Raw genomic sequence first — 55,818 nt, 5'->3', positions numbered from 1 at the left:
CGATATTTTCCCGATATTGCTGCTTTTCCGGGTAGAAAAACTCGAACTTGAACAGGTCGCGAAGCCGGTCGGTTTCTTCCCAGAAAACATCTTCCGCTTTCCGGTCACTCACTTCCCGCGCCTTCAAGATCGACAATTCGATGATGGCCTTGTCGAGAAAATGATGGATGATCGAATTGCGATAATAGCTTGCGATCGGATGCTGGTCGGGCTCGATCGCGTAGACCAGCGCCGGTCCCTTGTCATAGCGAACCAGAAGCCCGTTGTTTACCAAGGTTTCGATGACGCGCTGAACACCCTCGAGATTCCGGTCGGTCAGATCCTCGCTCATCCGGATGTTGCGCTCCCGCGCCCAGCCGGTCAGATAGTTAATTATCGCGCGCAGTTCGTCTTCCGTCATTGCCCGCGGGGCCGTGCTGAGCAGGCAGAGGCACATCAGCGAAGTCAGCGTCAGTGGCGTTGCCCGGTTGGCCTCAACAGCGACTTCGAAAGCCATTTTGGACAGGGCCAGACGGTTGTTCGGGTCGGGTGCCTTTTTGACAATGACCGGCTCGCCGAAATCAACATAGACCTTGCCCATCGGCTCGCGCAGACTGCGGAGATAGCCGATGAACCAGCTCAGGGACTCCGGCTTCTTGATCCGGCCGGTCTGTTCGCTGGCATATTCTTCGACATCCCGGATCAGGTCGAAACTGGTCACGACCGGAATGATATGGACATTTTCAACGTCATTGGCGTGCGCGCTGTCCATGACATATTTGAGCAGGCCGTAGCGCGGCGGCATCAGTTTCCCGAGCCGCGACCGCGTGCCTTCGAACGCCCAGGTCATCGGAAATCGTTTTTCCAGCAGATAGCTGACATAATAGCGGAGAACGAGCTTGTAGACGGGGTTGTTCTCGAAGCTTCGGCGGATGAAGATCGTACCGGCGCGGCGCAGCATGAAGCCGAGACCGAAAAAATCGAGATTGATACCGCCGAACAGATGGATCAGGGGCAAATCGTTCTGATAGGCCAGATCGGTGGCGGTCACGCCGTCGATATAGGTTTTGTGGGTAAACAGCAGCAAGGTCGGATGCTCGCGCATCGTCTGGCGCAAACGGGCCAGCTCCTTGCGATCGAAGACCACTTCATTCTCATAACCCTGCGACAGCATGAAGCGGTCAAGCTTGGCCTTCATGTCGATAAACATCGGGCTCGGGCGAGCGATCAGCTCCTTCATATATTTGGTAGCTTGTTCGTAAAGCTCCACCTCGCTCTTGCCGAGATCGACGGACAGCTTGGTCATCGCAGCGCGGAAACGCGCATCGCTGCGCAGACCGTCTGCCACATGCCGGGGGACCTTGTAGCGCCGCCCGCGCAATCCGCGCTCGGCGATATCGAGGACGAGGCCCGCTTGTCTGACAACAAAGGCAGCCAGTTCCGTATTGTCGGTCTGGTCGTAATCCTTGCTGAGTTCGGAAAATCTTTGCTTGAGTTCGCCGATCGTCGCGGGCTGTCCGGTCAGACAATGGGCGCGGCGCTTGTCGCGCCACAGGATTGACCGGGCGCGAAAACTGCCCGGATTGCGCGGATCGCCGAAGATGACGTGGCGCATTTTGACGGCGCGGCTTTTTTCGAAATTGGGGATCCGCCAGGCGATACGTACCGGCACGACCAAAGTATCAGGATGTTCCTTGAGCTTCTCTTCCAGCGGACCCAGGCGCAAATTCGCACGTTCATCCGATATCGGCAAGGCTACCCAGTTCAGCTTTCCGCCCGGGCCGCCCTCGGCGATGGAACTATGCAACCAGTCGAGCAGATAGCGCCGCTCGACACCATTGCGTGCATCAATCACAAATAGCTTGGGCCCTTTCGCCAACAGCGATCCGGCATTTGCTATCTGTATCGCTTCGTCCATCCTCGCCCCTTGCTTTTAGCCTATTCGGCCGCTTGTACTTTTTTCGGCGTTTCCGCGGTCGGCTTCTTCGGTCTCGTAGATCGACTTGCCGGCTTTTTGGCAACGGGTTTCTTCGTCGCCGCTTTTTTAACGCCGGTTTTCCGCGCGGTAGTCTTGCTGGGCGTCGTGATTTTCACCGGCGCCGACTTCTTGCCGGCGGCAGATGGTTTGCGGGGACGTTTCGATGCGACCGGCTTTTTGACCGCCTCCGCGTCCTCTTCGACCAGCGCAGCGAGGGCTTCTTCTTCCTCCGCCTGACCGAGCGCCTCGAGAAACATCCCGCGCACCTCGGCAACATGCTTGGTCATCGTCCGGGTCGACCATTTGCTGGTATCTACGGCAGGCAGGATATCAACCCTGACTTTCGCGGGGCGCATCAGAAATTCGTTCTTGGGCGCAACATCGCCAGCATTGTGGATGACGATCGGTACCATCGGCACGCCTGCCTGGATCGCCATGTGAAAAGCACCCTTTTTGAAAGGGCCGAGTTTCGGCGACAGGGTTCGTGTGCCTTCCGGCGCGATAACAATCGACTTGCCATCGATCTTTACCGCATCGATCAGTGGCGCCATCGCCTTGATCGCGCTCCCCGCATTGGCGCGGTCAACGAAGACCGTACCGGCCAGCTCCATCAGCTTGCCGATCACCGGCGTATCGCGCACTTCCTTTTTTGCCACCCCGCCCATGTCCTTGCGGATCAGCTTGGCGAGGATCATCACGTCCGCTTTGCTCTGATGGTTGAAGACAAAGATACAGGGACGCGAAGTCCACAGATTTTCTTCGCCGGTCACTTCCAGCTCGCAGCCGGTCAGCGCGGTTGCCAGATCACCAAAAAGACCGGTCGAAAAGTTCATCGCCTCGCGCTGCGACCCCGTCAGCGCCCAGATCGGCAACGAAGCAATGGCAGAACCGATCAGCGAGCCGGTAGCGTATATGGTCCGGACATAATCGACCGGCTTGCCCTGCCCGCGGCTGTCATATTTCTCGAGCGGCCAGCCATTTTTCTGCGCCGCCTCGCGCAACTTGCCATTGGGGTTCAATGGCCGCGGCTTGCCAACCCGTTCAAGCAGTTCGATGTCATCATAGCTGTCCGAATAGAAATAGCTGTTGTCGAGATCCAGACCAAAATCTGCGGCCAGATTTTCTGCCGCGATAACCTTGCCTTCGCCGAAGCATAATGGCCGGATGATATCGCCGGTGAACTCGCCATTTTTGACTTCATATTGCGAGCAAAGAACATGCTCGATATCGAGATCGCGAGCGGTCGGTTCGATCTGGTAGATCGTCGCGGAAGATATGATGGCAATGGTGTGACCCTTGGCACGATGCGCCTCGATCAGGGCCCGCGCCTCGGGATAGACCTTTCGCGCGATATATTTTTCGTAAAGCTCCTCGCCAAATTCGAAATAGCTTTCCTCGGTCACGCCTTTCATGAACTTCGCCGCACCGGTCATCAGCCCGGAAAAACCCATATTTCCGGTGCTATATTGCGCCATCACGTTGATCGTTTCGACCAGCTGTTCGGCGGTCATTTCCCCTCGCCTGATTTTTTCCCACAACATCGATGTCGCCGAATAGCCGGCGATGATGGTGCCGTCGAAATCAAACAGAGCCCCGATATGCGGGCCTTCCGGAGCGTCTAGAACGTCTTGCAAATGGGATTGATATTCGGTCATTTTGTTTCCGGTCATTCAAACGTCCTTCGCTTAAATGCCATCGTGCCAAAAAACCGGACAATTTCCCAGCGAATATTGGAGATAAGTTTGATTCACGCAGCGCGGGAACGATCCGGACAAACAAAAAGGCGCGCTGGATAATGTTCCAGCGCGCCTCTTGGGTGAAACCGGGCGATGATCGGGGGTTACGCGACTAGATCAACGCCGCCAGTTCCACGAGTGGCTTATTGGCCTGCGTCACCCTCGGGTGCGCGGGCTTGCTCTTTCGACATTTTTTTCACTTCGCCCTTTGTCATGCCCGTGACCAGAACATCACCGGATCCCGCGAAATTGGCAGCTGGCAATTCTGCGGTGCGGTTGCCGCTTTCGACAATCACGGATTGCACGACGCCGCCGCCCGACTGCTTGACCGACTGAACATAGCCGACCACCCGTCCTTTGGGGTCTTCAATCGGCATGCCCGGCGCTACCGCGAACATTCCACCGGCATTGGCGGCCGAGCTTCCCGAAGCGGCGAGCTGACCGAGGTTGCCCATTGCCATGCCGTTCCCGCTGCCAGCCGCGCTGCCGGTGATCGAACCGAGGCCCGATGCACGGTTAGCCGCGCCTGATGCGACGCCACCTGCGGCCGACTTTGCGCTGCCTGCCGCGTTGCGAGCGGTGCCAACCAGCTGACCGGTGGTCGAGCGAACCGCGTCGGTTCCGATCAGGCTGGCGTTCGCGCTGCCATTGGCAGAACCCGAAGCGGAGCCGTCAGCCGAACCAGCAACTGCACTGGTGGGTAGATCGGCAGCACCGATCAACGAACCATTGGCGCTTGAGCTGCTGTCGGTATCGGCAGCGACCTGACCGGAGCGGGTATCGACCGAACGGTCGATCCGGGTCGAGCTGGTGACGTCGCCATTGCCGGTGAGTGTGCCGGTCGTCCGGCCGATCGTATCGGTACCTAGCGTGCTGCCCATGGAGCCGCCAAGTCCGCCACCGAGGCCACCACCCAGTCCGCCGCTGCCGCCGAGCAATTGTGCCGAGGCTGGTGCTGCAGTGATCAATGCGAGAGTCATTGTGCTGATAATAAGTTTCTTCATGTTCTTTCTCCTTGCAGGACGATGATATTTTCGCCGTCTGTATGGAGAACGATGCGGCTTCCGGATTTAATCCATGATCCGCAAATCATTTTGAATAAAACTAGCGGAGCCCACAATTTCCGCAGACCAGGCCATGGCCATAGACTTTATCCGCGCCCTTTTTCCCGAGGTCCTTTGCTTCGCGGATCAAGCCTCTGACCGCCGCGTCGATCTTGCCGATATTCGCGGCGGGATAATGAGAGAGCAGACGCGCGGCTACCAGCGGCGCGGCAAAAGAGGTTCCACGCAGCGGGACCAGATTGCCGTCGGGCGATGCGCCTTTTATCCCTGTACCGGGTGCGGCGAAATCGATCGGCGTTGCGCTGCCGGCTTCCGGTAACGCGCGCTCGCGGTGATCGACGCCAGTCACTCCGATCACCCCCTTATAGGCTGCCGGATAGCGGGCCGGCGCGGCGGGCCCGTCATTCCCGACTGCGGCAACGACCAGCATGCCTTTCTGCTGCGCCGCCTTGACCGCGCGACCGAGCAGGCCATTGTTCGGGCCAACCAGACTGATCGTCACCACCGGCACATCCCGTTGCGCCATCCAGCCCAGCGCGCGAGCAATAGCGGTTGCATTGCCACCAGCCGGATCGCTGCCATAGATATCGGCGGCGAGCAGGCCCCGGGAACGGGACCCGAGGCTTCCGGAGATGAGCGAGGCTATCGCGGTACCGTGACTGCTTGCCACAGCCCCCCCTCTGGCAAAGCCGCGCTGCTCCACGGGCATGGCAATCGCGCTATGACGGGCGACGCCACCATCGATCAGCCCCATTGCTCCGGCCGCCGCCTTACCACTGGCCAGTGTTGCGGAGCTGACCGCCATCGTGACCGCAGTGCTGGTGAAATAGATATTGTCGGCGCTGACCTCTGCTTCGCGTGCAAGCTTTTGCAGCCGTTTCTCTTCCGACTTGAGCTGCTTGCCCGGCCGGGTTGCGAATTTCACATAGCTGAGGTCGAGACCCTCGATTTCGGCGCGCTCCAATATCTGAAAACCCTCATTGCGGGCAAGTTCGAGAGATGCAGCGGATATGCCGGTGGCGATCAGCACACCGCGAACCGCAGGATCACCGTTGCGGTCGCGTTCTACATAGTCGCGGTTCTGCCGCAGGAACTGGTTGACCCGGCCAGTCCGCAGCCGCTTAAGCAATGTCCCGAGTTCAGACTTGCTCAAACGGTCGAATATTCCGCTGTCCACCACGCCGTTCACCGGATCAATCAGTGGCTCGGCGAGATCGCGCAACGAACGGTCGGGAACCGGCAACGCAGGCCCGACACCCGGCAAGGCCAGCTGCGGCAAGGCAGCGGCGGGCGTAAGCAGCAACAATGTCGCGGCGACCCATTTGGCTGTGCTTCTCATATCTGCTTCCTTATCCACCGTTTGCGGTTTGGCAATCCCAAGACGATTGCATTTATTTTCGCATTCGTGGATTAAACGCACCAGGTCCGTCGTTTCATCCACAGACAGTGAATAAAGGATATCAGCGCTGAATGGCCTTTGAACAGGATCTGCTGGAGCTACTCCCGCGACTGCGACGCTTTGCCCGCAGCCTGACGCGCGATATCAATGACGCAGATGACCTGTGTCAGATGGCCCTTGAGCGCGCTCTCAACAAGCGCGACCAGTGGCAGGTTGGAACAAGACTGGATAGCTGGATGTACAGAATTACCCGCAATATATGGATTGATACGGTACGCGCCGCAGGCCGCCGCGAACATGTGGCCAATGATGATGACGCGATGGAAAATGTGGCCGGAGACGATCACCGCCGGATGGAAAGCCGAATGGAATTGACTGACGTCGACCGCGCGATGGATCGCCTGCCGGTCGAGCAGCGCGAGGCAGTGTCTCTCGTTCTGGTCGAGGGCTTTGCCTACAAGGAAGCAGCGGCCCTGCTCGACATCCCGATAGGAACATTGACCTCCCGCCTGGTGCGGGGCCGCGAAGCCCTGCAACGCGAACTTGGAGAAGCGGCATGAGTTTTGATGAAGCAACGATCATGGCCTATGTCGATGGCGAATGCGATGCCGTGACCGTCAAGCGCATAGAGAAGGCGATCGAGACCGACGCAGCGCTGGCCAAGCGGATCGAACAGGCGCAAGCGCTGTGCAACAAGCTGTCCGCCCATTATGATCCCGTGGTCGAAGAAGCGGTTCCCGACCGCCTGACCGCGATGCTGACCGCCTCTGCTGCGTCCAGCGTCGATAGCAGCTTTGGCGCGCGGAAAGCCGACAAGGACCTCGGCAAGCAACGACGCCGCAGCATGGGCATCGCTCAATGGGGCGCTATGGCAGCGACCCTGGCTTTGGGTATCGTGGTCGGTCAATATGGACTGGGCGGCGGATCGGACGCTCCCTTTGTCGAGCAAGGCGGCGCGCTGGTCGCCAGTGGACCGCTCGAGGACGCGCTCGAAACCCGGCTCGCCTCGGCGCAAGGTGATGACAGCGATTATCGCATCGGCATGACCTTCCGCGCCAAGGGCGGCAATATCTGCCGCAGCTTCAGCGGCGAAGCGGTCTCGGGCATCGGCTGTCGCGAGGGACAGCAGTGGAAGATGCACAGCACCCTGCCCGGCGGGACTCAGGGCGACTATCGGCAGGCATCCAGCAGCGAGATCAATGCTGTCGCCGCAGAGATGATGGCGGATCAGCCAGTCGACGCCGACACCGAACGCCAGTTGCTGGAATCGGGCTGGAAATAGTGTTCCGGGCCACGACTGACCGATAGAGGAGACATAAAAAAGGCGGGAGAATATCCCGCCTTTCTTTCGTTCCCGAGAAATTACCTAATTGCCGATGGTGACCCGGCCAACGCGGTAATTGCGGTCCCGCATTTCCTCGACATAATCCTTGTCGGCGTCGACCAGCTCGTGCCTATATTCTTCCCAGGCATCGCGCTTGTCTTCCTCGTCCGTCGCGCGGCGCAGGTCGCTTTTCAGCTCCTTGTCGGCCTCCAGAACGTCGGTCAGATAATTATACCAGAACCGGTTGTAGAAACCCGCGATCGGTTCGGACCGGACCACGGGATGTTCTGCTTCGCCGACATGGGCTGCCGCGGGAACGGTTGTAGCGGCCACGGCGGCCAGACCTAAGAACAGTGATGAAATACGCATTGTCATGTCTCCTTGCTTGGGTTGATGGCAAGAGAACGATTCAGCCCCGCTATTTCATCCCGATAAATTCGATTTTTGGCTCTTTTCCCGTTTTGGCGCGGCCAGTAGCCACAGGACAGGCCCCGCCTGCCCTGTGGCTACCGCAGTTCAACCCTCCTCTAGGTTCCGGCGTCCCACATATAATAGATCGCGAACGCGACAGAAACCAGAATGGAGGCCATAATCAGCCAGTTTACCGGCGTGAAGCCGAGCTGTTTGCGGTTGTCCTGCCTGAACGCTTTCAGATTCTCCGCGATCGCCTCGTTACAGGTCAGCAGCGCGCTATCGAGGGCGGATGATTTATTCAGGAAGTCGAGTATCGCCAGCTTTTCAGCATCGGTTATCGCAGGATATCGTGACAGCAAGTCCTCTACATACAGACGCCCGCTATCCGCCGATCCCACGGCGGTCTTATTGGTCATTTCGTTCATGTCAGTGCATTTCAATTTCAGTCATCGCCAGCATTCTGCAAAAGCAGGCTGTCGAGTGAGTTGTCAGGAGGCTCGTTCGAGCCCGGTTATTTTCTAGACTGAAACATGCGTCGGCGGCGCGCGTGGCGATATGGAGCGGGTTCCGCTCCGGAACAAAATATGCTCCGGTTCATAGCCGGAATGTGCGGAGCGGGCGGCCCGTCCGCTCGCGTTGGCCGAAATCGGAAAATAGCCAATTGCGGGTATTTCGGAAGGCTCGTCGGGACCGCCGTCCTTGCCGACCTGCTTACGAGCAAGCTGTATGGTCCGGGAAGTTTTCCCGATGACGACTGGAGCGGAGCCTGAAGTGGCTGCCAGCAGGAACTGGCTATCGCCTGCTTCCGAGCCGTGCGCGCCGGAACCGGGCTGCTGCGCAGCGAGCGACAAGCTCGCAATGACCAGTAGGCCGCTCATCAACAGCCTGATCATCCAGTGCGGATGCCCCCGATGGGCCGTCTCCAGGACAAAATTGGACAAATCCGAAAACTCTCACTCACACGGTCACGGGCAGGAATTCGAATTGCACCCGACGCGACCGGAATTCAAGAGAGATTCCGCGCCGCCCGGCGAAAAATCATGACCGGACGATTTTCGAAACCCGCTGCCGGAAAGGGAATTCAAACGGCAAAAACCAGCCATTTTTCCCGCTCCAAAGCCCGAATGGCGGCACGAATGAATTTCATGCCCTGATATGGGTTGCAGGCCACGACTATCATCGCTAGATGCTGCCCCGTCTATGAGGTGCGTTGGCTGAGTGGTCGAAAGCGCCGCACTCGAAATGCGGTATGCCAGCAATGGTATCTAGGGTTCGAATCCCTAACGCACCTCCACAGACAGACGGGCGATAATCGCAACCCGTCGCGGCATGATTTACGGCACATTGCTCCATTCTACCGCCAATCTCGATAATTTTATCGGTGCGCTTCCTGACTCTTTTCTGTCCCACAAATGCGGGTGTCGCGAATGGGTTCTCCTGTGATGGTCAGCGGTCAGCACAGGCCAAAGTTTGTCAAAGTTTGGGCCAAGGCGGGGTTGTTTTCCGCGATGTTGGATGGTTTATTGCCGATGTAGGAAATTTTGTTGCGAATGGCCTCGGCTCTGGCCGAGCAGAGCAAGGGCGCAGCGGATTCTCACAATATAGATTCGACCTTGAGAATCCTGAGGCACAACGCGCTATCCCCCGACTGACAAGAACGCCCTATATCGGACCTCTGGCAATCTCCATCAGCGAGCCGATATTCGCCAGATAATCGCAAAAGCGCTGCACCGCTACCGACTGGTTCTTGCCCTTCGCAGTGACCAGTCCGAAAGCACGCGTGAGTTTGCAGTCGGCGATCCTGGTGATGCCGATACCTTGCTGAAAGGACTCGGGAATGAATTTGGCCGAGGTGATCGCGACCCCCAGATTGGACGAGGCCATCGCGACCAGGGACATGTAATTGGTCACCTCGGAAGCTGCGGCCACAAATGAAATCTTGATGTTCCGTTTGTCGGCTTCAAGCTGCAGTTTTTTGCGGATCTCTATATGCGTATTCGGGCATAATATGGGATATTTCAAAATCTCCGCGATGTCCGCGGACTTGTTTTGCGTGAGCGGATGGTCGGAGGATGATATGACCTTGCAGAGGTCGGTAAATACCAGCCTGAAATCGGCTTCTGGCGGCAGCTCGATAATCGGGATAATCGCAACATCGCTTTTGCCGTCAAGAACGCGCTGAACACAATTGTCCGGTGTGTCGTCTGCAAACTTGAGCATGATCCCCGGATTACGTTCCTGAAATTGATCGGCGCTAATGGTTACGAGGGCTGATCCGACCATGATCGGAGAACAGACTCTTACAACAGACTTCCGCCTCTCGCTCTTCCGGTGAAATTTGTCGTGCAGCATCGCCATTTCATCGACCAGTTTCAGAGCATCGCCGTGAAATTTCTCTCCCTCCTCGCTCAGTCGAACAGATTTGGCATCACGAACAAATAATCGAATCTGCAATCTTTCTTCGAGTCTTTTGATTCGGCTGCTGACCGATGGCTGCGATTTACCCACCAGTTTTGCGGCACCGCTGAAACTCGCGCATTCGGAAACGGCCAAAAACACCTGTAAATCCTGAATGCTAATATCAAACTGACGGAAGTGCATATGTTCCAATTTTCCTTGGCGCCCATTTTACCGAAAGCTGAATGCTCGCATGCAAAATCGCAGGTGCCCCTTGTTTCTGATCGAAGAGATCAGATTATACTCACTTATTATCATAGATTTAACAGGAGTATAACCAAATCAAATAGCTCCATTCAAAATTAAAATTAGGCAATTTGAATCGGGAGTTCAATAAAACCGAAGGACTAACGTGAAACGACAAGCCGCCCCGGTGTTAATCAGCGCAACAGATGAATGGGCATAGATGTTGAAAAAAAATAACGAGAATAAACGCGTCCGCAAGCGCAAGGGATCCAACCGAGACGAGAGTGAGGGCAAATATCAGTCCCCGGATTCAACAGGAAACGCCAATGATTGGCAGCGAACCCCCGACTGGGCGATCAATTATGTGACGCCAACCATTCCTGTTTCCGAACTGGTATCAGTGGCCAGAAAGATAGAGCGGCTGCAACATATCAGGGAAGAAAATCTCGGTGATGGATTGGCGGGCCTGGGCGAAACCGCCTGGAAGATTCTGGTCCAGCTGGTTATCGCGACCGAAGAAGGCAAAAGCATGTCGCTTCTTGACATATCCGGTCGGATATCCCTTCCCGAAACAATCGCCGTTCGATATGTGAATATCCTGGAAACCAATGGACATATAGTCCGGTTACGGCACCCTACAGACCAGGGAGCCGACCATCTGCAGCTAACCGACGAAGGCCATTCCATCATGCGCAAGACGCTGCTCGAACTCGACAAAATCTAGAGCGGCTAGCCGGTGCGCTGGATTTCCTGAACGGATAGACTTGCCGGATCGAAACTTGACAAACCGGATATCGCTTCCGCGATTTTTATTGCCACCATATCCTCGCGCATCTCGTCCAACTCGACCAATATCTTTCCCAGAGAGTCGACAATCTCCTGAGCTTTGGCGTTTCTGTCCATTTTATTCTCTTCCAATCGATCCTGCCCCACTGGTTCGGAGGATATTGTCGGCTGGTTACACAAGCCGGTCGGCTGGCAGCGACAAAGATCACGACAGCTACTTGCGCTGTCACACCGATAACAGGCGATTGCGAATATATCCCCGTTCGGCAATGCGTCCCATCGGACATGGCCGCGCTTGCGACGCTTGCATCTGATTTCAAAACGCCTAAATTGTGACCATGCATCCACTAGACCCATTCAAGTCAGGAAATCCCCTGCCGGCGAACACGCCCGACATCCTCGATGCGCGCTTTGCCATTGGCGATGTCGTCCGCCATCGGATATTCGATTTTCGCGGCGTGATCTATGATATCGACCCGGTTTTCGCCAATAGCGACGAATGGTATGACGCGATTCCGCAGGATCTGCAGCCGCCGAAAGACCAGCCTTTTTATCATCTGTTCGCTGAAAATACCGACAGCAGCTATGTCGCCTATGTCAGCCAGCAGAATCTGTTGCCCGACGACAGCGGCGAACCGATCAGCCATCCCGACGTTGCCAGACTGTTTCAGGCAACCGAGAGCGGTCAATATCTGCTACACGGCATCCACCGGCACTAGGGCCGCTGCATTCGGGCGGTCAGGACTTGATCTTCCAGCCCGATTTCAACAGAAAATAGCATAATGTTGCCAGGCCGATGTTGATCGCCAGCAATATCAGCGCGCCCTGTCCGACCGGGGAATCCGCCTGTCCGAGGAAGCCATAACGGAACCCGGATATTGCGTAGAAGAACGGATTGATGTGGCTCACCGCCTGAAAGGCCGGCGACAGGCGGTCGATCGAATAAAAGGTTCCCGACAGCAGAGCCAGCGGCGCGACCACGAAATTTGTGACCGCGGCGGCATGGTCGAATTTTTCCGCCCAGATCGATGTCAGCACGCCGAGGAAGGACAGCATCGCGGCGCCCATGATTCCGAACCACAGCACCGCCCACCAATGGGTTACGCCGACGTCGACACCGGGCCAGATGAACATCGCCAGCCAGACCGCGAAACCGACCAGCGCCGCTCTGGTCATCGAGGCGCCGACCAGCGCCGCGAGCAATTCGCCCACTGACAATGGCGGGGTCAGATAGTCGACAATCGTGCCCTGGATCTTGCCGACCAGCATCGAGAAACTACTGTTGGCAAAGGCATTTTGCAACATGCCCATGCAGATCAGGCCCGGCGCGATAAAGTCGGCGAACGGAGCGCCCAATATCGTACGGTCACCGCGCCCGAGGGCTACGGTGAATATGATCAGGAACATCAGGGTGGTAATCGAAGGAGCCCAGACCGTCTGCAGCTGGACCTTGAAAAACCGCCGGACCTCTTTCCAGTAAAGCGCCGAAAACCCGCCCCAGTTGACGCCGCGGATGACCGGCACGCCCGGCTCCGAGAAGTGCATGGCTTTTGACGGTTGTTTCATTTTCGGATCTTTTTCGGATTGGTCGGGCATATTCCTTCCGCCTATCGGCTCGCTCTTCCAATCACAACCCCATTTCGCGCTCCCTTCGCGCCGGGAACGCCACATTATCGTGGTTGTATAATGCCCCCGGCATCCCTATATCGCCCCCGAACTCGAGAAGATTAGGACTTTGCATGGCTTGGACAGATGAGCGGATCGATTCGCTGAAGAATATGTGGGAAAAAGGCCTGACTGCCAGCCAGATCGCGGAAGAACTGGGCGGCGTCAGCCGTAATGCCGTGATCGGCAAGGCGCATCGCCTTGGCCTGAAGTCACGCCCGTCTCCGGTCAAGGCAAAGCCCAAGGCCAAAAAAGATCCGAAACCGGCAGCCAAAGCGAAAAAGCCGCCGGCGAAATCCGCGACGACTCCCAAGCCCAAGGAAGAACATGTCGCACGGCGTGCAATGCCGCCACCAACACCGGCTGCACGGACCCATGCTGCCCAGCAGGCCCGTCAGCCCAAGAATGATGGACCGAAGATCGTTTCTGTCGGCCCCGGCGGCTTTTTGCGCCAGGGTCCCGGTGACCAGCAGGCTCCGATTCCGCCAGCGCCTCCACGCCGCCTGGTTCCGGCCAAGCCGAGCGACGAAATTGCCGACAAGACAAGCCTGCTTGATCTCAGCGACAAGATCTGCCGCTGGCCGATCAATCACCCCGGCGAACCGGACTTCCATTTCTGCGGCGAAGAAGTGAACCCGGGATTTCCCTATTGCGTCGAACATTGCGGTCGCGCGTTCCAGGCCCAATTGCCGCGCGGCACCCGCCGCCCTCCGCCACCGCTGCCATTTGGCGGTCCGCGAGTCCGATAGGCGAAACGCACGGGATATCGTGATTTTTCAAACGATTGCGAGACGAGGTCATAAGGCGCTTGCCAGTGTGACTCTTGCGCTCTTATAGAGTCGAACATGTCTGATGATCTGTTCGGCTCTAACCCGCCAACCCAATCCAAAACCGGTGACTATGACGCCTCGGCAATCGAGGTTCTGGAAGGTCTTGAACCTGTCCGCAAGCGGCCCGGCATGTATATCGGCGGCGTCGATGAACGCGCGCTTCACCATCTTGCTGCCGAAGTCATCGACAACAGTATGGACGAGGCGGTTGCCGGCCATGCCAGCCGGATAGAAATCACGCTGGATTCCGACAATCGTCTGACCGTGACCGACAATGGTCGCGGCATTCCGGTCGATCCGCACCCGAAATTTCCAGGAAAATCGGCGCTCGAAGTGATCATGACGACGCTACACTCGGGCGGCAAGTTTTCCGACAAGGCTTATGCGACATCCGGCGGCCTGCACGGTGTCGGTGTCTCGGTCGTCAACGCCCTGTCCTCCGACACGGTCGTCGAAGTGGCCCGCAACAAGACCATCTATCGCCAGACCTTTTCGCAAGGTCTCGCTACATCCGGTCTCGAGGAAGTCGGTACAGCACCCAACCGTCGCGGCACCAGCATATCCTTTGTTCCCGATGTCGAGATTTTCGGCGAAGGAAACCGGTTCAAGCCATCGCGGCTGTTCAAGCTGGCCCGTTCCAAGGCCTATCTTTACGCCGGCGTCGAAATTCGCTGGAAATGCGACGAGAGCCAGGCCAGCGACGATGTTCCCACCGAAGCGGTGTTCCAGTTCCCCGGCGGCCTTTCCGACCATCTGCGCGAGCAATTGTCGGGACGCGAGTGCGTCACCACCGATTTCTTTGCCGGCAATCAGGATTTCCCCGACAGCCAAGGCCGTGTCGAATGGGCGATCACCTGGCCGATCTGGACCGACGGCAGCTACAGCTGGTATTGCAACACCATTCCGACGCCCAATGGCGGCACTCACGAAACCGGTCTGCGCAACTCCCTGGTCAAGGGATTGCGCGCTTTCGGCGAACTGGTCCAGATCAAGAAGGCATCCCAGCTGACCGCCGATGACATCATCTCGGGTGGCGAAATGATGCTGTCGGTGTTCATCCGCGATCCGCAATTCCAGAGCCAGACCAAGGACCGGCTGACCTCACCCGAGGCATCCAAACTGGTCGAAAATGCGATACGCGACCATTTCGACCATTTCCTCACCGACAATATGGATCGCGGCAAGGCCTTGCTCGGATTCGTCATGGAAAGGATGGACGAACGTCTGAAGCGCAAGGCCGAACGCGAGGTCAAGCGCAAGACCGCGACCTCGGGCCGCAAGGTCCGTCTGCCCGGCAAACTGACCGATTGTTCGATCGGCGATCCTGAAGGCACCGAATTGTTCATCGTCGAAGGCGACAGCGCTGGCGGTTCTGCCAAGCAGGCCCGCGAACGCAAGACCCAGGCGATCCTGCCGATCCGCGGCAAGATTCTCAACGTGGCTTCGGCCAATAACGCCAAGATCATGGCCAACAGCGAAATCGCCGACCTGATCCTCGCGCTCGGCTGCGGCACGCGCAAGGATTGCCAGCCCGATAATCTGCGCTACGAGCGGGTGATCATCATGACCGACGCCGATGTCGACGGCGCCCATATCGCGACGCTGCTGATGACCTTTTTCTTCCAGGAAATGCCCGAGCTGGTCCGGCAGGGCCATCTCTATCTCGCCCGGCCACCGCTCTATCGCCTGTCCGCAGGCGGCAAGAGCCTCTATGCGCAGGATGACGCAGCCCGTCGGGAAATCGAAAATGGTCCGTTCAAGGGCAAGAAGGTCGATGTCAGCCGGTTCAAGGGTCTTGGCGAAATGAACCCGTCGCAGCTGCGCGAAACGACGATGGACCCCGAAACCCGGTCCCTGTTCAAGGTGACCCTGCCGCAGGAATATGAGCAGCGCGCCAGCGTCAAGGATCTGGTCGACCGGCTGATGGGCAAGAATCCCGAGCATCGGTTCAACTTCATCCAGCAAAATGCCGCCAGCCTTGATGAAGAGGTTATCGACGCCTAAACCGGAAGCAGCTTTCGGGAGATTTCGGTGCGGCTTCTATATATTTTCGCTCTCGCCCTGCTGTTCGGTTCGAGCCCCTTTGCACGGGAACAGGCTTTCGCGCAGGCCGGGGCAAGCGTCTCGCCGCAGCTTTCCCAACGCGCCAATGACGTGCTGCGCCTGCTGCAAGGCGAGATGATCGAAGAGCAGGCATTTGACGAGAATTTCCGCAACGCCGTGCCGCCCGAACAATTTCGCGCGCTCACCCGGCAAGTGGTGACCCAGCAAGGGCAGCCGCTCGAAATCGCGTCCATCGCTCCTCGCTCTCCCAATTCCGCGGTCATCAAGGTCCGCTTCGAAAAGTCGATCGGCACGATCAATATTGATCTTGAAAATGCGCCGCCCCACCGCTTGTCCGGTCTGCTCCTGACGGGGTTCGAAGCGGGAGGTAATTCGCTCGACGAGGTGATGGCGGCGATCGACGCGCTGCCGGGCCGTCAGGGCGTGCTGGTGCAGCAACTGGACGGCAGCGACCGTCCGCCGTTGGCGGCGCTCGATCCCGACGGGCGCCATGCCATCGCCTCAAGCGTAAAACTCTATATTCTGGCAGAGCTGGACCGGGCGGTGCGGGCCGGTGAACGCCAGTGGTCCGATGTCGTGCGACTGGGCCCGAAATCACATCCCTCGGGGATCAGCCAGAACTGGCCCGACGGGTCACCGGCGACGCTGCACACGCTCGCAACCCTGATGATCTCGATCAGCGACAATAGCGCCACCGACACATTGATCCGCGTCATCGGCCAGGACAGACTGGCCGGGATTGTGAAAGCGACAGGCCATCACGAGCCTGAAGAACTGCGCCCCTTTCTGATGACACGCCAGGCCTCCGCCCTGAAAATGCCGGTACACGCGAGCCGGAGAGCAGCGTTTCTCGCTGCCGGTCCAGCCGAACGCGAAGATCTGCTGGCGGGATATGATAGCGCTTTGACAATCGACAGCATCGATCCGCGCATATTGACCAGCAAGCCTCGCCATATCGATCAGCTGGAATGGTTTGCCAGTGTCACCGACATGGTCAGATTGCTCGCCTATCTGCATCGGAACATGAGCGCTGAAAGCCGTGCGATCCTGGCAATCAATCCCGGCATTGGTCAGGATGCTGCCGATAAATGGGACTATTTCGGCTATAAGGGCGGATCGGAACCCGGGGTGTTGTCCTATAATTTCTTGCTGCGGTCAAAGACGGGAAAAGAATACGCCGTCTCGGTCAACTGGAATAATGAAGAACAATCGCTGCAGGAGAGCGAGCTGCTGGCCTTGACCACACGCCTGATAAATTTGCTCGCGGAGCAATAGGCGAATGCGAGACCAGGCTATGCGCCCGCTAGCGCCTCGACCAGCGCCTTGACCTTCTGCTGCCGCCATTGCGGGAGCGGTGCCATCAGCCAATAGCCGCGCGACGAAACGCTGTCTTCGCCGATGATCTCGATCCGCCCGGCGGCAAGATCGCGCTGGGCCAGCATTTTGGGAACCCAGGCATAGCCGAAGCCATTGACCGCCGCCTCTATCGCAAGACCGCCATCGGCGACGCGCATCAGGGTTTCCTCGCCTTCGGAAATCGGGCAGCCCGGCCAGTCAATCTTGTTGCCGCCCTTCTGGCCCGGAGCCGAAACCTTCACGAACACCGTATCGCCCAGCATCTTGCCTTCATGCTGTCCCGGCCCGTCGCCCAGCCAGATTGCGACATCGAGATTGGCTTCGGTAAAATCGATCTCGTCATCCGCCGCGACCAGCGCGAAGCTGGTATCGGGATGGTCGGCGGAAAAGCTTGCCAGTCTCTCGTTCAGCCATTTCTGGGTGAAGTCACGCGGTGCCGCGATGGTCAGCTTGTGCGAGGACTGGCCCGACTGCATCGCACGGACAGCCTCTTCAAATTGCAGGAAACCGGAGCGGAGCGCATCGAGACCTGCCGCTGCTTCGTCGGTCAGCTCGAGACCTTTGGGCGTGCGCCGGAACATCACCACGCCGAGCATGTCCTCGAGCGCACGGATTTGCTGCCCGACCGCAGCGGGCGTTACCGCCAGTTCATCGGCGGCTTTGGTGAAGCTCAGGTGCCGTGCCGCAGCATCGAGCACGCGCAGCCCGTTCAGTGGCAAATGGGTGCGCTTCATTGCTCGACCGTGGGTTCGGCAAGAACGAAACGGGGGATACGGACTTCGAAGGCCGGTGGCGTGCTGCCGACCATGACAAAATGGCCTTCCATCGAACCGCGCTGGGTATTGAGCGGGCAACCGGATACATAGTCATGCGCTTTGCCCGGCTGGATAATCGGCTGCTCGCCGACCACGCCATCGCCGTCGACCATTTGCAGGCCGCCACGCTCGTCGTTGATCCGCCAGTGCCTGGTCAGCAATTGCACCGCCGTGTCGCGGTGGTTTTCGATCCGGACATGATAGGCCCAGAACCAGCGCTTGCTATCTATGTCCGATTGCTCGGGCAGGAAGGTCACGGAAACGCGGACGGTGACCCCGTCGGTGGTTTCGGCAAACGGAAAGAATGATTCCATCAGCATGTTATAGTGTCAAAGCCCCACTGACGAAAGGGCCTGATCCAGATCTTCGATCAAATCGATCGGATCCTCGAGGCCGACGTTGATCCGCAGCATGTCCTCGGTAATCCCGATTTCCAGCCTCGAATCCTCTGCCAACCCGTAATGCGTGGTTGAGGCGGGATGACACATCAGCGAACGGCTATCCCCGATATTGTTCGAAATATCGATCAGGTTCAACGCATTGAGCAGAGCATGCGCCCTTGCCCGACCACCGCCGACATAGAGCGAGAAGATCGGTCCGGCGGCCTCCATCTGGCTCATTGCCAGATTGTGCTGCGGATGACTGGGCAGGCCCGGAAGCAGGACTTTCTCGACCCGTTGCTCGAGAAACTTGCCCACTTCGAGCGCGTTGCCGCTCTGCCGGCGGATACGCAGGTCGAGCGTTTCGAGCCCCTTGAGCACGACCCACGCGTTAAACGCACTCAATGTGGGGCCGGTGTTGCGGATGAAAGCAAGCAGCGGACCTTCGATAAATTCCTCGGTGCCACAGACGGCGCCGGCCAGCACACGTCCCTGCCCGTCCATCATCTTGGTGGCGCTATAGGCGACCACGTCGGCGCCATATTCCATTGGCCGCTGGAGCATGTTGGTGGCGAAGGCATTGTCGACAACGCTGACGATACCCTTGGCCCGCGCCAGCGAACAGACGCTGCGCAGGTCGATCACTTCCATGGTCGGGTTGGCCGGGGTTTCGAAAAAGAAAACCTTGGTCTTCGGCGTAATCGCCTGTTCCCAATTCTCGATCTCGCGGCCGTCGATCACGGTGGTCTCGATGCCGAATTTGGGCAGCAGACTGTCGGTCAGCCAGCGGCAGGACCCGAACAGGGCGCGGCTGGCAACAACATGATCGCCCGCCTCCAACTGGCACAGCAAGGCAGCGGTCATGGCGGCCATGCCAGATGCGGTGGCCCGGCACGCCTCTGCGCCCTCCATGATTGCGATCCGCTCTTCCAGCATCCGCACCGTGGGGTTTTGCAGGCGGCTGTAGGTCATGCCGTCCTGTTCGCCGGCAAAGCGGGCAGCCGCGTCTTCGGCGCAGTCGTAGCTATAACCGGATGTCAGGAACAGCGCTTCGGATGTCTCGCCAAATTCGCTGCGCATCGTACCACTGCGAATCGCCTGGGTAGCCGGACGCCAGTTCTTGGTGACATTGCGGTTTTGGCCGGTGTTTCTTTTCATATCGCTTCCCTAGCCGCCCGTCAGTTGCGCGACAATAGCGTCGCCGATTTCACTGGTCGACGCTGTGCCGCCAAGATCGTGGCCGAGAACGCCTTGTGCCAGTACGGCAGCCACTGCGGCTTCGATCCGGTCAGCCTCGGCGTCCATGCCGAAACTGTGCCGCAACATCATCGCGGCGGATAATATCATCGCCGAAGGATTGGCAATCCCCTGCCCGGCAATATCCGGCGCGCTGCCGTGGATCGGCTCGTAAAGGCCCTTGGTGCCGTCGCCAAGAGAGGCCGAGGCGAGCAGGCCAATCGACCCGACACACATGCTCGCCTGGTCGGACAATATGTCGCCGAACAGATTGCCGGTCACGACGACGTCAAACTGGCCCGGGTTGCGCACCAGCTGCATCGCGGCATTGTCGACATACATATGGCTGAGCTCGACTTCCGGATATTCGCTCGACAGCTCGGTCACCACGTCGCGCCACAATTGCGATGTTTCCAGCACATTGGCCTTGTCGACGGAGCAGAGCCGCTTGTCGCGGCCCATGGCGGTCTTGAAAGCGACATGGGCGATCCGCCGGACTTCGCTCTCGTCATAGGACATGACATCATAGCCTTCGCGCAGGCCATCGGCGGTTTTGCGCATGCCCTTTTCGCCGAAATAGACGTCCCCATTCAGTTCGCGGACGATCACAACATCGATGCTGCGGGCGATTTCCGGTTTCAGGCCGGAGGCATCCTCCATCCCCGGAAACATTTTCGCGGGCCGCAAATTGGCAAAGGTCTGCATTTGCTTGCGCAGGCCGAGCACCGCCTGTTCGGGGCGCAAATGGCGTTCGAGATTGTCGCACGACGGATCGCCGACCGCGCCGAACAGGACAGCGTCGGCCGATTGCACCAGCTCGAGCGTTTCCGGTGGCAAGGGATGACCGTGCTTGTGATAGGCGACACCGCCGACATCCGCGTGATCGAGGCACAGGTTGGGCAAGTCCATAGCGCCGAGCACGCGCAGCGCCTCGACCATGATTTCCTGACCAATGCCGTCGCCGGCGAGTACCGCAATATGCATGAGATTTCCTTCTTGTAAGCGCGCCGTTCCTGCCGAGAATCACGCGCTTAGGCAACCATCCTTTTCAGGCGATCGACCAATACGGTTCGCGCCGCCATCACATCCCTGCGGCGGTCTTCGAAAAAATGGCGTTTCAGGAAGAACCCGGTGACCCTGAGGCCGTCGAAAATATCATCCCATTCCGGCGAAAGTGGCTGTTTGAGGAACGGCGGCAGCGGCAAGAGCCGCTCCTTATATTCCCGTCCGGCAAAGGCGCTGACGGCGGTCGCACTTTTCGGGCTGATATAGACCAGATCGTCTTCCGAACCGGTCACCGCGCACCGGTCCAGCGCCAGGCCAAAGCCCAGTTCCGAGAGCAACAACAACTCATAGCGCACAAGAGCCGCAGCCCAGCCCTTGGCGGACGGCGCACTGCAAATCGCGTCCAGCAGGGCCGACAGGGCGGAATGAATTTGCGGATAGCTATGTTCTTCCGGCAAGGTCGCCGCGGTCAAGGCGGTCACCCAGTCCAGCGCCGCGCTGGCCAGGGGCTCGCCTAGAAACGGTCCGCGGCTCATCTGCAATTCCGCCGTCATCGAGGCCAATTGATCCTCGGTCCGGGCGCGATAATCGGCCTGCACGATATTGGACGGGATCAGCACCGGACGCATCGTCCGGGAGTGTGCGCCGCGAACATAGCCGGAGACCAGCCCGTTTTCGGGGGTCAGCGAACGGACCACCGCGCCATGTTCGCCATGGGACCGGACCGAGCAGATGATGGCTAAAGTACGAAGGTTGGGCAATTCATTCTACCGATGGATAGTTTCGACTGGTGTGCAAGATCGCATCAATCAGAATATTGTCCGATTCACCGCCAACCCCAAGACGATATACCACCACATAGGGCAGTCCGGACACCGACAATTCAAATGTGTTTTCAATCCTGCCGATCTTTCCCAACCGAGGGAAGTCAGCCAGAATCTCGATATTTTGTCGCAAGCGGCCGACGATGCCCAAGGCAACCGCAGGGCTGTCTTGCGCTATCCAGTCAAATATATCGGTGAGGTCTCTGACTGCGCCGGATGAGAATTCAATCATCTAGGCCAAGTGCATTCCATACTTCTTCCGCTGGATAGATTTTAGCGCCCTTGTCGGTATCGTCGATCGACTTTTTGACTTTTGTCCGGAACCAGTCCTCATATCCAGCATCCGGCTTTTCACCGGTGATAGCGACCTTTGCAGCTTCGGCTTTGGGTTCCTGGTTCATCATCAGAGAATATCACGGCATACGGACTGTGGCAATAAACTCGCTACCCATGAAAATAATAGTAAATCTTCTGCGCCACGGTCGCCGACACGCCGGGGGCGCCCTGCAGATCATCCAGCGAGGCATTTTTCACCGCCCGCGCTGTGCCGAAATGCAGCAGCAGCGCCTTTTTCCGGGCCGGACCTATGCCCGGCACGTCGTCCAGCGAACTATGGCCGACGGATTTGGCGCGCCGCGTCCGGTGCGCGCCGATCGCAAAGCGGTGCGCTTCGTCACGCAGGCGCTGGAGATAGAAAAGCACCGGACTGTTCATCGGCAGGTTGATCTGGCGGCCGTCGGGTAGGTGGAATGTCTCGCGCCCTGCGTTCCGGTCGGGTCCCTTGGAGACGCCGATCATCACCACGTCCTCGACGCCAATCTCGGCCAGCGCAGCGCGCGCCGCGCTCATCTGCCCCTTGCCACCGTCGATCAACACCAGATCGGGCCATTCGCCCTTGTCGCGATCGGGGTCCTCTTTCTGCGCGCGTGCAAAACGCCGTTCGAGCACTTCGCGCATCATCGCGAAATCGTCGCCCGGCGCAGTGTCGGGGTTTTTGATATTGAACTTGCGATAGGCGTTTTTGCGGAAACCCTCGGGTCCGGCGACGACCATGCCGCCGACCATATTGGTTCCCTGAATATGACTGTTGTCATAGATTTCTATTCGGTCCGGCACCGCGTCCAGTTCGAGCAGATCGACCATCTCGCGCATAATCTTGGCCTGGGTCGAGGTTTCGGCGAGACGTCGGTCTAGCGCGTCCTCGGCATTGCGACTGGCCTGCGTCAGCAATTTCCGGCGATCCCCGCGCTGCGGTTTCGAGACGCTGACCTTATAGTCGGCCTTGGTGCTCAGCGCCTCGGCCAGCAGCTCCGCGTCCGGCAATTCCCGGTCGAGCAGGACCAGCTTCGGCGGTGGCATCTGTTCGTAAAATTGCATCAGGAAGCTGGAAAACACCTCTTCGATCTCGACGCTGGTCGTGTGGGCAGGAAAGAAGCTGCGATGGCCCCAGTTCTGGCCGCCGCGAATGAAGAAAGCCTGGATACAGACGGTCGAGCCCCTGGCCGCCAGTGCAAAAATATCGGCGTCCGGCAGACCCTGTGCGTTGATCGCCTGGCTGCCCTGGATGAAGGTCAGGGCCTTCAGCCGGTCGCGATAAACCGCCGCCATTTCAAAATCGAGGCCTTCCGAAGCCCTCTCCATCGCGCCGCCCAGCTTTTGCTGCACCTCGGTGGACTTGCCGGAGAGAAAATCGCGCGCATCCTTGACCAGTTCGGCATAATCCTCCTTGCCGATCCGGTCGACACAGGGCGCCGAGCAGCGCTTGATCTGGTAGAGCAGGCAGGGACGCGAGCGATTGTTGAAAAAGCTGTCGGTGCAGGAGCGGAGCAGGAACAGTTTCTGCAGCGCGTTGAGCGTCCGGTTGACCGAACCGGCGCTGGCGAATGGACCGAAATATTGGCCCTTGATCCGCTGCGCGCCGCGATGCTTGGTGATCCGCGGGAAATCATGGTCGTCGCGGAGCAGAATGAAGGGGAAGCTCTTGTCGTCCCTCAACAGCACATTATAGGCGGGCCGGAATTTCTTGATCAGCTGCGCTTCGAGCAGCAACGCCTCGGCTTCGCTGCCGGTGGTGACGATTGTCATCGAGCGGGTTTGCGCGACCATCCGCATCAGGCGCTGGGGCAAGCGGTTGATCTGGACATAAGCGCCGACCCGGGACTTCAGCGAGCGCGCCTTGCCGACATAGAGGACGTCGCCGCGCTTGTCCTGCATCCGGTAGACACCGGGCCTTGTCGGCAGTGTATTCAATACCTCGCGGATCGCCGCCATGCCGGCCTCTAGATCGGGCGTGTCGCCCTCCCCGCGCACCGCATAGGCCGCCTTGTCCTCGTTGAAACGGGACGCGGCATTGGGTTGGTCAGGACGGTCGGCTTTGGACATGGAGCATATCTAGGGCGGCATCGGGCGCAATGCCAGAATCAATCGTTCCGGCATTCCCGCGAACGCGGAAATCCGGAATGATGATGGGAAAACAGAAAGTGGGAACCGGTCTCCGCCCGAGCGCAGACGGATTGGTTCAGTTCAGCGTTTTGCCGATATCGCCAATGGCTTTGTCGATCAGAGCCTTGTCCGCAGCTGCATCATGACGCGCCGCGATCAGAGCCTGTGCTGCTTGGGTCGCTGCGGTAGCAGCCTTGGCGCGCACGGCGGCAATGGCAGAACGTTCTGCCGCGCCGATTTTTTCTTCGGCCATTTTCTTGCGGCGGGCGAGCAAGGCTTTCGTGTCAGCCTCTGCCTGCTTTACCAGAAGCGCCGCTTCTTTCTCGGCACTGTCCATCAGCGCTTCGACTTCTGCCTGAGCGCCAGCGGTTTTCGCTTCATATTCGGCTTTCAGTGCTTCTGCTTCCTTGCGCAGACCAGCCGCTTCGTCGAGCGTCTTCCTGATTTCGGCAATCTTGTTGTCCAGCATACCGCCAACGATCTTGGGGACTTTCGTCCACAACATGATTGCAAATACGATCAGAACGCCGACAGCAACCCAGAATGTTGGGTCCTGCAACGGTCCGACAGCGCCGGCGCCTTCAGCCAAAATGGTCAATAGCATATTCTATCTCCTTCAGCAGGCGCTTAGAAAGCGGCCTTGACCGCCTTCTTTGCATCGGTCGCGGTAACCTTGGCACCGGAAACCGTTTTCACGATCGCCTGAGCGGCTTCCGCAGCCACGGCTTCAATTTCTTTCAAGGCAGCGCTCTGCGCCGTCTTCAGCGCAGCATCGGCTTCGTCCGCTTTTTTCGCAAGAGCGGTTTCGGCACGTTTGATGGCTGCCTCGTTCTTTTTCGCTACCTTCGCCTTGGCATCGTTGACGATAGCGGCAGCATCGTTTCGTGCGCCGTTGATGCTGGTGCGATAATCCGCTTCGATCTGCTCGGCCTTGTCCTGCCCGGCCTGAGCCGCAGCAAGATCATCGGAAATCCGTTTTTGACGATCATCAACGGTCTTGCTGATTTTCGGCACCATATTCTTGGCGATACCGAAATAAATGATGCCAATGACGATCAACAACCAGAAAAACTGGCTGCCATAGACTTCCATGAGCTGACTAATTTGAGGCATTATTCACCTGACAGTTCGAAACGCTAAATAGGCAAGTCAGACGGGCTGGCAAAGCCAGCCCGTCCAAACGATTATTCTGCTACAGCAGGAGCTTCTTCAGCTACCGGCGTGTCAACAGCTGGTGCTTCAACAGCAGCAGCAACGACTTCAACCGGAGCTGCTTCTGGTGGAGCGTAGAGAATCATCATCGCAACAGCGAAGGCGATCAGGCCGAGCAATTCAGCAGCAGCAAAGCCGATGAACAGACGTCCCTGCTGGCCGTCAGCCGCCGATGGGTTACGCAGTGCGCCTTCGAGGAAGGATGCGAAAACATTACCAACACCGGATGCAGCAACACCGATACCAATTGCAGCGATACCAGCGCCGATTACTTGTGCAGAAGCGAGATCCATTTTGTAAACTCCGTATTATGAAACTAGGATTGAAAGTGACTTAGTGAAGATTTTCCGCATCGCTGATGTACAGAGATGTCAGAAGAGCGAAAACATAGGCCTGAATTGCGCATACCAGAAGTTCCAGCGCGCTGACAAATGCGATGAAGAGAATGCTGAGCAACGCAATGCCCCAGCTGGCACCGCCGGCATCGATGGCCTGAACCACGAAGCTTGCGAACACCTTGATCAGGATATGGCCGGCGATCATCGCCACGAACAGCCGCAGCGCGAGGCTGAACGGACGAACGAGGAAGGACAGAAGCTCTACCGAGAAAATCAGCGGCATCATCCACAGCGGCGTACCGTGCGGGATGAACAGGCTGAAGAACTTGAAGCCGTGCTTCCAGAAACCGACGACCAAAACGATCGAGAAGCTGATTGCCGCGAGCAGGCCGGTTACGGTGAACTGGCTGGTCACGGTGAACGGGTGGATGCCGGGGATGATCCCGAACGGCATCATGCCGAGAAGATTGGAAAACAGGATGAACATGAACAAGGTGAAGACCCAAGGCATATATTTCTTGCCATTGGGGCCAATGCTGTTGGCAATGATATTGTCGATGAAACCGACCACGCCCTCAACCATCACCTGCCAGCGACCGGGAACCAGCTCGCGCTTCATTCCGCCGATCATGAAAACATACAGAAGCCCCAGGACGACGAACATCCACAATGCACTATTGGTGAAGCTAATCTGCTGACCAAAAAGAGTGAAGCCATCAAAGATGGGCTGCACTTCAAACTGGTGCATAGGATCAATTTTGCCTTCGGTAGCCACTAATATAACCCCTGATCGTCAATCATCATCATCTGTCAATGCCGTCCCGATGTCATCCACCGGTTGGCTCGAAATCATATATATCTTCCTGAAGGCCACTCCCGTTCCGAGGAAGAAGAATAGCAACAGGAACATTGGCGTTGTGCCCAACCAGGTGTCAAAAATCCACCCGAGTACGAAACCTGCAGCCACGCCTCCGATCAAATAGCTCAGCACCCTCGCTCCGAGCCGCTGACTTTCGTCCGGCCCTTTGTTTCGGTGCCCTGCTTTGATCCGCTCTCTCGTCTGTGCCGATACCAGTCGCTCTTCCAGCGATGATACCCGCACATCCTCTTCGAGGGGATCCCGATCAGATTCGCTCGCTGCCATAATGATCCTTTCAAAAGCCCCGAAGAGCGCCAAAAAGAGCCATGAATAACAGCAGGCCGACCCGCCAAGGCGCGGTCCGTTTAGGAAAGCAGCGTGCCCAAGTCAACAGCGATGCTGCGATGCGGAAAATTGGGCGTTTTCGCGGCTGGTTATCCGCCATATTTTGACGGGCTACCCCCCGGTATAGTGGCCCGCAACAGGGCCGTCGAGCATGCTTGCACTCCATGTTCCTGTTCGCCGCCGCCCCGGCATCTCCACCGGATTCTCCCCAGGCCCACTGCCCTTTTGACGCCCAGGTCTGTTTTAACGCCCATTTGATGGCACTATATGCTAGCGCCATCATGAAGCGAAAGCCGGGGAAGACATGTGGCATTTGATCTGAAAAATCTCGATCTGTTCGTGCGCGTGGCGGCGCTGGGCGCGATTGGCAAAGCCGGCGCCGAGTTCAATCTTTCACCGACAAATGCTACGCAGCGGATCCAGGCGCTCGAAACCGATCTTGGCGTCAAGCTGCTCAACCGGACGACGCGCTCGATATCCCTGACTCCCGACGGTGAGGTCTTCGTCGATCATGCCAAACGCGTGCTCGACGCCGCCGAAGAGGCCAGACAGGTTCTCACCCGGTCAACAAAATCGGCTTCGGGGCTGCTCAGGGTTACCGCCTCGGCAACATTCGGGCGGGCGCATATCGTGCCGTTTCTGGCCGAGTTTCTCGCCCAGCATCCCGATGTGACGCTCGACCTCAACCTGACCGATGCGATCGTCGATATTGTCGAACAGGGCTATGAGCTGGCCTTCCGGATCGGCGATCTCGCTCCCTCCTCGCTGCTGGCGCAGAAAATCGATGCCAATCCCGAATGGCTGGTGGCTTCGCCCGCCTATCTCGAACGCGCGGGACGGCCACAAAAACCCGCCGATCTGTTGGGCCACGCCTGCCTGCCGCTTGGCACCATGCGCAACTGGCAGCTTTGCGGTCCCGACGGCAAGCTGCACGATATCGCCGCCTCCGGCCCGGTCAACGTCAATCATGGCGAGGCGATGAGCGTGCTGGTCCGGGCCGGAGTGGGCATCGGCATGGCTGCTCTGTGGCATGTCGGACCGGATATAAGGGCGGGCCGGCTGGTCCATGTGCTGCCGGAATATCGAGTGGCGCGGGAGACCAATATCTGGGCGGTGCGCCCGCCGGGCCGGGTGATTCCGGCGCGGGTCAAGGCGTTTCTCGACTTCATGCAAAGGCGGATCATCGAAACCAACCGCGAACGTTATGGCGGGCTGGCTTGATCTATTATTTTATATTTGCAAATAATCATTTTCATTTTTAGCCGATAGCCCCAATAATTGGAATTGTTATGATCGTGCCCAACAACAAGGAGCACCTAATCATGACGCAATTATCCGCAACCCAGACCCCAGCCGCCGACAATATGAACGATGCGGCAGACAGCCGGCGCATCATCCCCGCCGATGGCGACCGCAACCCGGCCAGACTGAACGACGGTCAGGACATCACCTATTTCGCCAAGCACCGCCACACCGTGAAGGCCTTTGCCCCCGACCGCAAGATTGCACCGGAACATGTCGAGAAGATTCGTGGCCTGCTCCGCTTCAGTCCGTCGAGCACCAATGCCCAGCCATGGAAATTCATCCTCGCCACGACCGACGAAGGCAAGGAACGGGTCGCCAAATCGACCGACGAACGCTATCCGTTCAACAGCCCGAGCATCCGCAACGCCTCGCATGTAGTCGTGTTCGCCAGCCGCCTCGCGATCGAGGAAGATTTTCTGCTGAAGGTCCTCGACCAGGAAGAACAGGACGGCCGGTTCGACAGCGATCCGGAAACCTTCCGCGCCCAGATGCATGGCGGCCGCAGCCTGTTCGTCAATCTCCACAAGCAGGACATGAAGGACGCACAGCACTGGATGGACAAGCAGGTCTATCTCAACATCGGCCAGTTCCTGCTCGGAGTATCGACGCTCGGCATTGACGCAACCCCGATGGAAGGCATTGATACCAGGGTGCTGGACGAGCAATTCGGTCTGCGCGAGCAAGGCTATAACAGCCTCGTCGTGGTTGCCTTGGGCTATAGCGACGAAGAAGCCGACTATAATGCCAAGCTGCCCAAATCGCGCCTGCCGCTCTCCGAAATATTGATCGAGGCCTGAGCCCGGGCGATCGATAATCAACAGTCAAAGGACACCCGCACAATGACAAAGAAAACCCTGGTATCGATCGCTACCGCACTCTCCGCGACCGTCGTGGCCTGTCCACCGGCGGTCGCGCGAGACGCGGCTCCCTCGGCTGTGGCGGTATCCGCTGCCGAAACCGTCGTTCCGGACGACGTGCAGTGGGGACCGCTTAACGCCGCCCGTGGCGATGCCAGCCCCCGGGCCGGCAATCTCTGGGGCGATCGCACCGCCCCGGGCGCGTCCGGTTTCCTCGTCAAATTCGACGAGGGCTTTGCCTCGCCACCGCATATCCACAATGTCACCTACCGCGGCCTCGTCATCGAGGGGCTGGTCCACAATGACGATCCCGCCGCCGCCAATATGTGGCTGCCCGCCGGTTCCTTCTGGACCCAGCCCGCCGGTGAATCGCATATTACCGCGGCCAAAGGCACCAGCAATCTCGCCTATATCGAAATCCAGGACGGCCCCTATCTGGTCAAACCGGCCGACGAGGCCTTCGACAATGGCGAACGGCCGATCAACGTCGATCCTTCCAATTTTGTCTGGCTCGATGCTTCGGACATTGACTGGCTGAAACTGCCGGACAGCGCAGAAATCGGAAGCACCCCGCAGATGGCCTTTCTCTGGGGAAACCCGCATCCTGGCGAGTTGAGCGGGACCTTGCTCAAACTGCCCGCCGGCTATTCCGGGGAAATCGACGGCAACGGATCGCCCTTGCGCGCCGTCGTCATCCAAGGGGCAGTCGGCCACAGCCAGACGGGAAGCAACGAAGTGAAAGCCTTGCCGTCCGGCAGTTATTTCGGGTCAACGGTCTCGACGATTCACAAGGTCACGAACAGGACCGACGGCGAAAGCATCATCTATATACGCAGCAGAGGTGCCTTCACCGTCCGTTGACAATTCGACCTGAACCCGCGCTTCTATTGCCAGCAACAAGGATATCCCATGACGAAAACGATTCTGATAACCGGGTCGACCGACGGCATCGGTCTTGAAACCGCCAGGGCGCTGAGCGCGGCGGGACACAATATTTTGCTGCACGGGCGAAGCGAGCACAAACTGGCTGCCGCGAAAGCCGAACTCGACGCTATGCCGGATCACGGAGCCGTCGGGACCTATGTCGCCGACCTGTCCGACATGGCTGCTGTCGAAACACTGTCCGAAGCGGTTGCGGCGCGGCACAAGCGGATCGATGTGCTGATCAACAATGCGGGGGTCTTTGCCGTTGCCGACACAAGGACAGCGGCTGGTCTCGACGTGCGATTTGCCGTCAACACCATTGCCCCCTATCTGCTGACGCGGCGCCTGATGCCCCTGCTGGACCAGTCCGCGCGCGTGGTGAACCTGTCCTCTGCGGCGCAGTCACCGGTGGAACTCGATGCGCTCACTGGCGAGACGAACCTTTCCGATGGCGCTGCCTATGCGCAGAGCAAGCTCGCCCTGACGATATGGTCACGCAGCCTGGCACAGGAACTGGGGCCCAATGGCCCGGTGATTGTCGCGGTGAATCCGGGCTCGCTCCTGAACACGAAAATGGTCAGAGACGCTTATGGGCCCAGCGGAAATGATGTCGGCATCGGCGTCGATATTCTGGTCCGCGCGGCCTTGTCCGAAGAGTTCGCCGACGCATCCGGCCTTTATTTCGACAATGACAGCGGCCAGTTTGCCCGCCCGCACGCCGACGCACTCGACCCGGAGAAATGTGAGCAACTGATGCAAAGCATCGATGCAATTCTGCAGAATCTGAGCAACGGAACAAAAATATCGTGAACTGGGGCCCCAACCAAATTCAGCCAAGCTGAGGAAAAACGCCATGACCATCGCCGTAACCGCAGCATCCGGACAATTGGGCAGCGCCATCATTCGCGCCCTGTCGCAGATGACGGATGAACCGATTGTCGGACTGGCCCGTTCCCCGGAAAAGGCCTCCGCGCTCGGCGTCGAGATCCGCCCCGGCGACTATGCCGACCGCGAGCAAATGACGGCTTCGCTGGCCGGCGTCGACACATTGCTGCTGGTTTCCGGCATGGCCGATCCCGACGAGCGGGTCGGGCAACATCAAAATGTCATCGAGGCGGCGCGCAGCAGCGGCGTCAAAAAGATCGTCTATACCAGCATTCAGGGAGTCGAGAGCGGCACCGCCTTTTCCCCTGTCGTGCAAAGCAACCGCCAGACCGAAGCCGATATCCGCGCCAGCGGTCTTGACTGGGCGATCGGCCGCAACGGCATCTATATCGAACCGGATATCGACTATCTCGGACATTACAGGAAAAGCGGTGCGATCGCCAATTGCGCAGGCGATGGCAAATGCGGCTATACCACCCGCGACGAGCTTGCCTTCGCTTATGCCAGAATGTTGCTGGAACCCGCGCATCAAGGCCAGACCTACAGGCTGCACGGCGAACCGATCAGCCAGGCCGAGCTGGCGGCCTATTTCAACCGCGCCTTTGGGACCGAATTGCATTATCAACCGATGAGCGTGGCGGATTATCGCGCCGAGCGGATCGACACGCTTGGTGAGTTCATGGGCACGATCATCGCGGGCATCTACGAAGGCATCCGGATGGGCGCGCTCGACACCGACAGCGATTATGAAAAAGCGGCCGGACGGCCACACCAGAGCTGGGACGATTATTTCGCCTTGCTCCAGAAATGAATCGATCGGAACTACCCGGATTTGGGTTCGCTGGACATCAAAGAGGGGCGGACCCAATAGAAAAAGGGCAGCCAGTTTCCTGACTGCCCTTTCCAAGGGTGGCGCTGCATTGGGGTGAGTGGTTCAGCGAGCTACGCTGTCTCAGTCCGCTCGTGCAGCAACCTGAACCTGGCCGCTTTCATTGATAGAGGCCATGGCAATTTTGGTCGCACCCTTGATGCAGTGGCGCAGCCGGGACGATTCTCTCAGCGATGTGCGACCAGCTGTGCGACCGCAGACTTTCTCGGCGGCATTGCTGATCCGCGAGGCGAGGACGCGCTGGCCAGATACATGGTCCAGATTCAGGTCGCTATAGCTGACTTCGATTGTGCGATCCTCTGCAGCGGCGGCGGTAGAAAATGCACCGGCGGAAAGAAAAAGCGAAGCGGCGATAAGAGCTTTGTTGGTATTGAACATGTTGGTTCTCCTTGGTGGTGTTGAGCAGGTCATTCTGCCTGACCCCTCAATCGTCGAACCGGCCGGCAATGTCCTGACGGCTTCATGATGTTGTTCCGATGATGACCTGATGTTGTTGTGAAGGAAATCTTATGCTTTGTTTTTATTGATTTTTTTATCAACAAATTCAGGCCAAGCTGCTATACGGCAGGCCGGATCGCGGCTAATATAGCCGTAGCATTATTGCCGGAATGCAGGAACGAACGACAGATAGTGAGTTGCGGGAACCTCGGGGAGAAACATTAATGGACATATTGACTCCTGTTGTCGCGTCGGCAGATTGCCATGCAGCGATCATGTCCCTGCCCATTCAAGCGCAAGGCAACCGATCGTGAGTCGCCAGGAATTCGATCTGTCCGATGGCTTCAGCTTTGGCGCAATCAGTGTCTATCCAAGCCGCAATATGATCAACAACGGCAAGGATGACGTTCATCTCGAACCAAAGGTGATGGACGTTCTGTGCTGTCTGGCGGAGCATAACCGCGAGGTCGTCTCCCGAAGCGATTTGATCGATCGGATCTGGCAGGTGGAATTTGGTGCCGATGAAAGCATTACGCGCGCGATATCGCTGTTGCGCAAAGCCCTGCAGAACGGGGAAGGTTCCGGCAGCCTGATCGAGACCATACCCAAGCGCGGCTATCGCCTTGTCGCCGATCTGGCCGCACTACCGGCCTCTGCCGATCAGCAGCCGGGCGCAAAACAGCAACTGACCGATCCCGAACAATTCCCAAATCCGCAAAATGATGACGCATCCGACAATCTTCATGATGATCACCCGGACTTGCAACCGGAAGGTCAACAATCGGGTGCCACTATTCAGAAAACGGCGCTGGTCGACGGCCATCGGCAAACCGCCGGGCCACAGCCATCTGGATCAAGACTGATATCCAGTCGCCGTAATATGTTGATCGGAGCGGGTGTCACCAGCGTAATGGGCGGTGGGCTGGTCGCTTGGGCTACCGGTCTATTCGGGAATGGTGCCGGGGAAAATAGCGTGGTCGTCCTGCCCTTCGCAAATCTGAGCGGTGATCCGGCGCAGAGCTATTTTTCCGATGGCCTGACCTCGGAAATCCGGTCGCAGCTATCACGCAACGCACTTCTGCAGATTGTCGGCCAGACCTCTTCGAACAATTTTCGCGATCACAAGGCCGATGCAAAAACCATCGCCCGGCAACTGGGCGTTTCCTATCTGCTCGACGGCAATGTCCAGAAATCCGCCAACCAGTTCAAGATTGCAGCCGATCTCATCGACGGGCGAACCGGCCTGAGCCAGTGGGCTGACAGTTTCGAGCGGCCAATTGCCGATATTTTTGCCGTCCAGTCAGAAATAGCCACGGCGGTTGCATCCGCATTGGCCGTGGCGATCAGCGATAGCGGCAAGGACAGCAGCAAGAAGGAAATCGGCAGCACCGAAAATCTGGCCGCCTTTGATGCCTTTCTGCGCGGTCAGGACCTGTTCGAGCTGCATATTGATGAAGCCAGCGAGCGCGCGGCCCTGGCAAAATTTGACGATGCCATTGCCCATGATCCGGAATATGCAGCAGCACGCGCGGCACGGTCACGGGTGCTTGCGGTTATCGCCAACCAGTATTTGGCCGGCAGCGAACGCATTCGTGTCTATGATGAGGCCATTGACGAGGCGGTAAAGGCCACCGAAATTGCCCCTGAATTCGCAGCCGGCTTCAACGCACTGGGCTATGCTCTGTTTTACGGTCGGCTTGATGTGAAAGGCGCCCGCAAGCCGTACGACCGGGCCTATGCCCTGGCAAAAAGCAATATCGATGTGTTCAGCCGTTTCGCAATCTATTGCGCGAGAACCGGACGATTCGGAGAAGCCTATCAGGCCATCGACCGGGCGGCGTCGCTTGATCCGCTCAATGCATCGGTGTTCCGCTCCAAGGGCATCATCAAATATGCCGGCGGGCAATATGAGGAAGCGATCCGCTCTGCCCGGCAGGCACTCAAAATAAATCCGAAGAGAAACAGCGTCAATGGCGATATCGGGCGCGCCTATCTGGCGATGGGTGAATTGGACAAGGCCAGCGAGGCCTTTGCCCGCGAGTCTAACGACATGATCACGCTACCTTCTCAGGCGATTATCAGTATCCGGACCGGCGACGACGCAACCGCTCGCCAATATCTTGACCGCCTGATTGCAGAACATGGTGACAATGGCCTGTATCAGCAGGCCCAGATCTGGGCCCAATGGCGCGATGCGGACAAGACATTTTCCACGTTGAAGCAAGCGCTTGATGCCAGGGATTCGGGCCTGGTCTATCTTCTCAACGATCCATTGCTCGATCCGGTCAGGAAGGACCCGCAATTTAAGGCCTTGCTATTGCAACTGGGTTTTATATGATTGCGACACCAAATTTCAGGGGGATGATAATATGCGCAAGATATTCACAAGTGTAGCCGTCGTTGCACTTTCGATCGGTGTAACGGCATGCGGTGCGCCAGCCGATGAAGCTGCAACGGAAGAAGTTGTAGCAGAAGACGCCATGGCTGAAGACGCGATGGCTGACGATGCGATGGCTGGCGATGCGATGGCTGGCGATGCGATGTCAGACGAGATGGGATCGGATGAACAGGGTTCTGATGATCAGGGTTCCGACGATCAAGGTTCCGATGACCAGGGATCGGACGACCAGGGTTCCGACGACCAGTAGAATTTTGTCGTAATAATTATCGAAAAAGGCCTGACTTTTCAGGCCTTTTTTGTGTCTGCCTTGCGAATCAACGTAGCGGCACCGATCTGTTTTTGGTGGTGCGCGCCAGCTCCATTGCCCGGCCTATCCATCCGGAATATTTCGCCAGATCGACAAAGAGCGACGGATTCTGTTGCCCGTCCTCAACCGCTCCGCAGCCCTTGCCCCAGGCGACGAGACCAACCTGCACCTTTTTCCCGTTGACCTGCCGGATCACCGGCCCGCCGCTGTCGCCCCGACAGCTGTAGGTCGTTCCATCCGGCCCGCGGTTGGTCGGTGTCACCGCGCAAATCTTGTCGACGACGACATTGCGATAGCCGCGGACCGCACGGCATTTTTGCGGGTCGAGTACGGCCATGTTGGCGATTCTGAGGTCCGGTTCGGCAAATTGCGGTCCTGCCTGGGTCATTTCATGGCGTTCGCCCCGTTGCACGACTTCGGTAAAGCCCCATCCCAGGACCTGGATCAGGCTTCCGGGATCGACCGGTGCCAGACTGGATCGGCTATCTGCCAACCGTATCGGTGTCGGCGCTACTCTCCTGCCTTTCGGCGCAATCCGCAAGATGGCGATGTCATCCCGGGGGTTGCCCGGCCTGTAGCCCTGGTGAAAGACTACCGACACAATCCTGTAGGGCTGTCCACCGCGAACAAGGCTCTGTGTCCCCGCGAGCACTTCGCGTGCGGTCAGCACCTTGTCGCCATCGACCGGCGGTTTGGCTACGCAATGGGCGGCCGTCAGCACGATGTCCGGTGCGATCAGCGATCCGCCGCAGCGATGGTAGCGCTGATATTCCGTCTGTTTCCAGAGAAACTTGCCTGCCCTGCCGAGCGCCTTGTCCTTCTCAATCTGCTCCGGCGTATATTTGACCGTCGACCGGATCTGAACCTGCCAGGGCGCAAAACCGGGCGGCACGGCCACCCCGCCGCCGACATATTCAGCCATGAGTTCAAAGCCCCGGTAATTGACATAACTTGTGCTCCAGCTCCCGCTGCTTGCCAGAAACATCTCTTGCGTGAGCAGAGGGTCCGCCGCACCGGTCAGCGCCTGGCAGAGGATACGTTCCAGAACACTCTGACATTGACTGCTTTCAATCCGGCCTTCGCTCCCGGAAGAAAAAATGGCCTCGTTGACCGGATTTTCAGAGGTGATGACCAGAAATCTATGAACTCCCGCTTCTTCAAACTTGAACGGCTGGCGATTGAAATTTGCCAGAACGACAACACCGGGGGCAATAGGCTCGTCCTTGTCGCTCCGGAATATCCATTCGATCTCGTGGTCCGGCTTGACCATGAGCACATAGACAAATTGTGCCCGCTCATTTTTCCGGCTGAGCCGAATTTCCAGCCCGAGCGGCCGACCTGTTTCCAGCCCCCTTGGATCCGCCGGTGGCGAACAGGCATAATCGTCCGCATGACTGACGCAAATATCGGTATCTTTCAAAAAATCCGCGGGATTATCCATTGCAAGCAGTGCCTTGCGCCGGATGATTTTCTGCAATTCCCCGTCCAGTCCGGTTGCGAAGCTCCCGTCATCCAGCCGACCTACAAATATGGGCTCCTTCTCCGATGTTTCGCTGGAACCGCCAACTTGCTTCCAGCTCCGGTAGGTCGAACTGGCACCCGGATGGTTCATGTCGATCAGGTAGAAATTATCGGGCCATTCGGGATCGGCACCGATTTCAAACTCGCTCGGCCAGCCGATCCGGACCTTCGGATTTTCGCGCAATATACGCTCGATTTCCGCGCTATTCTCGCCCAATTCCTCGCGCAGACCGATTGCGATCTTGCCTTCGACCAGATTGGGGTTTTTCTGCGCGACAATGATGGCTTCTGCGGAAAAATCAGAAAAGGCGGCGACCAGCAACGCAGCGAGCAGACAGAAACGAAAACGGCCAATGGCATCACCCAGCCCGAATAGCGACTTTAGTCTGAACATCGGCAATCCCCCGCATCTCTGCCTGACAAAGGTATTGGAGAAGCCGTTCGACATCAAGGGTGGTTCTGCCATACGGCCAGATAGAAGCACCCTGATCCGATCCTGCGCATATGTTCCGTGCCTGTCGCAGATGACAAATGACAATTCCGCTGCGAAAGCGGCCAGCTAGCGGTCACGCAAAGAAACGGCCTCAGGATGCGTGCCGCCCGAGAAGAATTACATGACAGGGCTATTGAATTCCCGATCAAAAAACTTCAGGCCGCGACGATGATTTTCGCAACCCTTGTCCTACTGTCACTGGGCCTGGCAATGGATGCCTTTGCCGCAGCAGTCGCCCACGGTGCATCCGCTCGCCCCAGCCGCTCCGCCGCCTTGCGAATGAGCTTTGCTTTCGGGCTGGCCCAGGCCGTCATGCCCCTGCTCGGCTGGACTCTCGGGATGGCTTTTGCCGCTGTCATGCAATCGGTGGCTCACTGGATTGCCTTCCTCCTCCTCGGCATATTGGGTCTGCGGATGATCCGGGAAGGTTTTGATCGCGATCCGGGAATGCCCAGCAAGGATTTGGCGATCTGGCCCTTGCTAGTCATGGCGGTCGCCACGAGTATTGACGCCGCTGTCGCCGGGATCACCCTCCCCAGCTTTGGCGCCCCGATCCTGCTGGCATGCCTGGTGATCGGACTGACCACATCGCTGATGACCTATCCCGGTGTCTTTCTGGGCGCGCTGATGGGCACAAGGGTCGGAAAATGGGCCGAGGTGCTGGGTGGGCTGATACTGATCGGCCTGGGAGCGAAAATCTTCATTTTGCAGCAGTTCTTCGCAGTCTGACGACCAAAAAAAAGCGCGCCGATCGGATCGGCGCGCTTTTTTGTCATTCCGCTTCAAACCCGCTCAGGGGCAGCGCGAATCCCGGACCGGTTCGCTCGCGTCCCGCGTATTCCAGGTGCCGGCCGGTGTCTGGTATTTCTCGCCCTGCGCTGTCCGCATGATCAGGTTGCAGCCCGAAGTGAAGGCAAATTGCTCGACCGTCGAATTGGTTTCCTGCGCCTTGCGGGTATAGGCCGCCTTGCGCTTGATATTGATATCCTCGACTAGCGCCTTGATCGCCGGTGACGGCGCGGTCACAAAACCGAGATAGCCGTCAGGCTTCTCGCCAATCTTTCCCGACGAGCGCGCAGCTTCATAGGCGGGGTCGCGTTGTGCCATGACCGGAACGGCGACGACGGCGGTCAGCGCCAGTCCAGCGATTACAGCCAAGGCCTTGTTTTTCTTTACATAGTCAAACATCAGAAAATATCCGCTTCCTCGTTGATTAAATCTTTCGCATCACCGTCGAGGCGATACACCACTTCCTGCTTGATATTGATATTGAGGTTGATGACGATCGGCTTGTCCGGCGCAGAAACCTGCACACAGGCGGAAAGTGTCATCATTGCTCCCAAGATCAGGCCGCTGGTGGTTAAACTCCTCATTTTAAAACGAATCGCACCATATGGTCGATCCGTCAATTGCCTTGTCTGATAAAGCATCGTCGCTTTCCCCTCGCTGAATGGATTATTCATCTTCTTTCAGAGCCTCTACCGCGGCCTTGGCGCGGGCTTCCTGCGCACGCAACAGGGCGGGCAGATTCTGCCCGACCAGCAATTCCGGCTCGTAATAGGATTTGGCGCTGCTCATCAATTGCATGAAGGGCGCCTCGATACGGACGTTGAACTGGATCGGAATACGGGCGAGCTGCCTGGTGATGAAATTCCGACTCGCATCCTCGCCTTGCTGCAACCCGTCGAATTTCACTTCGGTCACAATCTCGCCAGCGATATCACCGTCCATACCGATGGTCAGATTGCGATATTTGATAGATTTGAGCGCGTTGAAGGCATAATTGGCCATCGTCCCCATGTCTTCATAGGTCAGCTCGCCAACATAGGCGACCGTGCCGCCGCCCTCGCGCGCCACCAGATAACCGCCGACCACCCGGCCGCCGTCCTGATCGAACACCATCGGCAGTTTGCCGTCGAACACGCCGGTCGCGGTCATATTCTCGAAGTCGAACTGGGTCAGGAACTGCGCCGCATCAATGCCCTCGACGGTGAATTGCAGCCGCCGCTCGGCTTCTTCGCTCAGGTCCAATATGGTTGGCTCGAGATATAATCTGCCGCCTGCAAAGGGCCATTCTCCGCCCTCGACCTCGACCTTGAAGTCGGGGAGCAGACGATAGCGGATCTGGCCGTTGAAAACCGCGACACCGGGATTGACCTCTGACAGGCTCACCGTCTGACCCGGACCGGTCTCGAGCGCCAGCAGATCGGAAAATGTAATCTCCCCTGCCAGGCCGGTTACCGGACCGAAGGCAGCAGCGAGATTGATGCCGTTGGTGCGGAATGTTCCGCCGCTTCTTATACCGTCGTCCGAACTGTCCCAGTCGATCCGACCCGCTCCCGAGATTTCGCCTTCGACATTGGCGATCACACCCAGGGTCAGCGGGGTCAGCTGTTCCGGCTGGAGCCGTTCGTCGAACATCAGCGAGGGAATGTCGATCAGCGCCCTTCCCTTGCTGCTGCCCATGGCATGAACAATGTCGACCGCGGCAATGGAGACCAGGCTTTCCGGCTCACGGAGCAAGCCGGTGGCCGTCAGGTCATTGCCATCGAAAGCGATCTCGACATCGTTGCTGATCAAAGGCCGGAAGCGCTCGACCTGCTGCTCGTCGCGGACCAGCAGGCTGGCATCGGCCAGAAACTTTCCATTTTCATAGCGCCAGTCGCCGTCGATATTTTCCATCAACAGCGGAACATTCGCCACCTTGCCGGACGCGCCCTCTATCCGGCCGGATAGGTTGCGCCCGAACGCGGCGCTGAGCACCGCCATGTCCAGCCGGGTCATGCTGTCTTCGGTTCCCAGCCTGATCCCGACATTTTGCGCCTGGAGGCCGTTCGCCATGGAAAATCCGAGCATCCCGCTCGAGATCGACAAGGGCGTATTGCCGAGCGTGCCGTCCAGATTGAGCGACGGTGCATTGGCCGCAATATTGACACCCGACCGGTTGCCCGAGACGATAGCATTGCCCTGCGGGCATAATCGCGCGCTGGTCGGCCCGGCCCGCAAGGATGCGGTGCGCAGGCTGGCAAATTGCAGGTTGATACACTGGCGGAACAGCGCGAAATTACCATTGCGCGCGATATTGCCACTTATCGGCACCTGCAGGCCGGTGATCTGTCCGTCAGCGAGCGGGCCGGTCAACATGATCCGCCCGTCGATGTCCGTTCCGCCCTGGCGGGTCGGCGAAAATACCAGCGTCGGAATTTTCAGATTTGCCGAACCGGCCTGATAGGCCGCCATTTCCAGCCGACCCGAAAATCCGCGGGAAAGGCTGCCATCATCGAGGACGAACTTGGCATCAGGAAAACCGCCGCCAGCCAGCCGGATATTTCCATCGGCCAGCATCCGGATATTCTTGTCGGTGAAGGCCAGCAGCAACGGGTCGCTCAGCGTCAGCCTGGCACCGGATCGCGATCGGGCTGCCATCGCATTGAGCGCCAGCGTGGTCCGCCCCGACCCCTTGGAAAATTTGATGTCGCTGGAAATATCCAGTCCGTTTCCGGCCAGCTGAACCGCTTTTGCGAGCTTGTCGGCAATGGGGCCAACCGGCGTACCCGCTGTCGATGCCGCCAGGCTGCCAGCCTGCCGCAACAGGTTTTGCGCCACCTGGACGCCACGCATTTCCGGCTGTCCGGTGAAGCTGGCGGTCATCGGCCCGGGTCCGTAGCCAAGCGCGAACGGCCCTTCGATCCGCGAGGAATTTGCGCGGCCATAAGGGGATTGCAATCCACTGGCGGTCAGATCCACATCGCCTTCGCTCTGGCTGAAATCACCGGCAAAGTTCACGGTCGCCTTGATTTCCTGCCCGGAATAATCCGCGTAGCGAAGCGGTCCGCCGATCAGGCCGACGTTGCCCGACCAGCTGGCCAGATCCTCGCCAAGGTCGACCGAGAGCCGCGCCGCGAAATCTTCCGCGCTCAGATCAAGATCGCCGCAGCTCACCGCTGGCAACCGCAGTGGCCCCTGCAAATGCGGCTTCTTGTCGCGAATAGCGATCTCGCCAAAGAAAGTCGGTTTGCCGAGGCGGCATCCGCCAGCGGTCAAATTTTCGCTGATCGCCGCAATTTCTCCGCTGAACCCGTCGTGTAGTTCGCCCTGCCCGTTCAGCGCCAGCCCGATGATCCCATATTCGCTGTCGATGCGAAGCTTCGCATCGGTCAGGCCCAGCCACATATCGGGAAGCGCCAGCGGGCTGTCATCTTCGGGATCGGTAAACTTGTCGAGTTCGCCAAAGCTGAGCTTGCCATTTTCCAGTCGCCCGAACAGCTTCACGCCACTCGCGCGCACCCAGTTGATGCCGACGCCGCCGATCGACAGCGAATTGCCGACTTCCACGAGTTCGGCGGTCAGGTCCGGGCGATCGGGGTCGCCGATCACCAGATTGCGAATGACCTGTTTACGGAGCCCGATATCGTCGATTTCATAAGTGGCTTCGACATTCATCTGATCCAGTTCGGACTGGATGACATTGTCGGCGAGGGTCGTCCGGCTGATCCAAAGAACGATCAGCGCGAGAAGAATCAGAACAAGCAATATCCCGCCGAACAGTCGAAACCGGGAGCGGCGACCGATTGGGTCATTGACGATTTCTTCCTCCATCGCAGGTGAAATGCAGAAGTCTTCCTTAAGATGCAATGTACAAGTGTCTGGGCAGACCAGTTTTTGCAACCGGATTTTGAACATTGGACATATTCGGCCTGTTTTCTGCTTATGTGACAAGTTCTCTATTTGTTCTGATTATAGGAATCCCATGGTTGAACCACAGGGAAACAGGTCCGAACGGTCAAGGCATCGCGGCGGTCATCGCGCCCGGCTGCGACGACGCATATTGACCGGTCGGTCGGACGGACTGCACGATCATGAACTGGTCGAATATCTGCTCGCGCTGGCCATCCCGCGCCGCGACACAAAACCGCTCGCCAACCGGCTGATCGACGAATTCGGCAGTTTTGCAAGGCTGCTGGTCGCCGACGCCGACATGCTGGGAAATTTCCCCGGCATGGGAGACACCAGCGTCGCTGCGCTGAAAGTGGTCCAGATGGCGGCCCTGCGGCTGATCTCCGAACCCGTCCGCCAGCAACCGATCCTGGCGAGCTGGCAGGCCTTGCTCGATTATCTGCGCGCCGACATGACGCATCTCGCCCACGAACGGGTGCGGGTGCTGCATCTCGACAGCAAGAACCGGCTGATCCGGGATGAACTGGTCAGCGAAGGATCGATAGACCAGGCGGCCATCTATACCCGCGAGGTGATCAAGCGCGCGCTGGCTCTGGGATCAGCCGCGATCATCCTGGTGCACAACCACCCGAGCGGTGACAGCACGCCGAGCCGGCAGGATATTGCAATCACCCGCGACATTTGCGCCGCCGGGGCCACATTGGGCATCGCCGTTCACGATCATATCGTCATCGGCCGCGACGGGCATACATCCTTCCGGTCGAAGGGGCTGATCTAGAGAACCGGCCAGCCCTCAATAAAGGAACATCGGCATGCCTTCGACCTGGATCAGATTGGGCCGATACTGGTTCGCGTCATAAAGCCCCGAAACATTGACGCCCTTGCTATCTTCGAGCAGCGTTCCGATCGGCACGACGCCGTAATTGCCATCGGTCAGGCAGACCATATTGGCCATCCTGTCCTGCTCGATCAGCTGCACCGCCAGTGCGCCGAAGGCAAAGCCCACCATCCGATCCATCGCGTCCGGTTCCCCGGCCCGCATCAGATAAGCCAGTTCCTGCACGATCGTCCGCTCGTCGCTGCGCGCCTCGATTTCCCGCGCCAGCTGGGTACCGATATTGAGGCCGGTGCGGCTGGTGTTCGACTTGTTGATCTCGTCGGCGAAATCGGTCGCGCCGGACAGCTTGGCGCCTTCGGACACCAGACAGATTGCGTAGGACTCGGGATTGGCCTGCTTGTCGCCGAGCAGCAAGGGCAGCAGCACGTCCATGTCTGCCGGCACTTCGGCAATCACCGTCCGGTCCGCCTGCGAGAGAAAGCCGGACAGCAGCGCGGTTTCCCCCGACCGGCGGCCAAACAATTCTATCACAGCAATTCGTTCGTGGCTGGCCGCCGTGGTCCGCAGCGAGTTGATCGCCTGCACCGAGCGGGTGACGGCGGTCGAGAAGCCGATGCAATAGTCGGTGCCATAGACATCATTGTCCATCGTCTTGGGGATCGAGATGACGTTGCGACCGAGGCTGGACAGATAGGCGGAGAAGCGCAGCGTACCGTCTCCCCCCATGGTGATCAGGACATCGACCTCGAGAGCGTCAAGGGTATCGAGCACCTTTTGCGTCTGGTCACCTTCGTCGGTCACCCGCGGATCACAGCGGGAACTGTGCAATATCGTACCGCCCTGGCGGTCGATGCCGCGGACCCGGTCCTTGTCGAGCATCATCACGCTATTTTCATTGGCCCAGGGATCAGAAGGGTCGATTTCCAGCACCCCTTCCCAGCCGCGACGCAACCCGACCACGTCCCAGCCGCGCTGCCAGGCGGAAGTCGCAATCGACTGGATGCAGGGATTGAGGCCCGGGACATCCCCGCCGCCGGTGAGCACTGCCAATCGCATTTTATTCTCCCTGTTTCCGCGGCCGCATTGCCGACTCAATTCGTAGCTGCTAGCGGAGCGGCAAATCAAGGCACTTCATTGCCGCAATCATCCTCTTTGTCCAAGGACCAAAAATGATTCCACGCTATTCCCGTCCCGAAATGGTTGCCATCTGGGAACCCGAATCGAAATTCCAGATCTGGTTCGAAATCGAAGCGCACGCGACCGACGCCCTCGCGGAGCTCGGCGTGGTGCCAAAAGAAGCGGCAGCGGCGATCTGGGCCAAGGGCAAGTTCGATGTCGCGCGGATCGACGAGATCGAGCGCGAGGTGAAGCATGACGTGATCGCCTTCCTGACCAATGTCGCAGAAAATGTCGGTGATGAAGCCCGCTTCATGCATCAGGGAATGACCTCGAGCGATGTTCTCGACACCTGCCTTGCGGTGCAGCTGGCGCGCGCCTCCGACATCTTGCTGGCCGATATCGACGACCTGCTCGCGGCGATCAAGAAGCGGGCCTATGAACATAAATTCACCCCGACCATCGGTCGCAGCCATGGCATCCACGGAGAGCCGGTCACCTTCGGCCTGAAGCTTGCTCAGGCCTATGCCGAGTTCGAACGCAACCGCGAACGGCTGGTCGCCGCGCGCAAGGAAATCGCCACCTGCGCAATTTCCGGCGCCGTCGGCACCTTCGCCAATATCGATCCCAAGGTCGAGGAACATGTCGCCGGGAAACTCGGCCTCACGGTCGAACCGATCTCGACCCAGGTGATCCCGCGCGACCGTCACGCGCAATTTTTCGCCACGCTTGGTGTGATCGCGTCCTCGGTCGAACGACTCGCCGTCGAGGTCCGCCATCTGCAGCGCACCGAAGTGCTCGAAGCGGAAGAATATTTCTCGCCGGGCCAGAAGGGTTCGAGCGCGATGCCGCACAAGCGCAACCCGATCCTCACCGAAAATCTCACCGGCCTCGCCCGCATGGTCCGCAGCTACGCCCTGCCGGCGATGGAAAATGTCGCGCTCTGGCACGAACGCGATATTTCGCACAGTTCGGTCGAGCGGATGATCGGACCGGATGCGACGATCACGCTCGACTTTTCGCTGGTGCGCCTGACCGGCGTGATCGACAAGCTGCTCATCTATCCGGAGCGGATGCAGAAAAACCTCGACCGGATGGGCGGTCTGGTCCACTCGCAGCGGGTATTGCTGGCGCTCACCCAGGCCGGCATAAGCCGCGAGGACAGCTATCGCATCGTCCAGCGCAACGCGATGAAGGTCTGGGAATCGGACGGCGCAATCGCCCTGCTCGATCTGCTCAAGGCCGATCCGGACGTCAGCGCAAAACTCTCCGACGCAGAACTGGAAGAGCGGTTCAACCTCGATTATCATTTCAAACATGTCGACACGATTTTCGATCGCGTCTTCGGAAAGTAGAACCGTTTTCGTAACAATTGCATAGCTTCTGGTCACTTGTCTTTTTTGGGACTAGGATAGTCCCGGAACGAAAAAAGGTGAGTCATGCAATTTATCAAAATCCTGTTCTGGGTTCTCCTGCTGGTGGCGACCTTCATTTTCTGGTGGACGAATGAAGCGCGGGCTTCGCTCGATATCGTCGCCGCGGTCATCGAGGCGCGGGTCTCGACTTTCGTCGTCGGCGCCTTCCTGCTTGGCTTCCTGCCGACCTGGCTGCTTCTGAGAGGCTCCAAATGGCGGCTCCAGCGCCGGATCAAGACGCTGGAGGACGCAGCAAGGCCGCCCGTGGCACCGCCAACCGCGCCCAGCCGGGCACCCACGCCATCGCCGGTAGCCGAACCCGCCCCGGCTGTGTCGTCTGTCGGCGCCGACAAGGCGACCGGGTTATGAGCAATCCCGTCTTTGTCGCTCTCGACACGCCCGACCTCGAACAGGCCATCACGATCGCAAAATCGGTCAGAGGCCATGTCGGTGGCCTCAAGCTGGGCCTCGAATTTTTCTGCGCCCATGGCCATCACGGGGTGCACGAAATCCAGAAGCTCGATCTGCCGATCTTTCTCGATCTCAAGTTGCACGACATCCCCAATACCGTCGCCAAGGCGATGCAGGCGATCAACATGCTCGAACCGGCGGTGGTCACGGTCCACGCTTCGGGTGGGCGCGCGATGATGGAAGATGCCAAGGCCGCCGCCAACGAACATACAAAGGTGGTCGGTGTGACATTGCTGACCTCTCTCGACCAGAATGACATGGGCAAGATCGGCTATCAGGGCACACCCCATGATCAGGTCGAACGGCTCGCCGATCTCGCACGCGAAGCGGGACTGGACGGCATCGTCTGTTCCGGCAACGAAGTCGGCGCGGCGCACAAGATCTGGAAGGACGGCTTTTTCGTCGTCCCCGGCCTGCGCCCCAAGGGCGGCGCGATGGGCGACCAGAAACGCGCGGTGACCCCGCAACAGGCGCGCAACAATGGCGCCAGCCTGTTGGTAATCGGCAGGCCGATTACCGGAGCGGAGGACCCTAACGCGGCAGCGCGGGCGATCGAGGCGACGCTTTAAAACCAGCGCGGCCCGACTCCGATAGAGTCGTCTTCCTGAACTTAGAAACGTCATCCTGAATGAGGAGACGTCATCCTGAACTCGTTTCAGGACCTCCACCGGCACAACACAGTCTCGCGGGATCCTGAAACAAGTTCAGGATGACGAACATGGCTTGCCTCGCTATTAGCCCTCCCATGACAAAAACCCAAATCAAGATCTGCGGCCTGTCCACCGAAGCCGCCATCGATGCAGCCATCGACGCTGGCGCCGACTATATCGGCCTCGTCCATTTCCCGAAAAGCCCGCGCCATGTGTCGCTGGAACGCGCGGCCGAGCTGCGCACCTATGCCGCACAGCGGGTCAAGACGGTGCTGCTGCTGGTCAACGCCGATCCGAAATCGACCGGCAAGGCGATCGGCGACGTCAAACCCGATGTCATCCAGTTTCACGGCAGCGAAACGCCGGACTGGCTGAAGCTGGTGGCCGACAATAGCGGACTGGAAATCTGGAAGGCTCTTGGCGTGAAGGACAAGCCGACGCTGGCAAAAAGCGCGCGCTATGTCGGTGCTGCCGACCGGCTTCTGTTCGACGCTCCTGCCAAGGCCTTGCCCGGCGGCACAGGCACGAGCTTCGACTGGTCTTTGCTGGCGGATCACGACCACAAGCTCGACTGGGGCCTCGCAGGAGGCCTTGATCCCGACAATGTCGCCGATGCCCTGCACGCGACCCACGCGCCGCTGGTCGATGTCTCCTCCGGCGTCGAATCCGCGCCCGGCGTCAAACAGGTGGACAGAATCGCCGCCTTTTGCCAAGCGGTGCGGGAATTTGATGAAGCCGGATAGCATCCGTTCGTGTCGAGCGCAGTCGAGACACAGGCCGGTCACAGATGCATCTCGACTTCGCTCGATGCGAACGGAAATTTCAGACCCATGAACGACACACCCAACAGCTTCCGCAACCAGCCTGATGACCGTGGCCATTTCGGCGAATTCGGCGGCCGCTATGTCGCCGAAACCTTGATGCCGCTGATCCTCGACCTGGAAAAACATTATCGCGCGGCGCAGGCCGACCCGGCGTTCGAGGAAGAGTTCAACGACCTGCTGCAAAATTATGTCGGCCGTCCCTCGCCGCTCTATTATGCCGAGAGCCTGACCGAGGAAGTCCGCAAGGATGCGCCGGAAGGAAAAGGCGCGCAAATCTGGTTCAAGCGTGACGAGCTCAACCATACCGGTGCGCACAAGATCAACAATTGCATCGGCCAGATATTGCTCGCCATGCGCATGGGCAAGACCCGGATCATCGCCGAAACCGGCGCCGGCCAGCATGGCGTGGCCACGGCAACCGTCTGCGCCCGCTTTGGCCTCCCCTGCACCATCTTCATGGGCGCGACCGATGTCGCGCGGCAGAAACCCAATCTGTTCCGGATGAAATTGCTCGGCGCCGAAGTGGTCCCGGTGACCAGCGGCGCGGCGACGCTGAAGGACGCGATGAACGAGGCGCTGCGCGACTGGGTCGCCAATGTCCACGACACATTCTACATCATCGGCACCGCTGCCGGTCCCCATCCCTATCCCGAACTGGTCCGCGATTTTCAAAGCGTGATCGGCAAGGAAGCCCGCGCCCAGATGCTGGAGCGCGTCGGGCGTCTGCCCGATATGCTGGTCGCGGCGATCGGCGGCGGCTCCAATGCCATCGGCCTGTTCCACCCGTTTCTTGATGATCCGGACGTGAAGATGCTCGGCATCGAGGCGGCCGGCCATGGTCTCGACAAGGAACATGCAGCAAGCCTCGCCGGCGGCGGCCCCGGCATATTGCACGGCAACAAGACCTATTTGCTGCAGGACGAAGACGGCCAGATCACCGAAGCCCATTCGATCAGTGCCGGCCTCGACTATCCCGGCATCGGCCCCGAGCACAGCTGGCTGAAAGAATCCGGCCGCGTCGATTATGACAGCGCCACCGACAAAGAAGCGCTCGACGCCTTCCAGCTGCTCTGCCGCACCGAAGGCATCATCCCCGCGCTCGAGCCGAGCCACGCAATCGCCGCGGTGACGCGCGAAGCGGTGAAGATGGACCGCGACAAGATCATTCTCGCGAACCTCTGCGGTCGCGGCGACAAGGATATTTTCACCGTCGCCGAGGCGCTGGGGACGGAGATATGAAAATATACGCTCGTCATGCTGAACTTGTTTCAGCATCCATCAAGCCATCGCAGAGCCTGCCTCAAGAACAGAAATGGACCCTGAATCAAGTTCAGGGTGACGAGCTTATGGGTTTTTCACAATGACTGATCGTCTCTCCCAATCCTTCCCCGCCGACCGCGCGGCCCTCGTCGCCTTCGTCACCGCGGGCGATCCGACCCCTGCCGACACCGGCGCGATCCTCGACGCCCTCGTCGAGGGCGGTGCCGATGTGATCGAACTCGGCATGCCGTTCACCGACCCGATGGCCGATGGCCCCTCGATCCAGGAAGCGGATATCCGCAGTCTCGCCGCGGGCACGAAAACCGCTGACATCTTCAACATGGCCAGAGAATTCCGCCAGCGCCATCCCGATACGCCGCTGGTGCTGATGGGCTATGCCAATCCGATGACCATCCGCGGCTCCGACTGGTTCGCCAATGCCTGCGTCGACGCCGGTGTCGATGCGGTGATCTGCGTCGATATCCCGGTCGAGGAAGACGAAAGCCTCGGCGACGCCCTGCGCGCAAAGGATGTCGCGGTGATCCGCCTCGCTACCCCGACCACCGATGCCGAGCGTCTGCCGCAAATTCTCAACAACGCCAGCGGCTTTCTCTATTATGTCTCGGTCGCCGGCATCACCGGCCAGCAACAGGCGGCACAGGCGAGCATCGAGGAAGCGGTCACACGCCTGAAAGCGGGCACCGACCTGCCGGTCGCGGTCGGCTTTGGCGTCCGCACACCCGAACAGGCCGCCGATATCGCGAAGGTCGCCGATGGCGTGGTTGTCGGCTCGGCGATCGTCGAAATTGTCGGCGAACACGGAAAAGACGCCGCGCCTTATGTCAGGGACTATGTAAAGTCGCTGTCCGATGCTATCAGGACGGCCAGAGAGATTTGAAATCGTACACCGTTCGTGTCGAGCGCAGTCGAGACACAGGCCGCACGCGCAGGCATCTCGACTTCGCTCGATGCGAACGGAATAGAGGAATGATAATATGAGCTGGCTAAGCAATGTCCGCAACAAGATCGCGTCGATCACCAAACGCGAAACGCCCGATAATCTCTGGCACAAGTGCAAGAAATGCGAAGCGATGGTGTTCCTCAAGGAATATGAGGAAAATATGCACATCTGCCCGAAATGCGAGCATCACGGCCGCATTGGTCCGATGACCCGCTTCGCCCAGATCATGGACGAGAATAGCTGGAAAATGATTCCCTGGGCAGCGGTCCAGGAAGATCCGCTCAAGTTCAAGGACCAGAAGAAATATAGCGACCGGCTGAAAGATGCGCGGAACAAGACCGGCGAACAGGATGCGCTGATCAACGCCCAGGGCACCATCGAGAATATCCCCTGCGTTGTCGGGGTACAGGATTTTGCCTTCATGGGCGGTTCGATGGGACTGGCCGTGGGTCAGGCCTTTGTCGATGGCGCCAAGCGCGCGCTCAAGGACCAGTGCCCCTATATCATCTTCACCGCCGCCGGTGGTGCGCGGATGCAGGAGGGCATTTTGTCGCTGATGCAAATGCCCAAGACCACGGTGGCGATCTCGATGCTGCGCGAGGCGGGTATCCCGTTCATCGTCGTGCTGACCGACCCGACCACCGGCGGCGTTACCGCAAGCTATGCGATGCTCGGCGACGTGCATATTTCCGAACCGGGCGCGATGATCGGCTTTGCCGGACAGCGGGTGATCGAGAATACGATCCGCGAAAAACTGCCCGAGGGTTTCCAGACCGCAGAATATCTGCTCGAGCACGGCATGGTCGACATGGTCGTACACCGCAAGGAACTGCGCGCGACACTGGCGCAGATCATGGGCTATTTGATGGCATGGAAAACCGCCGCTTGATTCCCCCCTCCCGCTTGCGGGAGGGGTTAGGGGTGGGAATATCATCCATGATCAGAACCGCCGATTTCATTATTCAGGCCCACCCCCGGCCCCTCCCGCGAGCGGGAGGGGAGTAGATGGCTGACGGCGCGCGTTCCGATGATCCGGCGGTCCAGAAACAGCTCGACCGGCTCGAGATGCTCTCGCCTGGCCGCGATGTGCTCGGGCTGGAGCGGATCAGCGAAGTCCTAAACCGTCTCGGCAATCCGCATGAAAAACTGCCCCCCGTCTTCCACGTCGCCGGCACCAACGGCAAGGGTTCGACCTGCGCCTTCCTGCGCGCCGCAATCGAGGCGGAAGGACTCAAGGCCCATGTCTATACCAGCCCGCATCTGGTTCGCTTCAACGAGCGCATCCGGCTGGCGGGCCAGCTGGTCGAGGACGACTATCTAGCCGAACTGCTCGCAAGGGTGCTCGACATCAGCGAGGATATCAATCCGAGCTTTTTCGAGGCGACGACAGCGGCAGCCTTCCTCGCCTTCTCCGAAACCCCCGCCGATGCCTGCATCCTGGAGGTCGGTCTCGGCGGCCGGCTCGATGCAACCAACGTCATCGCCCGCCCGGTCGCGACCGGAATCGCGGCGCTCGGCATCGATCATGAAGGCTTTCTGCTCTCCCCCGAAGCGGGCACACCGGACGAACCGATCGTCCGGATCGCGTGGGAAAAAGCCGGTATCGCCAAGAAGGGCGCGCCGCTGCTGACGCAAAAATATGCTGCGGAAATGCTGCAGGTGATCGCCGATCATGCTGCAGCGGTCGGGGCGCAGCATTTTCCGCGCGGCGGCGAATGGGATGCGGCCATTTACGAAGGCCAGCTTCACTATATCGACCGGAAAGGCAGGATCGATCTGCCCCAGCCGGCCCTCGCCGGTGCCCATCAGACGGACAATGCAGCGCTCGCCATCGCCATGCTGCGCCATCAGGACGCGCTCGCCATTTCGGACGCCGCGCTCAGGGCCGCGATGGGCTGGGCGCAATGGCCCGGCCGGATGCAACATCTGGTCGCCGGTCCGGTGACGCGCCTTCTGCCAGCCGATGCCGGGATCTGGGTCGACGGCGGGCACAATGCCAGCGCCGGTCTCGCCCTCGCCAGATATTTCGCGGACCATGAAGCGGGGTCGATCGATCTGGTGATCGGAATGCTGGCGAACAAGGACCCCGCCGCGATCATCACGCCGCTGCAGGACAAGCTGGCGAGCGTGACCGTGGTTCCGGTTCCGGGGCATGAATCACATGGTCGTGAAAACTATCCCGAAATGGATGCGCCGTTGAACGAAGCCAGCGACGTGACCGCGGCGTTAACCGGCCTGTCGCCAGATGCGGGCAGGACCGTGCTGATTGCCGGTTCACTCTATCTGGTCGGCGATGTGCTGAAAGCGAACGAGCAGGTCCCGGACTAGACGCCCTTCAAGGCGGTCTGATCGACTCCCGACCGGGCCCCGAGACGCGAAATGCGTATCCATTCGACGATGCAGATTATCACCGCGATTCCGCCCATGAGCGTGGTCAGGATGAAGACCTGGAAATAGCCCTGCTCCTCGATCATCTGGCCCAGTGCTCCGCGGCCCAATGTCCCGACCAGCATCGTAAGCGATGAAAGCAGCGCATATTGGACCGCGCTATAGCCCTTGGCGACAATCGACGACAGATAGGCGACGAAGGCCGCTCCGGCGATGCCGACCGCAATATTCTCGCCGGCAATCGCCATCATCAGCTTCGCAAGCCCGGCATCCCCGCCGAGGTTGGCAACCAGCCAGGTAAAGCCGGTCAGATCGCTGACCGATTGCACCACTGCCCCGCCTCTCGCCAGATCGGCATAGAGCAGGTTGGTCGCAGCCGCGAGAACAGCACCCAGGGTAAGCGTCAACATCCGACCCAGAGTGGTGAGCATATAGCCGCCCGCCGCAAGACCGATCATCAACGCGCCGATTCCGAAGAACTTCGACGCCACGGCCACTTCGTCCTTGGTATATTGAAGCTCGCCCAGATAGAATGGATAGGCAAAGCTACCCCAGATTGAGTCCGTGATCCGATAGGTCAGAACCAGACCCAATATGACGATCAGCGCCCAGCCCAGCCGTCCGACAAATTCGGTGAGGGGAAGCACGAGCGCGCGATAGCCATGATCAAGAAACCGTCCGGCGGTGGATTCAGCGGGCACATCCCTGGTCAGAAGATATTGCCCCTTGCGCTCCAGGCGCACCAGAAATGCCGAAATCAGAACCGGAATGACAACCGTTGCCACGACAATCAGCGGCCCCATCGTCGAGATGAATGCGACGGAATCAGGACGCGTCTCCGCATCGCTGCCCAGCGACCGGACCATGAATGTCCCGACCGTCAACAAGGCCCAGCCCCACAGCATCGCAACGGCCAGCAGCGCCCATCCCCGCACCCGCGGATCAAGCTGGCCGGTTTTCCGCAGGCCGTGCTCGTCGGCCATTTCGGTGGCGGTCTGGACGGTTGTCTCTGCGTCGGGCGCAAACAGACCGGCAAAACCGATCAGCAGCATGATCGCTCCCATGGTCAGATAGACTGTTGGCCAGTCGGTCCGTTCGGCGAGAAATAGCGCCAGTGCGCCGCCAACCAGCGCGGCGATCCGGTAGCCCATCTGATAAACAGTAGAAAGAATATCGATGGTGGCCACTTCGTCGGCGACATCGACCCGCCATGCATCGATGACGACATCCTGCGTGGCCGAAGCAAAAGCGCCTATCCCTGCCAACAGGGAAAATAATCCTAGCGCCGAAACCGGATTGAGCGTGGCCAGCACAACCAGAATGAAGCCGAGCAACAATTGCGCGGTCACGATCCACTGCTTGCGCTTTCCCAGCCTTTTCAGGATCGGGACGTCTATGCGATCCAGCGCAGGCGACCAGAGAAACTTGAACGCGTAAGCCAGTCCGATCAGCGAAAACACGCCCATCGTCTCCAGATCGACCTCGGCATCAGAGAGCCATGCATAGAGGGTTCCCAGGAGCAGCGCATAAGGCAGGCCCGCGGCGAAACCGAAGATTGTCATGAACAGGGTTTTGCGATTGCCCAGCGACGCGAGTACTTTGCGCCATCCCAATTTTTCTACCTGCTCACTCACGCCAGATTCTCCCTCGAACTGCGGGAATCATTAGCGCCTATTCACCTGAATGCCAGCTTGATTTTGTCGCGGGTCAGATATCCAGCAGCCTGGCCGCGACAATTGGCCCCGCACCGGGGCGCTGCAAGATGATTGCATATTTGTCCGCGCCGCTGATCCTGAAATTTTCCGGAGAGACAACAAATTCCATCGGCCGCCCGCGCCAGCTGCCCAGATTCTGCTCGGCCTTGACGACATTGGTATAATGCATCGTTCGTCCGCCATTTTCGCCGCGTCCGATCCGAACGCTTTCGGAAGAACTCAGCGCGATCAGCGAAATCCCGGCGAGATAATCCGATTTGCCTTTGATCGATACCGTCACCGCGCCATCGACATTGACGGACGTTGAGATCGAAGGACCGGTTGCATCCGCGCGGCGAACCAGCGAGCGGATGTCATTTTCGCGAGACCCCACTGCTCCACCGCCGCCATTGACCACCATCTGAGGAGTATAGACCCCTGCCCCTTCATGGCCCTTGGCCGCATAGGCGCGTTGCAGCGCGCTATTGTCTTCGCGCGCCAGCGTGTCCTTCCAGCCGAGCCGGTCCCAGTAGGTCACAGGCCGCGTGATCACCAGCAGGGAGTCGTCTTTCGCCAGCCGACTGGCCAGCAAATCTGCGGGGGGACAGGACGAACATCCCTGGCTGGTGAACAGCTCGATGACCACCGGACGGGGGGTTCCGGTGGCATCGGGAGGGCTGGCGGGTGTCGTTAGCTGAGCGGAACTGACGGCCGATGTCGGAGCCAGTTGAATACCGACAAATCCGGCAACAGCCGCACCTCCGATCAACAGGCTTGTGATAATCTTGCTCATTTCCAACTCCGTTAGGCCGACAATCGATATTCGCAGGCACTGCACCACAGGTTACAGATTGCAGCCAGAGCTTTTTTCGGCCATGCGTCTCGGCCATGACCGAAGATAAAAAACCCAAGATATATCGCGCAAAACCGACCCCCGGAGCAAAATCGGCGGCCAAACCGGCACCAGCGCCGAGCGAGGCCCGCGAAGGGCAGCGCATTGCCAAGCTTCTCGCCCGTGCCGGAGTCGCATCGCGGCGCGAAATCGAGCGGATGATCGAAGCCGGGCGGATTGAACTGAACGGCAATCTTGTCGAACATCCCTCGCTGTTGCTCAAGAACCTGACCGGAATAACCGTCGATGGCAACCCGGTTGCCGAACCGGCGCCCGCCAAGCTCTACCGTTTTCACAAGCCCAATGGCTATCTGACCGCGGAACGCGATTTTTCCGGCAAGAAGACAATTTACGATGTCCTGCCCGACATGGAACGGGTGATGCCGATCGGTCGCCTCGACATGAACACCGAGGGTCTGTTGCTGATGACCACAGACGGCGAGTTCAAGCGCGAGATGGAATTGCCCAAAAACGGTATCGAACGCACCTACCGGGCGCGGACGTTCGGCGACATAAGCCAGAACCAGCTCGAGGAACTCTATCGCGGCATCACGATCGAGGGCATGCATTATGGCCCGATTACCGCCAATCTCGAACGGCGCACCGGCCGCAACCAGTGGATCGAAATGACCCTGACCGAAGGCAAGAACCGCGAAGTGCGCCGGGTGCTGGAACATTTCGGACTCGAAGTATCGCGCCTGATCCGGACCCGTTACGGCCCGTTCGTCCTTGGTGATCTGCAAAAAGGCGAGATCGAGGTCGTGCGGCAGCATGATCTGGTGCAATTTCGCAAGTCGTTGAAATAAGACCAGGCTCAGGACGGACGGAACGAGATGCGCATAATTGCTGGTAAATGGCGGGGCCGGACCATCGTTGCCCCCAAAGGCGAGATAACCCGTCCAACCGCCGACCGCACCCGCGAACGGTTATTTTCGATGCTGACCAGCCGGCTCGGTGATTTCGAAGACTTGCAGATACTCGACCTGTTTTCCGGATCCGGTGCGCTGGGTCTCGAGGCTTTGTCGCGCGGCGCTGCCCATTGCACCTTTGTCGAACAGGATCGTGACGCGATCAGGGCACTGGAGAAGAATATCGAAAAACTTGATGCCGGTGCCGTTAGCGATGTCCGGATCGGTTCGGTTCTGCATCTTGGTCAGGCCCGCAAGCCCTATGACCTGATCCTGATGGATCCACCCTATGATTCGGGCGCCGGAGCGGTCGCTCTGGACAAGCTCGGTCGTCACGGATGGTTCGCACCATCAAGCTGGATCGCGGTCGAGACCGGCAGGGATGAAGAGGTTGTCGTAAAGGGCTTTGGTCTGGATATTATGCGCAACAGCAGCAAGGCGCGGCTTCACATCCTGCGCCCGGAGACGGATTAACCGCCCATTAGCACCGTGCGTGAAGCGGTTTCGGTCTGATTGTGCTGCGCCGTGCTGTAAAAGCTGGTCGCAACCATCATCAATGTAGCTACAATCGCGCTCGTGGTCAGTCTTTTGCTCATTTCAAACTCCGTGGGGGTGCTTTGGCGTCCATTAGTTAACAAATGGTGCGCCGCAACATTTTATTCAACCTGTCCTTTGGGTCAGGAGCATGAAAAGCGGCGAGGCCGTTCGACCAGGCCCCGCCGGATATAACAGACTGATCTTAGGTAGATGGCTGGTCGTCGTTAGATGGCTCGTCCATCGGCTCGGGCTGCTCCTGACTCACCGGGTCTTTCTCGCTCGCGGGTTTGCCGGGCCAATAATCCAGCGGCCGATTGCCCCAGTTCAGTCCGGCCGCGCGCGGATTGATGCAGCTATCCTGCACATCCTTTGTGCAGACCGCGACTTCTTTCCCGTCAACGGTGACAGTCTGCCCGGCTTTCGCAGCCGCCGGCTTCGCCGCCTGTGTAGCGTCTTCAGGCTGATTTGCATTT

General features: G+C 58.8%; 58 protein-coding genes, 1 tRNA gene and 1 pseudogene (2 of these 60 only partly in view). 27 read left to right on the top strand and 33 right to left on the bottom strand.

Features of this window, described 5'->3' with window-relative positions:
- The 4 genes from HUO14_RS06120 to HUO14_RS06105 form a co-directional block, all read right to left on the bottom strand.
- On the bottom strand, positions 1-1,897 hold the 5' portion of the coding sequence (locus HUO14_RS06120; RefSeq protein ID WP_176279000.1) for a glycerol-3-phosphate 1-O-acyltransferase. It extends 446 nt beyond the left edge of the window; only the first 1,897 of its 2,343 coding nucleotides appear in the window; it begins with the start codon at positions 1,895-1,897; its stop codon lies beyond the left edge, outside the window.
- A gap of 20 nt (positions 1,898-1,917) precedes the next feature.
- Positions 1,918-3,627 (bottom strand): HAD-IB family hydrolase, encoded by a 1,710-nt coding sequence (locus HUO14_RS06115; protein WP_246255345.1) that lies wholly within the window; start codon positions 3,625-3,627, stop codon positions 1,918-1,920.
- 209 nt (positions 3,628-3,836) lie between these two features.
- The gene (locus HUO14_RS06110; protein WP_176278999.1) at positions 3,837-4,697 is read right to left on the bottom strand and encodes a hypothetical protein; all 861 of its coding nucleotides are present in this window, start codon (positions 4,695-4,697) and stop codon (positions 3,837-3,839) included.
- 100 nt (positions 4,698-4,797) lie between these two features.
- Positions 4,798-6,096 (bottom strand): S8 family serine peptidase, encoded by a 1,299-nt coding sequence (locus tag HUO14_RS06105; protein ID WP_176278998.1) that lies wholly within the window; start codon positions 6,094-6,096, stop codon positions 4,798-4,800.
- 131 nt (positions 6,097-6,227) lie between these two features.
- On the opposite strand from HUO14_RS06105, the gene HUO14_RS06100 reads away from it, so the two are divergent.
- Entirely contained in the window at positions 6,228-6,716 is a 489-nt protein-coding gene (locus tag HUO14_RS06100; RefSeq protein ID WP_176278997.1) for an RNA polymerase sigma factor, read from the top strand.
- A complete protein-coding gene (locus tag HUO14_RS06095) occupies positions 6,713-7,438 on the top strand; it encodes an anti-sigma factor family protein (protein WP_176278996.1) in 726 nt (241 codons plus the stop codon). The genes HUO14_RS06100 and HUO14_RS06095 overlap by 4 nt, the downstream gene beginning before the upstream one ends.
- Positions 7,439-7,522: 84 nt before the next feature.
- On the opposite strand, the gene HUO14_RS06090 is transcribed toward HUO14_RS06095, so the two are convergent.
- From HUO14_RS06090 to HUO14_RS06080, 3 genes are all read right to left on the bottom strand, one after another.
- Positions 7,523-7,849, bottom strand: coding sequence for a hypothetical protein (locus tag HUO14_RS06090; RefSeq protein WP_176278995.1), 327 nt, complete (start codon positions 7,847-7,849; stop codon positions 7,523-7,525).
- 158 nt (positions 7,850-8,007) lie between these two features.
- Entirely contained in the window at positions 8,008-8,310 is a 303-nt protein-coding gene (locus HUO14_RS06085; RefSeq protein WP_176278994.1) for a hypothetical protein, read from the bottom strand.
- Between the two features lie 102 nt (positions 8,311-8,412).
- Positions 8,413-8,835, bottom strand: coding sequence for a hypothetical protein (locus HUO14_RS06080; RefSeq protein ID WP_176278993.1), 423 nt, complete (start codon positions 8,833-8,835; stop codon positions 8,413-8,415).
- A 263-nt stretch (positions 8,836-9,098) separates the two neighbouring features.
- Here HUO14_RS06080 and HUO14_RS06075 point away from each other — a divergent pair.
- Positions 9,099-9,188 (top strand) — tRNA-Ser (locus tag HUO14_RS06075).
- Positions 9,189-9,556: 368 nt separating this feature from the next.
- On the opposite strand, the gene HUO14_RS06070 is transcribed toward HUO14_RS06075, so the two are convergent.
- Entirely contained in the window at positions 9,557-10,495 is a 939-nt protein-coding gene (locus HUO14_RS06070) for a LysR family transcriptional regulator (protein WP_281365380.1), read from the bottom strand.
- A 262-nt stretch (positions 10,496-10,757) separates the two neighbouring features.
- Between HUO14_RS06070 and HUO14_RS06065 the strand changes: the two genes are divergently transcribed.
- Positions 10,758-11,261 (top strand): helix-turn-helix domain-containing protein, encoded by a 504-nt coding sequence (locus HUO14_RS06065; RefSeq protein WP_176278991.1) that lies wholly within the window; start codon positions 10,758-10,760, stop codon positions 11,259-11,261.
- A 5-nt stretch (positions 11,262-11,266) separates the two neighbouring features.
- Here the strand turns inward: HUO14_RS06065 and HUO14_RS06060 are convergent, their stop codons facing one another.
- Positions 11,267-11,440 (bottom strand): hypothetical protein, encoded by a 174-nt coding sequence (locus HUO14_RS06060; protein ID WP_176278990.1) that lies wholly within the window; start codon positions 11,438-11,440, stop codon positions 11,267-11,269.
- A 221-nt stretch (positions 11,441-11,661) separates the two neighbouring features.
- Between HUO14_RS06060 and hspQ the strand changes: the two genes are divergently transcribed.
- Complete coding sequence (gene hspQ / locus HUO14_RS06055) at positions 11,662-12,042, top strand: heat shock protein HspQ (protein ID WP_176279506.1); 381 nt, start codon at positions 11,662-11,664, stop codon at positions 12,040-12,042.
- Between the two features lie 19 nt (positions 12,043-12,061).
- On the opposite strand, the gene HUO14_RS06050 is transcribed toward hspQ, so the two are convergent.
- Complete coding sequence (locus HUO14_RS06050; protein WP_246255343.1) at positions 12,062-12,889, bottom strand: ABC transporter permease; 828 nt, start codon at positions 12,887-12,889, stop codon at positions 12,062-12,064.
- 173 nt (positions 12,890-13,062) lie between these two features.
- Between HUO14_RS06050 and HUO14_RS06045 the strand changes: the two genes are divergently transcribed.
- From HUO14_RS06045 to HUO14_RS06035, 3 genes are all read left to right on the top strand, one after another.
- The gene (locus HUO14_RS06045) at positions 13,063-13,737 is read left to right on the top strand and encodes a GcrA family cell cycle regulator (RefSeq protein ID WP_176278988.1); all 675 of its coding nucleotides are present in this window, start codon (positions 13,063-13,065) and stop codon (positions 13,735-13,737) included.
- A gap of 96 nt (positions 13,738-13,833) precedes the next feature.
- Entirely contained in the window at positions 13,834-15,822 is a 1,989-nt protein-coding gene (parE, locus tag HUO14_RS06040) for a DNA topoisomerase IV subunit B (RefSeq protein WP_176278987.1), read from the top strand.
- A 27-nt stretch (positions 15,823-15,849) separates the two neighbouring features.
- Positions 15,850-17,157 (top strand): serine hydrolase, encoded by a 1,308-nt coding sequence (locus HUO14_RS06035; RefSeq protein WP_176278986.1) that lies wholly within the window; start codon positions 15,850-15,852, stop codon positions 17,155-17,157.
- Positions 17,158-17,174: 17 nt separating this feature from the next.
- On the opposite strand, the gene HUO14_RS06030 is transcribed toward HUO14_RS06035, so the two are convergent.
- The 13 genes and pseudogenes from HUO14_RS06030 to HUO14_RS05970 form a co-directional block, all read right to left on the bottom strand.
- Positions 17,175-17,972 carry a LysR family transcriptional regulator gene (locus tag HUO14_RS06030; RefSeq protein WP_176278985.1) on the bottom strand — a complete coding sequence of 266 codons (798 nt, stop codon included), beginning with the start codon at positions 17,970-17,972 and terminating at the stop codon, positions 17,175-17,177.
- A complete protein-coding gene (apaG, locus tag HUO14_RS06025) occupies positions 17,969-18,367 on the bottom strand; it encodes a Co2+/Mg2+ efflux protein ApaG (protein ID WP_176279505.1) in 399 nt (132 codons plus the stop codon). Before apaG ends, HUO14_RS06030 begins: the two co-directional genes overlap by 4 nt.
- Before the next feature lie 15 nt (positions 18,368-18,382).
- Positions 18,383-19,591, bottom strand: coding sequence for a trans-sulfuration enzyme family protein (locus HUO14_RS06020; RefSeq protein ID WP_176278984.1), 1,209 nt, complete (start codon positions 19,589-19,591; stop codon positions 18,383-18,385).
- Positions 19,592-19,600: 9 nt separating this feature from the next.
- Entirely contained in the window at positions 19,601-20,653 is a 1,053-nt protein-coding gene (leuB, locus tag HUO14_RS06015) for a 3-isopropylmalate dehydrogenase (protein WP_176278983.1), read from the bottom strand.
- A gap of 47 nt (positions 20,654-20,700) precedes the next feature.
- Positions 20,701-21,435: a DNA repair protein RecO gene (recO, locus tag HUO14_RS06010; RefSeq protein WP_176278982.1), complete on the bottom strand. Its 735-nt coding sequence runs from the start codon at positions 21,433-21,435 to the stop codon at positions 20,701-20,703.
- Position 21,436: 1 nt separating this feature from the next.
- Positions 21,437-21,730, bottom strand: coding sequence for a type II toxin-antitoxin system RelE/ParE family toxin (locus HUO14_RS06005; RefSeq protein ID WP_176278981.1), 294 nt, complete (start codon positions 21,728-21,730; stop codon positions 21,437-21,439).
- Positions 21,723-21,902 (bottom strand): hypothetical protein, encoded by a 180-nt coding sequence (locus HUO14_RS06000; protein ID WP_176278980.1) that lies wholly within the window; start codon positions 21,900-21,902, stop codon positions 21,723-21,725. The genes HUO14_RS06005 and HUO14_RS06000 overlap by 8 nt, the downstream gene beginning before the upstream one ends.
- 40 nt (positions 21,903-21,942) lie before the next feature.
- Positions 21,943-23,880: an excinuclease ABC subunit UvrC gene (uvrC, locus tag HUO14_RS05995; protein ID WP_176278979.1), complete on the bottom strand. Its 1,938-nt coding sequence runs from the start codon at positions 23,878-23,880 to the stop codon at positions 21,943-21,945.
- Positions 23,881-24,016: 136 nt separating this feature from the next.
- Positions 24,017-24,544, bottom strand: coding sequence for a F0F1 ATP synthase subunit B family protein (locus tag HUO14_RS05990; protein WP_176278978.1), 528 nt, complete (start codon positions 24,542-24,544; stop codon positions 24,017-24,019).
- A gap of 23 nt (positions 24,545-24,567) precedes the next feature.
- A complete protein-coding gene (locus HUO14_RS05985; protein WP_176278977.1) occupies positions 24,568-25,053 on the bottom strand; it encodes a F0F1 ATP synthase subunit B in 486 nt (161 codons plus the stop codon).
- A 173-nt stretch (positions 25,054-25,226) separates the two neighbouring features.
- Positions 25,227-25,445 (bottom strand): annotated as a pseudogene (locus HUO14_RS05980) (F0F1 ATP synthase subunit C); the annotation flags it as partial.
- Between the two features lie 40 nt (positions 25,446-25,485).
- Complete coding sequence (locus HUO14_RS05975) at positions 25,486-26,238, bottom strand: F0F1 ATP synthase subunit A (RefSeq protein ID WP_176279504.1); 753 nt, start codon at positions 26,236-26,238, stop codon at positions 25,486-25,488.
- A gap of 45 nt (positions 26,239-26,283) precedes the next feature.
- Positions 26,284-26,634, bottom strand: coding sequence for an AtpZ/AtpI family protein (locus tag HUO14_RS05970; RefSeq protein WP_176278975.1), 351 nt, complete (start codon positions 26,632-26,634; stop codon positions 26,284-26,286).
- Between the two features lie 366 nt (positions 26,635-27,000).
- On the opposite strand from HUO14_RS05970, the gene HUO14_RS05965 reads away from it, so the two are divergent.
- The 5 genes from HUO14_RS05965 (at position 27,001) to HUO14_RS05945 (ending at position 31,476) form a co-directional block, all read left to right on the top strand.
- Complete coding sequence (locus HUO14_RS05965) at positions 27,001-27,915, top strand: LysR substrate-binding domain-containing protein (RefSeq protein WP_176278974.1); 915 nt, start codon at positions 27,001-27,003, stop codon at positions 27,913-27,915.
- A gap of 101 nt (positions 27,916-28,016) precedes the next feature.
- Positions 28,017-28,796, top strand: a complete 780-nt coding sequence (gene nfsB / locus HUO14_RS05960) for an oxygen-insensitive NAD(P)H nitroreductase (protein ID WP_217907934.1) — start codon at positions 28,017-28,019, stop codon at positions 28,794-28,796.
- A gap of 42 nt (positions 28,797-28,838) precedes the next feature.
- On the top strand, positions 28,839-29,717 hold the full coding sequence (locus HUO14_RS05955; protein ID WP_176278973.1) for a DUF4437 domain-containing protein: 879 nt from the start codon (positions 28,839-28,841) through the stop codon (positions 29,715-29,717).
- A gap of 48 nt (positions 29,718-29,765) precedes the next feature.
- Positions 29,766-30,590, top strand: a complete 825-nt coding sequence (locus tag HUO14_RS05950) for an SDR family NAD(P)-dependent oxidoreductase (RefSeq protein WP_176278972.1) — start codon at positions 29,766-29,768, stop codon at positions 30,588-30,590.
- Positions 30,591-30,633: 43 nt separating this feature from the next.
- Positions 30,634-31,476, top strand: a complete 843-nt coding sequence (locus HUO14_RS05945) for an SDR family oxidoreductase (RefSeq protein WP_176278971.1) — start codon at positions 30,634-30,636, stop codon at positions 31,474-31,476.
- A 141-nt stretch (positions 31,477-31,617) separates the two neighbouring features.
- On the opposite strand, the gene HUO14_RS05940 is transcribed toward HUO14_RS05945, so the two are convergent.
- Positions 31,618-31,932 (bottom strand): UrcA family protein, encoded by a 315-nt coding sequence (locus HUO14_RS05940; protein WP_176278970.1) that lies wholly within the window; start codon positions 31,930-31,932, stop codon positions 31,618-31,620.
- A 370-nt stretch (positions 31,933-32,302) separates the two neighbouring features.
- Between HUO14_RS05940 and HUO14_RS05935 the strand changes: the two genes are divergently transcribed.
- Positions 32,303-34,330: a winged helix-turn-helix domain-containing protein gene (locus tag HUO14_RS05935; RefSeq protein WP_176278969.1), complete on the top strand. Its 2,028-nt coding sequence runs from the start codon at positions 32,303-32,305 to the stop codon at positions 34,328-34,330.
- 31 nt (positions 34,331-34,361) lie between these two features.
- On the top strand, positions 34,362-34,640 hold the full coding sequence (locus tag HUO14_RS05930; protein WP_176278968.1) for a hypothetical protein: 279 nt from the start codon (positions 34,362-34,364) through the stop codon (positions 34,638-34,640).
- A 67-nt stretch (positions 34,641-34,707) separates the two neighbouring features.
- Here the strand turns inward: HUO14_RS05930 and HUO14_RS05925 are convergent, their stop codons facing one another.
- Positions 34,708-36,615: a S1 family peptidase gene (locus HUO14_RS05925; protein ID WP_176278967.1), complete on the bottom strand. Its 1,908-nt coding sequence runs from the start codon at positions 36,613-36,615 to the stop codon at positions 34,708-34,710.
- A gap of 267 nt (positions 36,616-36,882) precedes the next feature.
- Here HUO14_RS05925 and HUO14_RS05920 point away from each other — a divergent pair, with 267 nt between their 5' ends.
- Positions 36,883-37,443 (top strand): manganese efflux pump MntP, encoded by a 561-nt coding sequence (locus tag HUO14_RS05920; RefSeq protein WP_176278966.1) that lies wholly within the window; start codon positions 36,883-36,885, stop codon positions 37,441-37,443.
- 63 nt (positions 37,444-37,506) lie between these two features.
- Here the strand turns inward: HUO14_RS05920 and HUO14_RS05915 are convergent, their stop codons facing one another.
- Genes HUO14_RS05915 through HUO14_RS05905 form a run of 3 tightly spaced genes read right to left on the bottom strand, consistent with a single transcriptional unit; the run spans position 37,507 to position 41,313 of the window.
- Positions 37,507-37,902, bottom strand: coding sequence for a YdbL family probable chaperone protein (locus tag HUO14_RS05915; RefSeq protein ID WP_176278965.1), 396 nt, complete (start codon positions 37,900-37,902; stop codon positions 37,507-37,509).
- Positions 37,902-38,177 (bottom strand): YnbE family lipoprotein, encoded by a 276-nt coding sequence (locus HUO14_RS05910; RefSeq protein ID WP_343046063.1) that lies wholly within the window; start codon positions 38,175-38,177, stop codon positions 37,902-37,904. The genes HUO14_RS05915 and HUO14_RS05910 overlap by 1 nt, the downstream gene beginning before the upstream one ends.
- Positions 38,170-41,313 carry an intermembrane phospholipid transport protein YdbH family protein gene (locus tag HUO14_RS05905; RefSeq protein WP_176278964.1) on the bottom strand — a complete coding sequence of 1,048 codons (3,144 nt, stop codon included), beginning with the start codon at positions 41,311-41,313 and terminating at the stop codon, positions 38,170-38,172. The genes HUO14_RS05910 and HUO14_RS05905 overlap by 8 nt, the downstream gene beginning before the upstream one ends.
- 151 nt (positions 41,314-41,464) lie before the next feature.
- Between HUO14_RS05905 and radC the strand changes: the two genes are divergently transcribed.
- Positions 41,465-42,169 carry a RadC family protein gene (radC, locus tag HUO14_RS05900; protein WP_176278963.1) on the top strand — a complete coding sequence of 235 codons (705 nt, stop codon included), beginning with the start codon at positions 41,465-41,467 and terminating at the stop codon, positions 42,167-42,169.
- 15 nt (positions 42,170-42,184) lie between these two features.
- Here radC and HUO14_RS05895 read toward each other — a convergent pair whose 3' ends face one another.
- Positions 42,185-43,285, bottom strand: coding sequence for a 6-phosphofructokinase (locus tag HUO14_RS05895; RefSeq protein ID WP_176278962.1), 1,101 nt, complete (start codon positions 43,283-43,285; stop codon positions 42,185-42,187).
- Between the two features lie 113 nt (positions 43,286-43,398).
- On the opposite strand from HUO14_RS05895, the gene purB reads away from it, so the two are divergent.
- From purB to HUO14_RS05855, 8 genes are all read left to right on the top strand, one after another.
- Positions 43,399-44,700, top strand: coding sequence for an adenylosuccinate lyase (gene purB / locus HUO14_RS05890; protein WP_176278961.1), 1,302 nt, complete (start codon positions 43,399-43,401; stop codon positions 44,698-44,700).
- 84 nt (positions 44,701-44,784) lie between these two features.
- Positions 44,785-45,129, top strand: coding sequence for a LapA family protein (locus HUO14_RS05885; RefSeq protein WP_176278960.1), 345 nt, complete (start codon positions 44,785-44,787; stop codon positions 45,127-45,129).
- Positions 45,126-45,800, top strand: a complete 675-nt coding sequence (pyrF, locus tag HUO14_RS05880; RefSeq protein ID WP_176278959.1) for an orotidine-5'-phosphate decarboxylase — start codon at positions 45,126-45,128, stop codon at positions 45,798-45,800. The genes HUO14_RS05885 and pyrF overlap by 4 nt, the downstream gene beginning before the upstream one ends.
- Before the next feature lie 176 nt (positions 45,801-45,976).
- Positions 45,977-46,624, top strand: coding sequence for a phosphoribosylanthranilate isomerase (locus HUO14_RS05875; protein WP_176278958.1), 648 nt, complete (start codon positions 45,977-45,979; stop codon positions 46,622-46,624).
- Positions 46,625-46,711: 87 nt separating this feature from the next.
- Positions 46,712-47,944, top strand: a complete 1,233-nt coding sequence (gene trpB / locus HUO14_RS05870; RefSeq protein ID WP_176278957.1) for a tryptophan synthase subunit beta — start codon at positions 46,712-46,714, stop codon at positions 47,942-47,944.
- A gap of 121 nt (positions 47,945-48,065) precedes the next feature.
- Positions 48,066-48,863 (top strand): tryptophan synthase subunit alpha, encoded by a 798-nt coding sequence (gene trpA / locus HUO14_RS05865; protein WP_176278956.1) that lies wholly within the window; start codon positions 48,066-48,068, stop codon positions 48,861-48,863.
- 97 nt (positions 48,864-48,960) lie between these two features.
- On the top strand, positions 48,961-49,815 hold the full coding sequence (gene accD, locus HUO14_RS05860) for an acetyl-CoA carboxylase, carboxyltransferase subunit beta (protein WP_176278955.1): 855 nt from the start codon (positions 48,961-48,963) through the stop codon (positions 49,813-49,815).
- Positions 49,816-49,931: 116 nt separating this feature from the next.
- On the top strand, positions 49,932-51,254 hold the full coding sequence (locus HUO14_RS05855; protein ID WP_176278954.1) for a bifunctional folylpolyglutamate synthase/dihydrofolate synthase: 1,323 nt from the start codon (positions 49,932-49,934) through the stop codon (positions 51,252-51,254).
- Here HUO14_RS05855 and HUO14_RS05850 read toward each other — a convergent pair.
- Positions 51,251-52,948: an AmpG family muropeptide MFS transporter gene (locus tag HUO14_RS05850; RefSeq protein WP_335647075.1), complete on the bottom strand. Its 1,698-nt coding sequence runs from the start codon at positions 52,946-52,948 to the stop codon at positions 51,251-51,253. The genes HUO14_RS05855 and HUO14_RS05850 overlap by 4 nt on opposite strands.
- A 73-nt stretch (positions 52,949-53,021) precedes the next feature.
- Positions 53,022-53,801 carry a DUF1223 domain-containing protein gene (locus HUO14_RS05845; protein WP_176278953.1) on the bottom strand — a complete coding sequence of 260 codons (780 nt, stop codon included), beginning with the start codon at positions 53,799-53,801 and terminating at the stop codon, positions 53,022-53,024.
- A gap of 95 nt (positions 53,802-53,896) precedes the next feature.
- Here HUO14_RS05845 and HUO14_RS05840 point away from each other — a divergent pair, with 95 nt between their 5' ends.
- Both HUO14_RS05840 and rsmD read left to right on the top strand, forming a co-directional pair.
- Positions 53,897-54,706: a pseudouridine synthase gene (locus tag HUO14_RS05840; protein WP_176278952.1), complete on the top strand. Its 810-nt coding sequence runs from the start codon at positions 53,897-53,899 to the stop codon at positions 54,704-54,706.
- 27 nt (positions 54,707-54,733) lie between these two features.
- Positions 54,734-55,282 (top strand): 16S rRNA (guanine(966)-N(2))-methyltransferase RsmD, encoded by a 549-nt coding sequence (rsmD, locus tag HUO14_RS05835; protein ID WP_176278951.1) that lies wholly within the window; start codon positions 54,734-54,736, stop codon positions 55,280-55,282.
- On the opposite strand, the gene HUO14_RS16400 is transcribed toward rsmD, so the two are convergent.
- Both HUO14_RS16400 and HUO14_RS05830 read right to left on the bottom strand, forming a co-directional pair.
- Positions 55,279-55,404: a hypothetical protein gene (locus HUO14_RS16400; RefSeq protein WP_281365379.1), complete on the bottom strand. Its 126-nt coding sequence runs from the start codon at positions 55,402-55,404 to the stop codon at positions 55,279-55,281. The genes rsmD and HUO14_RS16400 overlap by 4 nt on opposite strands.
- Positions 55,405-55,547: 143 nt before the next feature.
- Positions 55,548-55,818: the 3' portion of a hypothetical protein gene (locus HUO14_RS05830; RefSeq protein WP_176278950.1), read on the bottom strand. 62 nt of this gene lie beyond the right edge of the window; the window shows 271 of its 333 coding nt (coding positions 63-333); the start codon falls outside the window, past its right edge; its stop codon occupies positions 55,548-55,550.

Origin of the sequence: Parasphingorhabdus flavimaris (assembly GCF_013371215.1) — a bacterium.
GTDB classification, from domain to species: Bacteria; Pseudomonadota; Alphaproteobacteria; order Sphingomonadales; family Sphingomonadaceae; genus Parasphingorhabdus; species Parasphingorhabdus flavimaris.
The sequence above is the reverse complement of the archived record's forward strand: the minus strand, read 5'-3'. Positions and strand labels throughout refer to the sequence as shown.

What these genes read in the sequence shown, in the direction of transcription:
- HUO14_RS06090 (WP_176278995.1), bottom strand. Translation starts at nt 7,849, where the DNA reads ATGCGTATTTCATCACTGTTCTTAGGTCTGGCCGCCGTGGCCGCTACA.
- radC (WP_176278963.1), top strand. Translation starts at nt 41,465, where the DNA reads ATGGTTGAACCACAGGGAAACAGGTCCGAACGGTCAAGGCATCGCGGC.
- trpB (WP_176278957.1), top strand. Translation starts at nt 46,712, where the DNA reads ATGAACGACACACCCAACAGCTTCCGCAACCAGCCTGATGACCGTGGC.
- HUO14_RS05945 (WP_176278971.1), top strand. Translation starts at nt 30,634, where the DNA reads ATGACCATCGCCGTAACCGCAGCATCCGGACAATTGGGCAGCGCCATC.
- HUO14_RS05975 (WP_176279504.1), bottom strand. Translation starts at nt 26,238, where the DNA reads ATGCACCAGTTTGAAGTGCAGCCCATCTTTGATGGCTTCACTCTTTTT.
- uvrC (WP_176278979.1), bottom strand. Translation starts at nt 23,880, where the DNA reads ATGTCCAAAGCCGACCGTCCTGACCAACCCAATGCCGCGTCCCGTTTC.
- HUO14_RS05955 (WP_176278973.1), top strand. Translation starts at nt 28,839, where the DNA reads ATGACAAAGAAAACCCTGGTATCGATCGCTACCGCACTCTCCGCGACC.
- HUO14_RS16400 (WP_281365379.1), bottom strand. Translation starts at nt 55,404, where the DNA reads ATGAGCAAAAGACTGACCACGAGCGCGATTGTAGCTACATTGATGATG.
- trpA (WP_176278956.1), top strand. Translation starts at nt 48,066, where the DNA reads ATGACTGATCGTCTCTCCCAATCCTTCCCCGCCGACCGCGCGGCCCTC.
- HUO14_RS05875 (WP_176278958.1), top strand. Translation starts at nt 45,977, where the DNA reads ATGACAAAAACCCAAATCAAGATCTGCGGCCTGTCCACCGAAGCCGCC.
- HUO14_RS06115 (WP_246255345.1), bottom strand. Translation starts at nt 3,627, where the DNA reads ATGACCGGAAACAAAATGACCGAATATCAATCCCATTTGCAAGACGTT.
- accD (WP_176278955.1), top strand. Translation starts at nt 48,961, where the DNA reads ATGAGCTGGCTAAGCAATGTCCGCAACAAGATCGCGTCGATCACCAAA.
- HUO14_RS06100 (WP_176278997.1), top strand. Translation starts at nt 6,228, where the DNA reads ATGGCCTTTGAACAGGATCTGCTGGAGCTACTCCCGCGACTGCGACGC.
- HUO14_RS05930 (WP_176278968.1), top strand. Translation starts at nt 34,362, where the DNA reads ATGCGCAAGATATTCACAAGTGTAGCCGTCGTTGCACTTTCGATCGGT.
- HUO14_RS06085 (WP_176278994.1), bottom strand. Translation starts at nt 8,310, where the DNA reads ATGACCAATAAGACCGCCGTGGGATCGGCGGATAGCGGGCGTCTGTAT.
- HUO14_RS06000 (WP_176278980.1), bottom strand. Translation starts at nt 21,902, where the DNA reads ATGATGAACCAGGAACCCAAAGCCGAAGCTGCAAAGGTCGCTATCACC.
- HUO14_RS06060 (WP_176278990.1), bottom strand. Translation starts at nt 11,440, where the DNA reads ATGGACAGAAACGCCAAAGCTCAGGAGATTGTCGACTCTCTGGGAAAG.
- HUO14_RS05940 (WP_176278970.1), bottom strand. Translation starts at nt 31,932, where the DNA reads ATGTTCAATACCAACAAAGCTCTTATCGCCGCTTCGCTTTTTCTTTCC.
- HUO14_RS05885 (WP_176278960.1), top strand. Translation starts at nt 44,785, where the DNA reads ATGCAATTTATCAAAATCCTGTTCTGGGTTCTCCTGCTGGTGGCGACC.
- parE (WP_176278987.1), top strand. Translation starts at nt 13,834, where the DNA reads ATGTCTGATGATCTGTTCGGCTCTAACCCGCCAACCCAATCCAAAACC.
- purB (WP_176278961.1), top strand. Translation starts at nt 43,399, where the DNA reads ATGATTCCACGCTATTCCCGTCCCGAAATGGTTGCCATCTGGGAACCC.
- hspQ (WP_176279506.1), top strand. Translation starts at nt 11,662, where the DNA reads ATGCATCCACTAGACCCATTCAAGTCAGGAAATCCCCTGCCGGCGAAC.
- HUO14_RS06065 (WP_176278991.1), top strand. Translation starts at nt 10,758, where the DNA reads ATGTTGAAAAAAAATAACGAGAATAAACGCGTCCGCAAGCGCAAGGGA.
- pyrF (WP_176278959.1), top strand. Translation starts at nt 45,126, where the DNA reads ATGAGCAATCCCGTCTTTGTCGCTCTCGACACGCCCGACCTCGAACAG.
- HUO14_RS06020 (WP_176278984.1), bottom strand. Translation starts at nt 19,591, where the DNA reads ATGAAAAGAAACACCGGCCAAAACCGCAATGTCACCAAGAACTGGCGT.
- apaG (WP_176279505.1), bottom strand. Translation starts at nt 18,367, where the DNA reads ATGGAATCATTCTTTCCGTTTGCCGAAACCACCGACGGGGTCACCGTC.
- HUO14_RS06095 (WP_176278996.1), top strand. Translation starts at nt 6,713, where the DNA reads ATGAGTTTTGATGAAGCAACGATCATGGCCTATGTCGATGGCGAATGC.
- HUO14_RS05920 (WP_176278966.1), top strand. Translation starts at nt 36,883, where the DNA reads ATGATTTTCGCAACCCTTGTCCTACTGTCACTGGGCCTGGCAATGGAT.
- rsmD (WP_176278951.1), top strand. Translation starts at nt 54,734, where the DNA reads ATGCGCATAATTGCTGGTAAATGGCGGGGCCGGACCATCGTTGCCCCC.
- HUO14_RS05990 (WP_176278978.1), bottom strand. Translation starts at nt 24,544, where the DNA reads ATGCTATTGACCATTTTGGCTGAAGGCGCCGGCGCTGTCGGACCGTTG.
- HUO14_RS05970 (WP_176278975.1), bottom strand. Translation starts at nt 26,634, where the DNA reads ATGGCAGCGAGCGAATCTGATCGGGATCCCCTCGAAGAGGATGTGCGG.
- leuB (WP_176278983.1), bottom strand. Translation starts at nt 20,653, where the DNA reads ATGCATATTGCGGTACTCGCCGGCGACGGCATTGGTCAGGAAATCATG.
- HUO14_RS05855 (WP_176278954.1), top strand. Translation starts at nt 49,932, where the DNA reads ATGGCTGACGGCGCGCGTTCCGATGATCCGGCGGTCCAGAAACAGCTC.
- HUO14_RS06070 (WP_281365380.1), bottom strand. Translation starts at nt 10,495, where the DNA reads ATGCACTTCCGTCAGTTTGATATTAGCATTCAGGATTTACAGGTGTTT.
- HUO14_RS05915 (WP_176278965.1), bottom strand. Translation starts at nt 37,902, where the DNA reads ATGTTTGACTATGTAAAGAAAAACAAGGCCTTGGCTGTAATCGCTGGA.
- HUO14_RS05895 (WP_176278962.1), bottom strand. Translation starts at nt 43,285, where the DNA reads ATGCGATTGGCAGTGCTCACCGGCGGCGGGGATGTCCCGGGCCTCAAT.
- HUO14_RS05910 (WP_343046063.1), bottom strand. Translation starts at nt 38,177, where the DNA reads ATGAATAATCCATTCAGCGAGGGGAAAGCGACGATGCTTTATCAGACA.
- HUO14_RS05840 (WP_176278952.1), top strand. Translation starts at nt 53,897, where the DNA reads ATGACCGAAGATAAAAAACCCAAGATATATCGCGCAAAACCGACCCCC.
- HUO14_RS05905 (WP_176278964.1), bottom strand. Translation starts at nt 41,313, where the DNA reads ATGGAGGAAGAAATCGTCAATGACCCAATCGGTCGCCGCTCCCGGTTT.
- HUO14_RS05985 (WP_176278977.1), bottom strand. Translation starts at nt 25,053, where the DNA reads ATGCCTCAAATTAGTCAGCTCATGGAAGTCTATGGCAGCCAGTTTTTC.
- HUO14_RS06005 (WP_176278981.1), bottom strand. Translation starts at nt 21,730, where the DNA reads ATGATTGAATTCTCATCCGGCGCAGTCAGAGACCTCACCGATATATTT.
- HUO14_RS05950 (WP_176278972.1), top strand. Translation starts at nt 29,766, where the DNA reads ATGACGAAAACGATTCTGATAACCGGGTCGACCGACGGCATCGGTCTT.
- HUO14_RS06110 (WP_176278999.1), bottom strand. Translation starts at nt 4,697, where the DNA reads ATGAAGAAACTTATTATCAGCACAATGACTCTCGCATTGATCACTGCA.
- HUO14_RS05925 (WP_176278967.1), bottom strand. Translation starts at nt 36,615, where the DNA reads ATGTTCAGACTAAAGTCGCTATTCGGGCTGGGTGATGCCATTGGCCGT.
- HUO14_RS06105 (WP_176278998.1), bottom strand. Translation starts at nt 6,096, where the DNA reads ATGAGAAGCACAGCCAAATGGGTCGCCGCGACATTGTTGCTGCTTACG.
- HUO14_RS05845 (WP_176278953.1), bottom strand. Translation starts at nt 53,801, where the DNA reads ATGAGCAAGATTATCACAAGCCTGTTGATCGGAGGTGCGGCTGTTGCC.
- nfsB (WP_217907934.1), top strand. Translation starts at nt 28,017, where the DNA reads ATGACGCAATTATCCGCAACCCAGACCCCAGCCGCCGACAATATGAAC.
- HUO14_RS06050 (WP_246255343.1), bottom strand. Translation starts at nt 12,889, where the DNA reads ATGAAACAACCGTCAAAAGCCATGCACTTCTCGGAGCCGGGCGTGCCG.
- HUO14_RS06030 (WP_176278985.1), bottom strand. Translation starts at nt 17,972, where the DNA reads ATGAAGCGCACCCATTTGCCACTGAACGGGCTGCGCGTGCTCGATGCT.
- HUO14_RS06045 (WP_176278988.1), top strand. Translation starts at nt 13,063, where the DNA reads ATGGCTTGGACAGATGAGCGGATCGATTCGCTGAAGAATATGTGGGAA.